Source organism: Lewinella sp. IMCC34191 (assembly GCF_003390935.1).
In the GTDB taxonomy this organism is placed as follows: Bacteria; Bacteroidota; Bacteroidia; order Chitinophagales; family Saprospiraceae; genus Neolewinella.
Genome location: NZ_QNQZ01000010.1, coordinates 115,343 through 173,013, shown reverse-complemented (window position 1 = coordinate 173,013; position 57,671 = coordinate 115,343). Strand labels below are relative to the sequence as shown.

Annotated in this window: 47 protein-coding genes (1 of these 47 cut by a window edge); 34 read left to right on the top strand and 13 right to left on the bottom strand. The window is 56.7% G+C overall.

Annotation, left to right across the window (positions count from 1 at the left end):
* Positions 1-202: 202 nt before the first annotated feature.
* A complete protein-coding gene (gene hisH, locus DRW39_RS18210) occupies positions 203-793 on the bottom strand; it encodes an imidazole glycerol phosphate synthase subunit HisH (protein WP_116108511.1) in 591 nt (196 codons plus the stop codon).
* 123 nt (positions 794-916) lie between these two features.
* Between hisH and DRW39_RS18205 the strand changes: the two genes are divergently transcribed.
* Positions 917-1,897, top strand: coding sequence for a DUF4198 domain-containing protein (locus tag DRW39_RS18205; protein WP_116108510.1), 981 nt, complete (start codon positions 917-919; stop codon positions 1,895-1,897).
* Entirely contained in the window at positions 1,898-2,578 is a 681-nt protein-coding gene (locus DRW39_RS18200; RefSeq protein WP_255419259.1) for a HupE/UreJ family protein, read from the top strand.
* A 79-nt stretch (positions 2,579-2,657) separates the two neighbouring features.
* Here DRW39_RS18200 and mnmG read toward each other — a convergent pair whose 3' ends face one another.
* Positions 2,658-4,523 carry a tRNA uridine-5-carboxymethylaminomethyl(34) synthesis enzyme MnmG gene (mnmG, locus tag DRW39_RS18195; RefSeq protein WP_116108509.1) on the bottom strand — a complete coding sequence of 622 codons (1,866 nt, stop codon included), beginning with the start codon at positions 4,521-4,523 and terminating at the stop codon, positions 2,658-2,660.
* A 307-nt stretch (positions 4,524-4,830) separates the two neighbouring features.
* Here mnmG and DRW39_RS18190 point away from each other — a divergent pair, with 307 nt between their 5' ends.
* From DRW39_RS18190 to nqrF, 6 genes are read left to right on the top strand one after another with little or no spacing between them, the layout of a single operon-like run.
* Entirely contained in the window at positions 4,831-6,444 is a 1,614-nt protein-coding gene (locus tag DRW39_RS18190; protein WP_116108508.1) for a Na(+)-translocating NADH-quinone reductase subunit A, read from the top strand.
* Positions 6,445-6,498: 54 nt separating this feature from the next.
* The gene (locus DRW39_RS18185; protein ID WP_116108507.1) at positions 6,499-7,902 is read left to right on the top strand and encodes an NADH:ubiquinone reductase (Na(+)-transporting) subunit B; all 1,404 of its coding nucleotides are present in this window, start codon (positions 6,499-6,501) and stop codon (positions 7,900-7,902) included.
* Positions 7,903-7,920: 18 nt separating this feature from the next.
* The gene (nqrC, locus tag DRW39_RS18180) at positions 7,921-8,664 is read left to right on the top strand and encodes an NADH:ubiquinone reductase (Na(+)-transporting) subunit C (RefSeq protein WP_116108506.1); all 744 of its coding nucleotides are present in this window, start codon (positions 7,921-7,923) and stop codon (positions 8,662-8,664) included.
* Between the two features lie 9 nt (positions 8,665-8,673).
* A complete protein-coding gene (locus DRW39_RS18175) occupies positions 8,674-9,435 on the top strand; it encodes an NADH:ubiquinone reductase (Na(+)-transporting) subunit D (protein WP_116108505.1) in 762 nt (253 codons plus the stop codon).
* Between the two features lie 52 nt (positions 9,436-9,487).
* Positions 9,488-10,102: an NADH:ubiquinone reductase (Na(+)-transporting) subunit E gene (nqrE, locus tag DRW39_RS18170; RefSeq protein WP_116108504.1), complete on the top strand. Its 615-nt coding sequence runs from the start codon at positions 9,488-9,490 to the stop codon at positions 10,100-10,102.
* Positions 10,103-10,161: 59 nt separating this feature from the next.
* Positions 10,162-11,436 (top strand): NADH:ubiquinone reductase (Na(+)-transporting) subunit F, encoded by a 1,275-nt coding sequence (gene nqrF, locus DRW39_RS18165; protein ID WP_116108503.1) that lies wholly within the window; start codon positions 10,162-10,164, stop codon positions 11,434-11,436.
* Positions 11,437-11,639: 203 nt separating this feature from the next.
* Here the strand turns inward: nqrF and DRW39_RS18160 are convergent, their stop codons facing one another.
* The 3 genes from DRW39_RS18160 to fabG are packed head-to-tail and all read right to left on the bottom strand — an operon-like array spanning position 11,640 to position 14,723.
* Complete coding sequence (locus DRW39_RS18160; RefSeq protein WP_116108502.1) at positions 11,640-13,241, bottom strand: glycosyltransferase; 1,602 nt, start codon at positions 13,239-13,241, stop codon at positions 11,640-11,642.
* The gene (locus DRW39_RS18155; protein WP_116108501.1) at positions 13,238-13,948 is read right to left on the bottom strand and encodes a glycosyltransferase family 2 protein; all 711 of its coding nucleotides are present in this window, start codon (positions 13,946-13,948) and stop codon (positions 13,238-13,240) included. Before DRW39_RS18155 ends, DRW39_RS18160 begins: the two co-directional genes overlap by 4 nt.
* A gap of 43 nt (positions 13,949-13,991) precedes the next feature.
* Positions 13,992-14,723, bottom strand: a complete 732-nt coding sequence (gene fabG, locus DRW39_RS18150; protein WP_116108500.1) for a 3-oxoacyl-[acyl-carrier-protein] reductase — start codon at positions 14,721-14,723, stop codon at positions 13,992-13,994.
* An 88-nt stretch (positions 14,724-14,811) separates the two neighbouring features.
* Between fabG and DRW39_RS18145 the strand changes: the two genes are divergently transcribed.
* The 5 genes from DRW39_RS18145 (at position 14,812) to DRW39_RS18125 (ending at position 20,500) form a co-directional block, all read left to right on the top strand.
* Positions 14,812-15,123 (top strand): YbaB/EbfC family nucleoid-associated protein, encoded by a 312-nt coding sequence (locus DRW39_RS18145; RefSeq protein WP_116108499.1) that lies wholly within the window; start codon positions 14,812-14,814, stop codon positions 15,121-15,123.
* A gap of 35 nt (positions 15,124-15,158) precedes the next feature.
* Complete coding sequence (locus tag DRW39_RS18140) at positions 15,159-17,051, top strand: cation:proton antiporter (protein WP_116108498.1); 1,893 nt, start codon at positions 15,159-15,161, stop codon at positions 17,049-17,051.
* Positions 17,052-17,148: 97 nt separating this feature from the next.
* The gene (locus tag DRW39_RS18135) at positions 17,149-17,568 is read left to right on the top strand and encodes a hypothetical protein (protein ID WP_116108497.1); all 420 of its coding nucleotides are present in this window, start codon (positions 17,149-17,151) and stop codon (positions 17,566-17,568) included.
* Between the two features lie 35 nt (positions 17,569-17,603).
* The gene (locus tag DRW39_RS18130; RefSeq protein WP_116108496.1) at positions 17,604-19,175 is read left to right on the top strand and encodes an NAD(P)/FAD-dependent oxidoreductase; all 1,572 of its coding nucleotides are present in this window, start codon (positions 17,604-17,606) and stop codon (positions 19,173-19,175) included.
* Positions 19,175-20,500 carry a glycosyltransferase 87 family protein gene (locus DRW39_RS18125; protein WP_116108495.1) on the top strand — a complete coding sequence of 442 codons (1,326 nt, stop codon included), beginning with the start codon at positions 19,175-19,177 and terminating at the stop codon, positions 20,498-20,500. Before DRW39_RS18130 ends, DRW39_RS18125 begins: the two co-directional genes overlap by 1 nt.
* 258 nt (positions 20,501-20,758) lie before the next feature.
* Here the strand turns inward: DRW39_RS18125 and DRW39_RS18120 are convergent, their stop codons facing one another.
* A complete protein-coding gene (locus DRW39_RS18120) occupies positions 20,759-22,177 on the bottom strand; it encodes a CCA tRNA nucleotidyltransferase (RefSeq protein ID WP_116108494.1) in 1,419 nt (472 codons plus the stop codon).
* A 155-nt stretch (positions 22,178-22,332) separates the two neighbouring features.
* On the opposite strand from DRW39_RS18120, the gene DRW39_RS18115 reads away from it, so the two are divergent.
* Complete coding sequence (locus DRW39_RS18115; RefSeq protein ID WP_157976210.1) at positions 22,333-24,105, top strand: lamin tail domain-containing protein; 1,773 nt, start codon at positions 22,333-22,335, stop codon at positions 24,103-24,105.
* On the opposite strand, the gene DRW39_RS18110 is transcribed toward DRW39_RS18115, so the two are convergent.
* A complete protein-coding gene (locus tag DRW39_RS18110; RefSeq protein WP_157976209.1) occupies positions 24,048-25,364 on the bottom strand; it encodes a serine hydrolase domain-containing protein in 1,317 nt (438 codons plus the stop codon). The two genes, DRW39_RS18115 and DRW39_RS18110, sit on opposite strands and share 58 nt — an antisense overlap.
* A gap of 49 nt (positions 25,365-25,413) precedes the next feature.
* The gene (locus DRW39_RS18105) at positions 25,414-26,139 is read right to left on the bottom strand and encodes an acyl-[acyl-carrier-protein] thioesterase (protein ID WP_157976208.1); all 726 of its coding nucleotides are present in this window, start codon (positions 26,137-26,139) and stop codon (positions 25,414-25,416) included.
* A gap of 175 nt (positions 26,140-26,314) precedes the next feature.
* Between DRW39_RS18105 and DRW39_RS18100 the strand changes: the two genes are divergently transcribed.
* The 8 genes from DRW39_RS18100 to htpG all read left to right on the top strand — a co-directional run bounded on the left by DRW39_RS18100 (position 26,315) and on the right by htpG (position 36,194).
* On the top strand, positions 26,315-26,803 hold the full coding sequence (locus DRW39_RS18100) for a hypothetical protein (RefSeq protein ID WP_232830185.1): 489 nt from the start codon (positions 26,315-26,317) through the stop codon (positions 26,801-26,803).
* A 209-nt stretch (positions 26,804-27,012) separates the two neighbouring features.
* Positions 27,013-28,692: an OmpA family protein gene (locus DRW39_RS18095; RefSeq protein WP_116108489.1), complete on the top strand. Its 1,680-nt coding sequence runs from the start codon at positions 27,013-27,015 to the stop codon at positions 28,690-28,692.
* 288 nt (positions 28,693-28,980) lie between these two features.
* Positions 28,981-29,925 carry a tetratricopeptide repeat protein gene (locus DRW39_RS18090; RefSeq protein WP_116108488.1) on the top strand — a complete coding sequence of 315 codons (945 nt, stop codon included), beginning with the start codon at positions 28,981-28,983 and terminating at the stop codon, positions 29,923-29,925.
* A 67-nt stretch (positions 29,926-29,992) separates the two neighbouring features.
* A complete protein-coding gene (locus DRW39_RS18085) occupies positions 29,993-31,930 on the top strand; it encodes an OmpA family protein (protein WP_198664937.1) in 1,938 nt (645 codons plus the stop codon).
* 16 nt (positions 31,931-31,946) lie between these two features.
* Positions 31,947-32,636 carry a hypothetical protein gene (locus tag DRW39_RS22335; RefSeq protein ID WP_157976207.1) on the top strand — a complete coding sequence of 230 codons (690 nt, stop codon included), beginning with the start codon at positions 31,947-31,949 and terminating at the stop codon, positions 32,634-32,636.
* On the top strand, positions 32,636-33,625 hold the full coding sequence (locus DRW39_RS18080) for a succinylglutamate desuccinylase/aspartoacylase family protein (RefSeq protein ID WP_157976206.1): 990 nt from the start codon (positions 32,636-32,638) through the stop codon (positions 33,623-33,625). Before DRW39_RS22335 ends, DRW39_RS18080 begins: the two co-directional genes overlap by 1 nt.
* Before the next feature lie 9 nt (positions 33,626-33,634).
* Positions 33,635-34,216, top strand: coding sequence for a nicotinate (nicotinamide) nucleotide adenylyltransferase (gene nadD, locus DRW39_RS18075; RefSeq protein ID WP_116108485.1), 582 nt, complete (start codon positions 33,635-33,637; stop codon positions 34,214-34,216).
* Between the two features lie 91 nt (positions 34,217-34,307).
* On the top strand, positions 34,308-36,194 hold the full coding sequence (gene htpG / locus DRW39_RS18070) for a molecular chaperone HtpG (RefSeq protein WP_116108484.1): 1,887 nt from the start codon (positions 34,308-34,310) through the stop codon (positions 36,192-36,194).
* Here htpG and DRW39_RS18065 read toward each other — a convergent pair whose 3' ends face one another.
* Positions 36,195-36,776, bottom strand: coding sequence for a VOC family protein (locus DRW39_RS18065; RefSeq protein WP_116108483.1), 582 nt, complete (start codon positions 36,774-36,776; stop codon positions 36,195-36,197).
* 89 nt (positions 36,777-36,865) lie between these two features.
* Between DRW39_RS18065 and DRW39_RS18060 the strand changes: the two genes are divergently transcribed.
* The 3 genes from DRW39_RS18060 to DRW39_RS18050 all read left to right on the top strand — a co-directional run bounded on the left by DRW39_RS18060 (position 36,866) and on the right by DRW39_RS18050 (position 40,561).
* Complete coding sequence (locus DRW39_RS18060; RefSeq protein WP_157976205.1) at positions 36,866-37,453, top strand: hypothetical protein; 588 nt, start codon at positions 36,866-36,868, stop codon at positions 37,451-37,453.
* Between the two features lie 194 nt (positions 37,454-37,647).
* A complete protein-coding gene (locus DRW39_RS18055) occupies positions 37,648-39,159 on the top strand; it encodes an SUMF1/EgtB/PvdO family nonheme iron enzyme (RefSeq protein WP_116108481.1) in 1,512 nt (503 codons plus the stop codon).
* An 82-nt stretch (positions 39,160-39,241) separates the two neighbouring features.
* Positions 39,242-40,561 (top strand): UDP-N-acetylmuramoyl-tripeptide--D-alanyl-D-alanine ligase, encoded by a 1,320-nt coding sequence (locus DRW39_RS18050; RefSeq protein WP_232830184.1) that lies wholly within the window; start codon positions 39,242-39,244, stop codon positions 40,559-40,561.
* 9 nt (positions 40,562-40,570) lie between these two features.
* Here DRW39_RS18050 and DRW39_RS18045 read toward each other — a convergent pair whose 3' ends face one another.
* On the bottom strand, positions 40,571-42,439 hold the full coding sequence (locus tag DRW39_RS18045) for a cation:proton antiporter (protein WP_116108480.1): 1,869 nt from the start codon (positions 42,437-42,439) through the stop codon (positions 40,571-40,573).
* A gap of 82 nt (positions 42,440-42,521) precedes the next feature.
* On the opposite strand from DRW39_RS18045, the gene DRW39_RS18040 reads away from it, so the two are divergent.
* The 3 genes from DRW39_RS18040 to ppgK all read left to right on the top strand — a co-directional run bounded on the left by DRW39_RS18040 (position 42,522) and on the right by ppgK (position 44,590).
* Complete coding sequence (locus DRW39_RS18040) at positions 42,522-42,809, top strand: hypothetical protein (RefSeq protein WP_198664936.1); 288 nt, start codon at positions 42,522-42,524, stop codon at positions 42,807-42,809.
* A 37-nt stretch (positions 42,810-42,846) separates the two neighbouring features.
* The gene (locus DRW39_RS22675; protein ID WP_116108478.1) at positions 42,847-43,725 is read left to right on the top strand and encodes a peptidylprolyl isomerase; all 879 of its coding nucleotides are present in this window, start codon (positions 42,847-42,849) and stop codon (positions 43,723-43,725) included.
* Positions 43,726-43,792: 67 nt separating this feature from the next.
* Complete coding sequence (gene ppgK, locus DRW39_RS18030; RefSeq protein WP_116108477.1) at positions 43,793-44,590, top strand: polyphosphate--glucose phosphotransferase; 798 nt, start codon at positions 43,793-43,795, stop codon at positions 44,588-44,590.
* Positions 44,591-44,620: 30 nt separating this feature from the next.
* Here ppgK and cysS read toward each other — a convergent pair whose 3' ends face one another.
* From cysS to DRW39_RS18015, 3 genes are all read right to left on the bottom strand, one after another.
* Positions 44,621-46,111 (bottom strand): cysteine--tRNA ligase, encoded by a 1,491-nt coding sequence (gene cysS / locus DRW39_RS18025; protein ID WP_116108476.1) that lies wholly within the window; start codon positions 46,109-46,111, stop codon positions 44,621-44,623.
* A 188-nt stretch (positions 46,112-46,299) separates the two neighbouring features.
* Positions 46,300-46,914, bottom strand: coding sequence for a DNA-3-methyladenine glycosylase family protein (locus DRW39_RS18020; RefSeq protein WP_116108475.1), 615 nt, complete (start codon positions 46,912-46,914; stop codon positions 46,300-46,302).
* Positions 46,915-47,010: 96 nt separating this feature from the next.
* Positions 47,011-47,547, bottom strand: coding sequence for a flavin reductase family protein (locus DRW39_RS18015; protein WP_116108474.1), 537 nt, complete (start codon positions 47,545-47,547; stop codon positions 47,011-47,013).
* 182 nt (positions 47,548-47,729) lie between these two features.
* Here DRW39_RS18015 and DRW39_RS18010 point away from each other — a divergent pair, with 182 nt between their 5' ends.
* From DRW39_RS18010 to DRW39_RS17985, 6 genes are all read left to right on the top strand, one after another.
* Positions 47,730-48,491 (top strand): MbnP family protein, encoded by a 762-nt coding sequence (locus tag DRW39_RS18010; protein ID WP_157976204.1) that lies wholly within the window; start codon positions 47,730-47,732, stop codon positions 48,489-48,491.
* A 26-nt stretch (positions 48,492-48,517) separates the two neighbouring features.
* On the top strand, positions 48,518-49,531 hold the full coding sequence (locus DRW39_RS18005) for a cytochrome-c peroxidase (protein WP_232830183.1): 1,014 nt from the start codon (positions 48,518-48,520) through the stop codon (positions 49,529-49,531).
* A 49-nt stretch (positions 49,532-49,580) separates the two neighbouring features.
* Positions 49,581-50,699: a cytochrome-c peroxidase gene (locus DRW39_RS18000; RefSeq protein WP_116108471.1), complete on the top strand. Its 1,119-nt coding sequence runs from the start codon at positions 49,581-49,583 to the stop codon at positions 50,697-50,699.
* Positions 50,700-50,951: 252 nt separating this feature from the next.
* Positions 50,952-53,150, top strand: coding sequence for a T9SS type A sorting domain-containing protein (locus DRW39_RS17995; protein WP_116108470.1), 2,199 nt, complete (start codon positions 50,952-50,954; stop codon positions 53,148-53,150).
* An 892-nt stretch (positions 53,151-54,042) separates the two neighbouring features.
* Positions 54,043-57,198 carry a T9SS type A sorting domain-containing protein gene (locus tag DRW39_RS17990; RefSeq protein WP_198664935.1) on the top strand — a complete coding sequence of 1,052 codons (3,156 nt, stop codon included), beginning with the start codon at positions 54,043-54,045 and terminating at the stop codon, positions 57,196-57,198.
* Between the two features lie 191 nt (positions 57,199-57,389).
* Positions 57,390-57,671, top strand: partial view of a hypothetical protein gene (locus tag DRW39_RS17985; protein WP_116108468.1) — the 5' portion only. The gene runs 315 nt beyond the window's last position; only the first 282 of its 597 coding nucleotides appear in the window; the start codon lies at positions 57,390-57,392; its stop codon lies off the right edge, out of view.

Sequence of the window (57,671 nt, the reverse complement as noted above, 5' to 3'; positions counted from 1 at the left end):
TGGGGCTTCCCAACCCGGATATTGGGGAATTGGCTGCCCCCATACTTCGCCGTCTTTGGCATGACTCAAGAAAGGGAATTTTCCTGTTCACTCGTTTAAATTTCGCACTGCTCCGTACCTCTGCGGTAATCCCCCGCCGCCCTCTTCGCTTCACCCTAAGCTCCGTGGCACCTCTGTGTTTACCTGCCCCTAACAAGCAACACTAAACCGCCAAAAAATCGCGAATGATCCGATCCCCCACGGCGGCCGACTTCTCCGGGTGGAACTGCGCGGCGTAAAAATTATCCCGCCGCATCATAGCCGCGAAATCCGTACCGCAGTAATTCGTGGTGGCCACCATATCCGGTCCTGCCTCAACGAAGTAGCTATGGACGTAGTAGCAGTAGCCGCCGTCTACCTCCTCACTAAGCCATCCGTTACCATCCTTTACCCGTACATCGTTCCAACCCATGTGCGGGACTTTCTCCCCGTTAACCGGGCGGAACTGCCGGACCCGCTCGGGGAAGATGCCCAGGCAATCCACGTCCCCCTCCTCGCTGTGGCTGCAGAGCAGTTGCATCCCGACGCATACGCCGAAGACCGGTTGAGTCAGGGAGCGGATGACGTCCGCTAGGCCGGTCTCGTTGAGGTGCGCCATGGTTGAGGCGGCGTGACCGACGCCCGGGAAGATGACCTTACCGGCGCTGCGAATCTTGTCCGGGTCCGCCGTCAGTTCGTGCTCGACGCCGATGCGCTCCAGGGCATAGAGGACGGACCGAATGTTGCCGGCGTTGTAGTTGATGATCGCTACCATGGGGCAAAGGTAGGGTAGCGGGCGCTCTATTTTACTCGGCAGTGCAGGAGCTTCCATACAGGCCGGACAAACCACTTCCGCCTTCTACCCCGTAACTTTCATCGCCATACTATGCACTCAACGATGAAGAAACTATTGTTTGCTTTCTTTTCACTGGTCGTCCTTTGCAGTCACGACATGTACCTGAAGCTGGACACCTTCTTTCTCCAGCCTAACGGCAAAGCCGCCATACAGCTATTTAACGGCACCTTTGCCGAAAGCGAGAACACCATCGATCGCGATCGCATGATCGATGTCAGCGTCATTGCCAACGGTCAACGCCGCACTATGGATTCTACCCATTGGCGGGAAGAGGGAAGTGTCACGGTCCTGGATTTCACTACGGGCGAAGCCGGTACTTACGTGGTTGGCGTCAGCACCCGCCCGCGCAGCCTGACTATGGAAGCCGATGCCTTTAACCGCTACCTGGAACACGATGGCGTGGTGGACGAACTGGAGCGGCGGCGAACGAATGACCTGCTGGACACCGACGCCACAGAAAAATACAGCAAACATGTAAAGACGATTGTCCAGGTCGGCGAAGAGAAAACAAGCGACTGGAGTACTCCACTCGGCTATCCGATCGAATTCGTTCCGCTGAGCAATCCCTATGACCTGCACCCGGGCGATCCTTTTGGGGTGCAACTCCTCTGGCAGGGGGAACCGCTGGCTAATCAACTGGTCATCGTAGATGCCGAAATGGGCGGAGCGGCTCACGAGCACGGTCCAGATGCGGATCATGACCACGGCGACGGATCGGGGGGGCATACCCACGATGGCATGAAGCAGCTGCGTACGGACGCGGACGGAACGCTGGAGTTCGAGGTATCTCAAGAGGGAAGCTGGTTTCTACGTACCATCTACATGCAGGAATCGACCGAGGAGGGGTTAACGCACGAATCGAATTGGGGCACCCTCACCTTCGGCGTAGCCCACGGGCACAGCCACGGGGCGGGTGCGGATCATACCCACGAGCACGAAGGGGGCATTGCCGCCTACGCCTGGTGGATAGGCAGTATCGTGCTCGTCGTTGGGCTATTCGTGTACTTCAACAAACGTGCCTAAGTGACCGGGCTGACCACGAGAATAAGTGTTCTCGCCATCGCCTGCTTGGCTCCAGCTCTTCTGGCTGCGCACGGAGTGAGTTCAGGCGATCAGGCTATTCTTAGTGAGGGTGGCTTACTGGCCTATGTTTACGTTGGGGCCAAGCACATGGTTTCCGGCTACGACCACCTGCTCTTTCTGGTCGGGGTCATCTTTTACCTGAAGGGGCTGCGGGACATCGTCCGCTTCGTAACCGTCTTTACCATCGGACACAGCATTACGCTGATCGGCGCTACCTACCTGGGCATTCGGGCGGACGAGCATCTCGTGGATGCGGTGATCGCGCTAAGTGTACTCTATAAAGGATTCGAGAACCTGGAAGGCTTCAAAAAATACCTTGGAGTCAGAACTCCTAATCTGTTGGTGATGGTAGGGATCTTCGGCCTTATCCACGGCTTTGGTCTCGCCACGCGGCTGCAGTCCTTTGATATCGGGGCGGACCAGTTTCTCGCGAAGATCGTCAGCTTTAATATTGGGGTAGAGCTGGGGCAGGTGCTGGCGCTGATCCCAATTGTGTTCCTTATTTCGCGCTGGCGGGAAAAGGAGAGCTTTGATGCTTTGTACCGATCGGTGAATGTGTATTTGTGTATCGCTGGGGTGGGGCTGTTCTGTTACCAGCTTTATGGGTACTTCCAGGCGTAGGGGAGTTGGCGCTGCCGGAGGCAGCTTTTTGCTTGCGCTGTCGGAGACAGCATTTTACAGCGCTGTCGGAGACAGCGTGTTACCGGCCGAGGTGGACTAGCAGGACGCTTACATCGGCGGGGCTGACCCCGCTAATGCGACTGGCCTGACCGATGGTGACAGGCTTCAGCTTATTCAGTTTCTGGCGGGCTTCCTTGCTGAGGCTGGTCAGCTGCTCGTAGTCGAAGCTTTTGCCCAACTTGATGCCTTCGAGGCGGCTCATCTTTTCCACCGCCTGCCGCTCCCGCTCGATGTAGCCGGCGTACTTCAGGGTCACTTCGGCGAGGTTGACGGTTTCGGCGTCGTAGGGGCTCAGGAAGTCGTGTAGGGCGGGCACGGCGGCGGCCAGTCCCTGCAGGCTCACGCCGGGTCGGGAGAGGATGCTGTCGAGCTTGACACCCTGTTTGAGAGCGGCCGTGCCTATGCTCTCCAGGTAGCCGTTCATCTGGTCGGGGGTCACGCTGTGATCGCGGAGCTCCCGGGAAATGGCATCTACGGCCTCCCCCTTTTCGTTTACCCGATCCATGCGGGATTCCATACCCCGCACCCCAAGGGCGTGGGCCATAGGCGTCAGGCGTAGGTCGGCATCGTCCTGGCGGAGGAGGATGCGGTACTCGGCGCGGCTGGTGAACATGCGATAGGGTTCTTCGGTGCCCTTATTGATCAGGTCGTCGATGAGGACGCCGATGTACGCATCGCTGCGCTTAAGGATAAAGGGATCGCGTTCCTGTACGGCAAGGGCGGCGTTCATGCCCGCGATCAGGCCCTGGCATCCGGCTTCCTCGTAGCCGGTCGTGCCGTTGATCTGTCCGGCGAAGAACAGTCTGGGAACCAGGCGGGTCTCCAACGTCGGACCGAGCTGGGTAGGAGGAAAGAAATCGTACTCGATCGCGTAGCCGGGCCGGAACATCTTCATGTTCTCGAAGCCCCGCACTTTGCGCAACGCTTTGTACTGGACATTCTCGGGCAGACTGGAGCTAAAGCCGTTCACGTAGATCTCGCAGGTATTTCTTCCCTCGGGCTCTACGAAGAGCTGGTGCTGATCACGACCGGCGAAGCGGTCGATCTTGTCCTCGATGCTTGGGCAATAGCGAGGCCCGAGCCCCCGGATGCGGCCGTTAAACATGGGGCTGCGGTCGAAGCCCTCGCGCAGGGTATCGTGCACTTCCGGGCTGGTGTAGGTTACGTAGCAAGGAAGCTGATCGGTCAAAGGTGGGGTATCGGTGTAGCTGAAGCGACCCGGATTTTCGTCCCCGGGTTGTTCGGTCATAACGCTGTAGTCCAGGGTCCGACCGTCGATGCGGGCGGGGGTACCCGTTTTCATGCGGCCGGCTTCGAAGCCGAGTTCCTGCAGTTGAGCGGTAATGCCGGTAGAGGCCCGTTCCCCGGCGCGGCCGCCACCGAGTTGTTTCTCACCGATGTGGATGGTCCCGTTGAGGAAGGTCCCGTTGGTTAGCACGACCGACTTGGCGGGGATTTCCATACCCAGGCCGGTATGTATGCCACACGCCCGGCCGTCTTTAACCAGTATGCCGGTGACCATTTCCTGCCAAAAATCGATATTCGGGTGCGCTTCCAGCTTCTCGCGCCAGTTGAGGGCGAAGGCCATCCGGTCGCTCTGTGCGCGCGGGCTCCACATCGCCGGCCCCTTACTGAGGTTCAGGAGGCGAAACTGGATCATGGTTTCATCGGTCACGATGCCGGAGTAGCCACCCAGCGCATCGATCTCGCGAACGATCTGGCCCTTACCGACGCCTCCCATAGCGGGATTACAGCTCATCTGAGCGATCGTCTGCATATTCATGGTAGCCAGCAGTACTTTCGCACCGAGGTTGGCGGCGGCCACGGCGGCCTCACAACCGGCGTGGCCGGCTCCGACCACTATCACGTCGTAGGTTGGAAACATAGCGAGGCTAACGTTTTTTGGGGCCGCAAAGTTACGGTTTTCAGTCGGTTATCCACGGGGTATCCGGTTTTATGGTCCGGCTTCTACCTGCGCTCCGCCGCAAATGATCGCCAGGAATACCGTTTTACAGCATAGATTAAATCTAAATAAGCGATCAATTTTAACAAGCCTACGCGAGGGTGGCCTAGATGTCGTTGATGTCGTAACTTTGCGCCCAATCACAAAGGCCGGTCGGATTGACCTGCCTTTCGCTCGGGTCATCCACCCATTGACCGAGTAAAATGTCCCTTAACGCACGACCCCGCGTATGAAAATTCTACAGAGACCGGCCGGATTCACTTGCTTACTGCTGGCCGCGCTTTTGCTTCAGTCCCAGGCAAGCGGGGGCGGAAGTAACCTGCTATTCTACGGTGTTGCCGCCCTGGCACTGATCATTTTCTTCTTCATCGTCGTCAGCGTAGCGGATAACTTCATGGTCATTGAGTCCAAACAAATGGGCATCGACCAGAAAGCATCCATGGGGCTGTTCCCGACCGTTCGCGACCTGTTCCGCGGTAAGAAGCCCGACTACCTGGAGAATAAGCACGTCTACACCCTGACCAAGGGGTACGACATCCCGATGGCCGGAGAACCTCAGCCCTTGATCCGGGAGCCGAAAGTCACCCGCTACGCCGTCAATCCGCCCGATTACTTCGGTCTGCGGCCTATCCCGAAGATGCTGGTCGAGGAAGGCGATACCGTCCGTGCCGGTGACCCCATCTTTTTCGATAAGAATATGCCCCGCATCAAATTCGTCGCTCCCGTGAGCGGTGAAGTGATCGGCGTGAACCGCGGACTCAAGCGCTCGATCTCCGAGGTCGTCGTCCTGGCCGACAAAGAACAGGTCAGCCGCACCTACGATCTGCCCGCCCGCAATGCTTCCCGGGAGGAACTCGTCGAGTTCCTGCTGGAGAGTGGCGTTTGGCCGGGTCTCCGCCAACGGCCCTACAACCGGGTAGCCGATCCGGACGTCGTGCCCCGCGATATTTTCGTCACTACCTTCGACACCGCCCCCCTCGCCCCCGATCTCAAACTGACGGTGCAGGGACGGATGGACGTCTTCCAGGCGGGCATCGACGTACTTCGCCGGCTTACGCCGGGGCTGGTTTACCTGGGCCTCGACGGTCGGGCAGACAAAGACACGCCCTTCAGCGCCGTACGCGGCGTGGAAAAGCGTTACTTCCGCGGTGCGCATCCCGCCGGAAACGTGGGCACGCAGATTCACCACATCCACCCCTGCGGTCGCGGCGAGAACACCGTTTGGACGATCAGCGTGGAGGATGTGCTGGTCTTTGGTGAACTGTTCCAGAACGGTCACTATAATACGACCCGCCTGGTCGCCCTCAGCGGTGACTCCTTCAGCGAGCCCTGCTACGTACGCACCTTCGCCGGAGCCAACATCGGCGAACTGCTGGCCGGCGAGACCGTGCATGAGCACAGCCGCATCATCAGTGGCGACGTGTTGAGCGGTAGCAAACGGACCAAGGAAAATTACCTCAGCTTCTTCGACAACCAGATCACGGCCATCGAGGAAGGCGACGATGCCGAAGTCTTCGGCTGGTTGGTCCCCAACAGTGCCAAGGCATCGATCTCGCCCACCATTCCCGTACTCAGCAATCACCTGCACCTGACCACCCGGACCAACGGCGAGAAGCGTGCCTTCGTAGTCAACAACGATTACGAGCAGGTACTTCCGATGGACATTTACCTGACCCAACTGATGAAATCTATCCTGGTCAACGACCTGGAAACGATGGAAGGGCTCGGTATCTACGAGCTGGTACCCGAAGACGTCGCGCTGTGTGAGTTCGCCTGCGTGAGCAAGCAGCCACTTCAGCAGATATTGCGTCAGGGTCACGACACCATGATTGCGCAAGGATAACTATACGAAAACGCGGATTGTTACCTCTCGATAGTCCGTACTGATAAAGCCTTTATGAAAGCATTACACGATTTTGTAACCAAGTTCGAGCCAGACCACAGCAAGTCACCCTTTCTGGCCACGACCTACGACGCTTTCTATACCTTCCTCTTCCAGCCGCCGACGGTAACGAAGGGTGGGGTACACGTACGGGACGCCATGGACCTCAAACGGCAGATGGTATGGGTGGTACTCGCCCTGCAGCTGCTGTACGTCTTTGGCACCTTCAACATCGGCCAGCAGCACTTTGCGGCACTCGGCCGGTATACCGGTTACCTGGAAGGCTTTCACCTGAAGATTATCTACGGACTCATCCAGATCATCCCGATTTTCGTGGTCACTCACGTCGTCGGACTGGGTATCGAGTTCATCTACGCCGCCAAGAAAGGCCACTCGGTCGAGGAAGGCTTTCTGGTTTCCGGGGCGCTGATCCCCCTAATCATGCCGCCCGATATCCCCCTGTGGATCCTGGCTATTTCCGTGGCCTTCGCCGTTGTACTGGGTAAGGAAGCCTTCGGCGGAACCGGTATGAACATCTGGAACATTGCCCTGCTGGCACGGGTATTCATCTTCTTCGCTTATCCTACCACCATCTCCGGTGACGAAGTATGGGTAAGCGGTATCGAAAAAGTAGACGTTGGTCTTTACGCCAGCGAGGCCTACAACTTCGTGCACCACGGATTCGACTGGATCTTTGCCGGCCTCGGCTGGGCGCAGTTCGGTACCGGCGGGGAGTATGTCGTCGACGGCTGGACCGGTGCCACCCCACTCGGTATCGCTGCCAAGGAAGGTTGGGAAGGCGTCTCCGCCGTTTACGACCAGAGCAGCATCTTCTGGGGAACGATCCCTGGCTCCATTGGTGAGTCGAGCGTACCCCTGATCCTGATCGGTATGGCGTTCATCATGTTTACCCGCATTGCCGACTACCGCGTTATCGTAGGCGGCCTGATCGGCTTCATCGTAGCTGGCCTGATGCTCAACGCGATCGCTCCCGCCGAACTGACGGACACCACCCCCGGTATCTTCAAGTTCATGGCCATCCATCCGCTGCGGCAAATGATCATGGGTAGCTTCCTATTTGCCATCGTGTTTATGGCGACCGACCCCGTGAGCAGCGCTGATACCCCGACCGGAAAGTGGATCTACGGATTCCTCATTGCCTTTATCGGCCTGATCATTCGCGTTCTCAACCCGGCATACCCGGAAGGCTGGATGCTGTCCATCCTGCTACTTAACACCTTCGCTCCCCTGATCGACCACTACGTCTACCAGGCAAACATCAAGCGCCGCGCCAAGCGTACGGCCGCCATGGCTAAGACCCGTGACGAGCTGATCACCAAGCGCAGTGAGGATGTGGAGATCTTTACTCCCCAAAACGCCGAAGGATACCGCCCCGTCGGTACCACCGGTCAAATGTAAACTGCCTAACTCGCTATCATGAGTACGAAATATATATACACCTTCGGCGTCATCATGACGGTCGTTGTAGCCCTGGTGCTGGCCGGTTTCCGGACGGTAACCGCTGAGGCCGCCGCACGCAACGAAGACATCTTCAACAAGCGGGAGATCCTCGCCACCGTCGCCGAGCCCATGGCCGCCGCCGGCATGCCCATCGACGGGCTTAGTGATGCCGAAGTACTGGACATCTTCAAAAATAAGGTTGACCAATTGGTGGTAAACACCAACGGCGAAGCGGTAGATGACGTGGATTTCGCTTCCCTCGATCTCGCCAAGGAATACAAGAAGCCCGAAGGCCAGCGGGTGTATCCCGTATACAAGTTTAACCTGGAGGATGAATACTACGTATTCAGTGTACGGGGTAACGGTTTGTGGGATGCTATCTGGGGCAATATAGCCCTTGCTTCCGACCTCAATACCGTAACGGGAGCCAGCTTCGACCATGCCGGTGAGACCCCTGGCCTCGGCGCGGAAATCAAAGACAATGCCGGATGGAAGTCCCAGTTTAAGGGAAAGAAGATCTACGACGGTAACGAGTTCGTCAGCATCATTGTCCGCAAGGGCGGAGCCGTCGATCAGGAACACGAAGTAGATGGCCTGAGCGGAGCTACCGTGACCGGCGATGGTGTCACCAAGATGTTGTACAACGGACTTAAGGCCTACGAGCCCTATATTGAAGAGCAACGTGCCGGAGGGGAAACCACTGGCATGAATATGAAATAATATCTACCCATGGCAGAATCAACAGAACTCAAAACCGGCGTCGTAGCGGATCCTAAGAAGCCGGCGGAGAAGGAACCTATATTCGGCAAGAAGGAGAGAATCCTGCTCCGTGATCCATTATTGGATAACAACCCGATTACCATCCAGGTTCTCGGGGTCTGTTCGGCGCTGGCCGTTACCTCTTTGGTCTATCCGTCACTTGTCATGGCGGTCGCGGTAATTTTCGTTACCGCTTTTTCCAGTCTGTTTACCTCGCTGATGCGGAACATCATTCCGAAGCCGGTACGTCTGATCGTCCAACTCGTGATCATCGCTACGCTGGTCACGCTGGTGAATGAAGCCCTGAAGGTGTTGGCCTTCCCGGTCTACAAGCAGCTGTCCGTCTATATCGGCCTGATCATCACCAACTGTATCGTGATGGGTCGTCTGGAAGCCTTCTCCATGGCCAATAAGCCCTGGCGCTCTTTCCTCGATGGCGTAGGTAATGGAGCCGGCTATGGCCTGATTCTGGTTTTGGTAGGCATCGTTCGCGAGCTATTCGGTAAAGGCAGTCTTTTTGCCGGCTCCCCAATCGCGATGAACATCATCGGCCCCAGCAACGACACCACCCAGTACTGGATCAACACCGCGGCCGACAGTGGTATCGGGACGTACTTCAGCTGGTATGCCAATAACAACCTGATGGTACTGCCTGCGGCGGCCATGTTTGTTATCGCCGTCTTTATCTGGATACAGCGTAGCTACAATACCAAGCTCGTCGACGCATCGTAACCGGTGCCCTTGTCCTGTTCTCGTCCCCATAGCCTATAAAAATCACCCAACCATGGGAGAATTTCTAAATATCTTCATCAAGTCGGCCTTCATCGAAAACATGGTGTTGGCTTACTTCCTCGGCATGTGCTCGTTTCTGGCCGTGTCCAAAACCTTGTCTACGGCTACCGGTCTCGGTCTGGCGGTAATCTTCGTACTGGGAATCACGATGCCCATCAACTGGGTTATCAATGAGTATATCCTCATGCCCGCCGAACTGGAGTTCCTGCGCTTCATCCTGTTTATTGCGGTCATCGCCTCCACGGTACAGCTGGTGGAAATGGTGGTGGAGAAGTTCAGCCCCGGCCTGTACGCCGCGCTGGGTATCTTTCTTCCGCTCATCACCGTGAACTGCGCCATCCTCGGAGGTAGCCTCTTCATGGTCAGCCGCGAGTACAACCTGACCGAGTCGATTGCCTTCGGATTAGGTGGTGGTTTCGGCTGGTTCCTGGCCATCATCGCTTTGGCTGCTATCCGGGAGCGGATCCGTTACAGCAACGTCCCCCCCGCACTACGCGGCCTCGGCATGGCGTTCTTGATTACCGGCCTGATGGGCATAGCCTTTCTGAGCCTTACCGGTATCGATCCCGCCGTTTTTGCCGGCTGGACCGAAGCGGCCGCCGAATAATTACCCCTACCTGATAAACCGGCCGGTGCCTTTCCGGCTTACCTATAAAATACGGTACCATGATTACCATCGGATTAGCGGTTCTTGTTTTCACCCTCATCGTGCTGGCTCTCATCACGATGTTGCTGGTTGCACGCCGCCAACTGGTTCCCCAGGGCGAGGTGAGCATCGTCGTTAACGGCGATAAGGAAAACCCGCTTCGTGTAAAACCGGGCAACACCCTCCTTTCCGCACTTTCTGACCAGAGCGTCTTCCTTCCCTCCGCCTGCGGTGGCGGTGGAACCTGCGCCATGTGTGAATGCCATATCACCAAAGGCGGCGGAGACGTTCTTCCCACCGAGCTCAACCACCTCACCCGCCGGGAGGTCGCCGAGAATAAGCGTCTGGCTTGTCAGGTAAAGGTTCGTCAGGATATGGAGATCCAGATTCCCGAGGAGATCTTCGGTATCAAGAAGTGGGAGTGTACCGTCGACCGGAACTACAACGTAGCTACCTTCATCAAGGAGTTCGTGGTACGGCTACCCGAAGGAGAATCACTCGACTTCGAATCGGGCGGTTACATTCAGGTAGATGTGCCCAAGGTCGAGGTCCAGTTCAAGAATTTCGACATCACGCCCCACCCGGTATTCCACAAGGGTGCCCCCAAGGATAAATTCAAGGCCGACTGGGATAAATTCGGCATGTGGGACTTCGTCATGAAAAACGACGAAGAACAGTTCCGTGCCTACTCCATGGCCAACCACCCCGGGGAGGGCGACATCATCATGCTCAACATCCGTATCGCACCCCCGCCCTTCGACCGGCAGAAAGGGGCCTATATGGACGTCAATCCCGGCGTTTGTTCCAGCTACGTCTTCAATCAGACCCCGGGGGACAAGGTTACGATCTCCGGCCCCTACGGTGAATTCTTCATCAAGCCGACGGACAAGGAAATGGTGTACATCGGCGGTGGTGCCGGGATGGCGCCCCTCCGTAGCCACATCTTCCACCTCTTCCATACCCTGAAGACCGACCGCAAGGTCAGCTACTGGTACGGTGGTCGCTCGAAGGCCGAGCTCTTCTATACCGAGGAATTCCGCGACATCGAGGAGAACTTCCCCAACTTCAGCTACCACATCGCCCTGAGCGACGCGCTGGAAGAAGATAATTGGGATGGCATGACTGGCTTCATCCATACGGCAGTCTTGGAGAATTATCTCAAAGATCACCCCGAACCGGAAGAGATCGAGTACTACCTCTGTGGTCCGCCCCTTATGCTCCAAGCCGTTCAGAACATGCTTGACGAACTGGGTGTACCCGAGGAAAACATCGCCTTCGACGACTTCGGCTCCTAGTACAACGCTGTCTCCGACAGCGAAGTAAGAAGCAGTCTCCGACTGCGACAGTACAAAGCAGTCTCCGACTGCGCTAAAGCCCGCCAGGATAGCATCCTGGCGGGCTTTCTCTGTTTTATGAGAAGTGGTATGGAGATCAACCGGTTTTCCGAAGGTGAGCGATATGATCCAGCCTAGCCGATGCCAAAGGCGGCACCCCCCAATCACTTAACCAACCCCAGATCCTTCACGCTATAAAAAAAGATCGTTCCAAAACCTAGCGTAAGCAGGGTGTGGAAGACGATAAAGGTGGTATTCCCGATGTACACGGCGCCAACCACCGCCAGCAGAAAATAGATACTCAACAGCCCCTCCCCGACGGTAATCCAACTGAGCCGGCCGGTAAGGTATTTTCTCGAACGGAGGCTATCGCTAACGGAGCGGAGATTGAATTTCGGCGTTCGTACGAAGGGGCTTTTCTTGCCCCGGTATCCCTGCAGGACGGCTACCGAATTATGTAGTGAAAGCCCCATGCTGAGGGACAGGAAGACCGGGAATAGCAGCAGAAATTTTGGAACGGACCTGGCGACGCTTTCCGCTTTACTAGCGGCACTACGGACGTTGCCCACGTAATAGACCGTAACAACCGACAATAGTCCCACCAGGAACAGCGCAAACACGTCCTTATCAATACCGAAGGGTGCCAGGTCTCCCATTACGAAAAGCAACGGTACGCTGCACACCCCACAAAGAAAGACGAAGAGGAAAATGGAAGAGGCCATCAGATGGACGGTGGCATGTAGCTTGGTATCCAGCGGCAGTGAACTCCTCCAGACCTCCGGTAAAAGTTTACGCGCCGTCTCCGCGCCACCCTTCATCCAGCGGTGTTGCTGGCTCTTGAAGCTGTTCATGTCCACCGGCAGCTCCGCCGGGCTCCCCACGCGTTCGAGATACACAATGCGGTAGCCGGCCAGTTGGCTGCGTATGCTGAGGTCGAGATCTTCGGTCAGCGTGTCGGGTTGCCATCCCCCCCCGGCGGCGATCGCCTTCCTGCGCCATACCCCCGCCGTTCCGTTAAACTGCAGGAGGTGGCCTCCCCGCATACGGCCAACCTGTTCCACCGTGAAGTGCACGTTCAGCTGCATAGCCTGTAACCGGGTGATGAGGTTGTAGGGCTCATTCAGGTGCTCCCAGCGGGTCTGCACGACGCCCACCCGCGAATCGGAGAAATGCGGAATCGTACGGCGAAGAAAATCCGGTGCCGGGACGAAGTCCGCATCAAAAATAGCAATGAACTCCCCGCGTGCCTCTTCCGTACCGTCGCGGAGCGCTCCAGCCTTGAAGCCTGTACGCTCTTCGCGAATGATCTGCCGTATCTGGTAACCTTCGGCGCGGTAGGCCCGCACCTTCGCGGCCACCAGCTCAGTGGTTTCATCGGTACTATCGTCCAGGATATGGATTTCGTAGCGGTCCTTCGGATAATCAAAGGCGGTGACAGCGTCAATCAACCGGCCAATAACGTAGTACTCGTTATAGATGGGCAGCTGAACGGTAACGAAGGGACAGGCGGGCGGCGGCGGCGCAGGTATAACGGCCGTCTCGGAACCGCAGCGAATCGAAGTATCCGAAGCCAACATCACCGATTCGCCCTGTCCGTTTTTCTGCCGTTGCAATGGCCGGTCTGGATCGAGGATCGGATCGGCTTGTTCAACCTGGCGGTTTCGCAGGTAGTGATAGAGCAGATTCAGTTGCAGCAGGCAGTAGGCGGTGATGTACGACAGACTGATCAAGTACAGGCCCAATACCAGAAAAGCAACCAGGGTCATGATCGAATCAGTTTGAAGATCGTCCAGAGGATTTTGTGCCCGGCCAGCACGGTTCCCCGGATGGTTCCCGAAATCTTGGAAATGCCGATGCGCCGACGATAGCCAACGGGTACCTCGGTACACCGAAGACCGGCCTTGGCGGCTTTAACCTGCATCTCCACGGTCCAGCCGAAGTCCGGATCCTCCATTTCCAAAGCCACCAGGGCCGGGTAGCGTATGGCGCGGAAGGGGCCGAGATCGGTGAACTCATAACCGTAAAACAACCGGATAAGATTTGTTGCGAGCCAATTCCCGAAGACCTGGGGAAAAGTCATACTGCCCTTCTCTGCTTTTCCCAGCGCCCGCGACCCAATAACTAAATCGTACCCGGACTCCACGATTGGCGCGATGAGCTCCGGCATCTTCCCGGGGTAATCGCTCCGGTCACCATCCACGAATACGACGATATCCGGTAAATCCTCCGCAGGCCGCTTTGCAATATGGTCCAGACCGCGCAGGCAGGCCGAGCCGTATCCGGCACGCTTTTCCGTCACGACCGTCGCTCCCGCCGCAGCCGCTACCGGGGCGGTGCGATCGGTGCTGTTATTATTGCAAACGATAATTTCCCGGATCAGATTACGGGGTAGATCGTCGATCACCAAGGCAATACTGGCCTCTTCGTTGAAGGCGGGAATAATCACATCGATAACCGGAGAAGGAGCTGGCAAAGCGGGGGTGGGTCTACGGGTGCCGATGGCTACCCGACGGTAATCAGCTGAGTCCGCCGTCTACGCTGATCACCTGACCGTTGATGTAGCTACTCATATCCGAAGCCAGGAAGATACAGGCATCCGCGATCTCCTCGGGCCGGCCGAGCCGCTTCAGGGGAATGCTGGTCAGGTATGCTTCCTTCACCTTTTCCGGCAGCTCGTCCGTCATGTCCGTTTCGATAAATCCGGGCGCGATGACGTTGCAACGCAGGTTCCGGCTACCCATTTCCTTGGCGATCGATTTGCTGAAGCCAATGATACCGGCCTTGCTCGCGGCGTAGTTGGCCTGGCCGGCATTGCCCTGTATACCGACGATGCTCGACATATTGATGATGCTTCCACCGCCCCGCATCATCCCCCGCATGGCGTGCTTGGTGAGGTTGAAGACGGATTTGAGGTTGTTGTCCATGACGGCGTCCCACTGCTCTTCGTTCATCCGTAGCATGAGGGTGTCTTTGGTGATGCCGGCATTGTTAATGAGCACGTTGAGCCCGCCCATTTCTTCGGTCACCGTTTTGATGAGCTGTTCGGCACCGGCGTAATCGGAGGCGTCACTCTGGTAGGCGCGGACATGATCACCGAGTTCGCTGACCAGGGCTTCCGCCGGACCGGCGGAACTGCGGTAGGTAAAGGCAACTTTGGCCCCGGCCCGGTGGAAGGCGCGAACGAGTGCGGCACCGATGCCACGTGATCCTCCGGTGATGAGCGCGACTTTTCCGTCGAGTAGTCCCATGTAATGCTTATTTTTTGGTGGGTGGCCAAAGGTAGGGTAAACTTAAAACCCCGCCGCCGCCTTTTATACGCTCACAAACTACCCAGCCATGTTCGGAGATATGATGAAGCAAATGGAGGAAATGCAGGCCAAGATGCAGGAGCAGCTGGCCCAGGAGTCCTTCGAAGCGGAGGCCGGCGGTGGAGCCGTCAAGGTCACCTGCGACGGTACCCGTACCATTCAGAACGTCACCATCGACCCCGAACAGGTGGATCCGTCCGACGTGGAAGCCCTGGAAGACCTTCTCGTGGTCGCAACCAACCGTGCGCTGGAAAAAGCCGCCGAATTCGAGGCCAAGCAGGCCGGCGGCATGATGGACAATATGCTGCCCGGTGGACTGGGAAGTATTCTCGGAGGATAAGTTTAAATTTACCGCTTTAGCCCAGCCGATAATCTATGGAAGAACTCGCGGGAATTATTATCCTGGGAATATTTGCCCAGTGGTTCGCCTGGCGCGTCAAGATACCCGCTATTCTCCCCCTGATCGTGATCGGTCTCCTGGTCGGGCCGCTATCCACTTTGGTCACGGCCGACGGGGAGAAGCTCATCAGTCCGATCTATCACCTCGTTGGTGACGAAGGGGAAGGAAAGGGGTTATTTCCCGGCCAGTCGCTATTTTTTTTCGTCAGCCTGGCCATCGGCGTCATTCTTTTTGAGGGGGGGCTCACGCTCCAATTCCGCGAGGTCAGAGATACGCAGCGATCCATCCTGCGGCTGATCTCTATCGGCAGCTTCGTCACCTTCGTCGGGGCAGGCCTTGCCGCGCACTTCATCATGGACCTCGGCTGGAGTATCAGCTTCCTGTTCGCGGCATTGATCATCGTGACGGGGCCAACGGTCATCGCGCCTATTCTACAGAACATCCCCCTCAACCGGAACGTAAGTACCGTGCTCAAGTGGGAGGGCATCCTGATCGATCCGCTCGGTGCGCTCGTGGCGGTCCTGGTGTTCGAGTTTATCCGTTCGACCGACCACGGTATCGGCTTCACCGGAGAGGCGCTGCGCACCTTCGTGCAGATCATTATCTATGGGGGAACGCTGGGCTTTTTGATGGGCTACGCTCTCTTCCATATCATCAAGCGCGAACTGGTTCCCCACTACCTGCTTAACGTATTCATTCTCGCCTACGTGCTGTTCATCTTTGTCGTGAGCGATCAGTTGGCCCACGAGTCGGGCCTGCTTGCCGTGGTGGTGATGGGACTGGTGCTGGCTAACAAGGACGTACCCCGCATCAAGGAAATCCTTTCGTTCAAGGAATCATTGAGCGTCCTACTCATCTCCATTCTTTTCATCCTGCTCGCCGCCAATATGCATATGGACGAGTTGCGGCTGCTGACCGAAGATTGGCGACCACTGGCGCTCTTCGGCTTCGTGATCCTTGTGCTGCGACCGCTAAGCGTGTTCCTCAGTACGGCCCGCGGGAACCTGAGCGTAAATGAGAAGATTTTTATCAGCTGGGTCGGGCCCAGGGGTATCGTGGCCGCGGGTATCGCTTCCCTATTCGGTCTTAACCTCGCCGCCGACGGTGTGCCCGGAGCACAGTATATTACGCCCCTGGTGTTTATGATCGTGCTGGGTACGGTACTCATCAATGCTACTACGGCCCGGCTGGTTGCCCGCTTGCTTGGTGTCATTCAGGATACATCGAGTGGCGTGCTCATCCTCGGAGCCAACGACTTCGCGATTACCATCGGCACGTACTTGAAAGAGCAGGGGCGGGAAGTCTTTTTGGTAGATAGTAACGGAAGCAATATTCGTCGAGCGCGCGATAAGGGGCTGCGCGGCATCGTCGGCAATATTTACAACTCCGATCTGAGCGAGGAATACGACTTGCTCGACGTAGGGTACATGCTGGCGCTAACGGGCAGCAACGATGTCAACGCATATGCTATCCGCCGGTACGAAGACATCTTTGGGGAACGAGGTGCTTACCGGCTGATCACCGCCGATGAGATGAAAGACACGGGAGCCACCGAGGACAGCGCGCACATTTTCAGCCATACGGACGACTTCATCAACCTCAGCGAGGCACACCGGGAGGCCGCCAAAATCCACGAGCAGAAGCTATACAGCCAACGGGAACTATTGGACCTGCTGCTATTGGCCAGGGAGGAGAAGTACTCCGTGCCCCTTTTCATCAAGTCCCCGGATGGACAGCTCCAGACCATTCCTTACGATGTAGAGTCCTTCGACGTCGAAGAAGGCGATCATGCCTTGGTGTACATGGGTGTTAAACTCGCCGAAGTCAAGTCCCGTCCGCAGGTGCAGGAAGAGCAGGGCAAGCTTTAGTGTCTTATCTTAGCAACCGGATTACGCAAACCTTCGCAGGGAGGCACGATTAGGCCCCCGTATTACGTTTTGGGATTAACTCTGGAATTTATCTACCATGAAATCTTTGCTCACGCTGGCCCTGATGGGCTGGGCAGCCATGTCCTTTGCACAGGACTCTGCCGACATCTTTCACAAGACAGTTGACGTAGACCACGTCAACGCTATCTCCTTCGACGTTTACGGCAAGGATCAGGTAGAGTATCGCACCTGGCCGGGCGATGATCTGCTTATCGAAACCACCGTGCAGATCAAGAACGTCCAGCAGGATATTCTGGACTTCTACATGAAGCAGAACCGCTACGTCCTCAAGCCGCAAGTCAATGGCGATCAGATGGCGCTCGTCAGCTACGATAAGACCCGCCGCATGGTTAAGGGGACCGAAGGCAGCGCGCTGGAGGAAGTGATGATCGTCGTCTACATGCCGGAAGACTTCGCCGCCGCCGGTGAAGGACAGTACACCCGCAAAAGCCGGTAGCACAACCCCCGGCGGGCGTGCTACCTTTACACTCCATGCCGACCACTCTGGAAATTAAACTAGCCCCCTCGCAGCTGCACGACGCGGAGGCCCTACGGCGTGCCGTCAGCCGAAAGGCTCGCATGGCCGATGATGATATCGACGCCCTTAGCGTTACCCGCCGAAGCATCGACGCGCGCGGCGCCAGCCCGGTCTATCGCCTGCGGGTTGAAGTGATCCGAAAAAACGAGCCGCCCTCCCCGGAAGCGCCGCCGGCTTTCCAATTGCGGGATGTCGCCGAAGCTCCGGCCGTCGCCATCGTCGGTTGTGGTCCTGCGGGCATGTTTGCGGCTCTTCAACTCATTGAACTGGGGCTTCGGCCAATCATCATCGAACGGGGCCAGGACGTGCGCGCGCGGCGAAGAAGCCTGCGTGCCATTCAACAATTCGGTGAAGTCGATCCGAATAGCAATTACTGTTTTGGAGAGGGTGGGGCGGGAACCTACAGCGACGGCAAGCTATACACCCGTAGCCTGAAGCGAGGTAACTACCTCAAAGCTCTACAAACCCTGGTTGCCCACGGCGCGCAGGAAGATATCCTCATCGATGCCCACCCCCATATAGGCTCGAATAAACTGCCCGGGGTGGTCGCCAATATGCGCGAGTCGATCCTCACCCACGGTGGGGAGATTCGCTTCGGGCACCTCCTGGCCGACCTGGAAATGGACGGCGATATTGAAGCGTTGATCGTGCGGGACGAGAACGGCACCGAATACCGGCTGCACGCTGAGGCCTATATTCTGGCTACCGGCCATTCGGCGCGTGATGTTTATCAGCTGCTGCACGATCGCGGCATCCGGCTGGAGGCGAAGCCCTTCGCGCTGGGCGTCCGGATCGAGCACCCGCAGCCACTTATCGATGGCATCCAGTACGGCCAATCTCTACGTGAGGAAAACCTGCCGGCCAGCAGCTACAAGCTGGTCACGCAGGTAAAGGACCGCGGGGTATTCAGCTTCTGTATGTGCCCGGGTGGCCTGGTGGTTCCGGCCGCGACCGCTCCCGGAGAGATCGTCGTCAACGGTATGAGCCTGAGCCGCCGCGATAGCCCCTATGCCAATTCCGGTACGGTAGTTGCCGTCGAAGTCGAGGACCTGGCACCCTACTCATCCCACGGCGTTTTTGCGGGGCTCGCCCTCCAACGTACCGTAGAGCAGGCCATGTTCGCAAGCGGGGACGGCACCCAGCGCGCACCCGCCCAGCGACTAACCGATTTCGTGAATCGCAAAGTTTCCGCCGACTTGCCGGACAGCAGTTACATCCCCGGCCTCCACGCCGCACCACTCCACGATCTGCTTCCCGCCGGCATCTACGAACGCTTGCAGCAGGGGGTGAAGGATTTCAGTCGCAAGATGAAGGGGTATTACACCGCCGAAGCGAACGTGATCGGCACGGAAAGCCGGACCTCCTCACCCGTACGTATTCCACGGGACCGGAAAACCTACCGTCATCCCGAGGTGGATTCGCTCTACCCCTGTGGTGAGGGAGCGGGCTTCGCGGGGGGCATTCTTAGTGCGGCCATGGACGGCCAGAACGTGGCGCGGGCCGTGGCGGAAAAAGTGCTGGGGTAGTGCATACCGCCGGCCGAATAGCGGGAAGCGTACTGCTGGCGGCGGGGGTGATTTACCTGGGGTACGAGGTTGACCGCACGGAATTCTGGTCACTCTTCCTGGCCTTTACCCTGGCCTTCGTAGGCTATGGGTTGCTGGTCGGCCGCAGATTGGAAGGTCAGTTCCGCTGGTTGCTATTGCTGGGGCTCATCCTCCGCATCGGGCTGTTGTTTGCTTTTCCCCGACTGAGCGACGATGTGTATCGCTTTATCTGGGACGGGGAGCTGATAGTAGCGGGTGAAAACCCGTACGTTCATCCTCCGACCTACTACCTGGGTGAGCCGCTTGGGGACCGGGAGCTGTACGGCCGACTAAATTCTCCGGACTACCATTCGATTTATCCCCCCCTGACGCAGGTGATCTTTGCGCTTGCTGCGTATGTCAGCCCGGGATGGTACGGAGCGGCGCTCGTGATGAAGCTGTTTCTCCTGTTCACGGAGGTTGGATCGGTATTCCTTATATATCACCTCCTCCTTCGATTCGGTTTGCCGGTTAGTAGGTGCCTGCTCTACTGGCTAAATCCCCTCATCTTGGTAGAGGTCGTAGGTAATCTTCACTTCGAAGGAGCGATGGTTTTTTTCTTGTTGCTGTCTCTTTTACTGCTTACGCGGAGTGGTTACGGACGGGCCGGTCTGGCAATGGCCCTTTCCATAGCAAGCAAGCTGCTTCCCCTGATGCTCTTGCCCTTTTTGCTGCGCCGTTTGTGGAAAGGGGCCTTTTGGCGGTACTTTCTGGTGACGGGCGGGGGGGTAGTCCTGCTATTCGCACCGATGCTGCTCGGCAGCGGTGTACTGGACGGGTTCGGGGGAAGTCTGGACCTGTACTTCCGCAAGTTCGAGTTTAACGCGAGCCTGTATTACCTGCTTCGGGCGTACGGCTTCTACGATGTGGGCTACAATCAGATCGCCCGCTTCGGGCCGTTGCTGGCCCGGGTGGCGGGTATGCTGATCATGATCGTAGCGCTGGCCGACGAGCGCACCGACTGGAAATCGCTTCCCGGGCGTTGGTTAGCTGCCTTCGTAATTTATCTCTTGTGCACCACCACCGTCCACCCCTGGTACCTGTCCGTGCCAATCGCCCTGTGCTGCTTCACGGAGTGGCGTTTCCCCTTGGTCTGGTCGTACCTGATAATTCTCACCTACACGAGCTATACGAGTATCCCGTACCAGGAAGATCTTTTGCTGGTGGGGTTGGAATATTCGGTCGTCTTCACCTATTTTGTGGCGGAGCGAAAGGCCCGAATAAAAAAAGGCCCGCGCGATGCTCGCGCGGACCTTGTATTGTAGCTTTCAGACTACCGAAATAACTGGAATTTAGTGCGCCCTGTGGCGCAGGGATTATAATACAAACCTTCAAAAATGCGGCTGCGGGAAAACCAACAATCCCTACCGCTAAAGTGAACACGCTTTTTGGAAAGAATGAAAGAAGACGTTGCACCGTCCCCTTTCGATAAGTCAAAGATAGGCGTGGGGCAGGGGGTGGTCACACCCCACGGTCGTGGGGTGAGCCTAAGAAAGTGGCTTAATTTTAGTTAATTCTACTCTTTATTTCACCTGGGGGTGAATAGCGAGTTCGGCGGCTACGTCCAGCATCTTCTGGAAGGCGGCCGGATACTCATTTGGGATGTCGCCGTCGAGGATAGCTTCCCTCACCGCATCCTTTATTTGGCCTACTTGCCGGCTCGGAGGAATGTTGAAGGTTTCCATGATCAGCTCTCCCGAAATGGGGGGCTGCCAGTTACGCAGGTGATCTTTTTCCTCGATCTCCCGCATCCGCTCCCGCAGGCGGCCGTAGTTCTCCAGGTACCGCCGCACCTTGTGCGGGTTTTTGCTGGTTATGTCGCTCTCGCACAGCGTCATCAGGTCGTCGATATCCTCCCCCGCATCGAAGAGGATGCGGCGCACGGCGGAGTCGCTGATCTCCTCCTGGGTCAGGGAAATCGGTCGTTGGTGGAGGCCCACCAGTTTCTGGACGTACTTCAGCTTATCGTTCGGTAACCGCAGGCGCCGGAATATCTTGGGTACCATCCGCTCCCCCACGGCGTCGTGGGCGTGAAAGGTCCAGCCGGCGTCGGACTCCCAACGCTTTGTTTTTGCTTTCCCTATATCGTGCAGAAGCGCCGCCCACCGGAGCCACAGGTCGGGGCTGCGGTCGGCGAGATTATCCACCACCTTGGTGGTATGGATAAAGTTGTCTTTGTGTTTGCGTCCGTTGCGACTCTCCACCCCGCGCAAAGCGGCCAGCTCCGGAAGAATGTAGCCGAGCAGGCCGCTTTCGTCCAGCAGCCGTAATCCGACGCTGGGGGTAGCGGTTAGCAGTATTTTATTAAGCTCGGTGGCGACACGCTCCCAGCTGATGATCTTGATGCGCTCGCGGTGGTCCTTTATAGCCTGGAAAGTGACCGGGTCGATCCGAAAGCCCAGCTGCGTGGCAAACCGGATAGCGCGCAACATGCGCAGCGGATCGTCACTGAAAGTTTTGCCGGGCTCGAGTGGGGTGACGATTCGCTTGGCCTCCAGGTCTTCCAGCCCGTTGAACGGATCGATGATGCTTCCGTAATCGCGATCGTTCAGACTGATGGCGAGCGCATTGATGGTAAAATCGCGGCGATTCTGATCGTCGCTGAGCGAGCCGGACTCCACCGTAGGTTTTCGGCTATCGCTGCGGTAGCTTTCCTTTCGCGCGCCGACGAATTCGATTTCCAGATCCCGGTGTTTCAGGGCCGCCGTGCCGAAGCGCTTGTATACGGTTACCCGACTACGGGGGTGCAGGCTATTGGCAACGCGCTTCGCCAGTTCGATCCCGCTGCCAACGCAAACGATATCCAGATCCTTACTAGGCCGGGCCAGGAGCCGGTCACGGACGTAGCCGCCCACCACGTAGGTTGGGAAGCCCAGGTCACCGGCGGCACGGCCGATCACCTCAAAAATCTTGCGTTCGTCGTCGCGAATCTGAAAAATCATAGGGGCGCGAAGATAATTAACATGACTCTCACCTCAGTAGAGTGAGGAACTCTACCTATGCGGGAAAAAGTATGAGACGTTCGTGTTACTTCTACTGGCTGACTTTCCTGCTTGTTGGATTTCATTCTACCTGCGCTCCGGCGCAAACCATATATATGCAGCAAGGCTTTGAGGATACGGGTGGGGAAAGCCTCCCCTATACGCCGGATATCGCGCCCTATGGCAGCGGCACGGTCCCGACCTGGAATCGCGTAAACGGAATGTACCATATACCCGACGCGGCGGAAGGTGAATTTTTCTGGGCCGCCCGCGACGTGGAGAATGCTGTTTCCGGTAGCCCCGAGGCACGCCTGCGCTTCGATGCCGGCGAAATCTGCCACTTCACCAGCGCCCGCTTCGTTTTTGCTTACCAAATAGTCGGGTACGACGGCGGCGACGACTTCGGTTACGAACTTTTCCTCGACGGTTTCCCGCACCACCGCAAAATACTGGTGGACGGCGTCAACGGCGGGGGAGTGAGCACGGAAGGATGGATTTACGACACCGTTCCCATTCCCGGTACGGCCCATACCGCCGCCCTGGAGATCTTCTTCGATCAGAATGGTGATGACGTCGCCGGGGTGGATCACCTACAACTTATCGCATCCGGCGAGGACGGCAACTGCGAACCCGTTTGCGGCATCCGGACCGGGGAACCGCGAATCAATTGTCTCAGTTTCACAAACGGACCGGACGCCCTCCGCCTTACCCTGCCCTACACCGGCGCGGAAACGGGGGCGGTCGTTTTCACCAGTGAAGGGGTCGTGGGCGGCGACGATCCCGCCGTGCAGGTCGATGGCCTTATCCGCGTCGATGGCTACACGGAGGGGGCACAACAGCTGCTGACTATCCAGGGAGGCGATTGCGATATCGTCGTTCCCCTGGAATTTCCGCACGATCAGTGCGAGCCCAGCGACGTGGTTATCAATGAGGTAATGGCTGCGCCGGCCCATGACGTGAACGGCGACGGAGTAGTCGATCCCGGTGACGAGTTCGTGGAAATCTACAATGCCGGCCAGCTTCCGTACGATCTGTCCGGTCATACGGTCCACGACGGGTCGAACAGCGGCGCTCGCTTCACCTTTCCGGCCGGAAGCGAGTTGGCGCCGGCGGAAAGTTTTGTCGTTTTTGCCGCCCCTCCCGACGAAAGTATCCTGCCCGAAGTATGCCACGTCGGTACGGCCAGCGGCTTCCTGGGACTAAATGATGATACCGCCGAATCGGTCATCCTGCGAAATGCGGATGGAAAGGTCGTTGCGCAGGCCGATTTCGATGACGCCCCCGAGGGAGAATCGCTCACGCTTTATCCGGACGGTAATCTGGCCGGAGGCTACCACCCCCATACTTCGGTCGATGGGGAGCCGGCATCGGCTTGCGCCGCATCCGTAAACCTGCCCGTAGTGCTCACTCAGCTATCCGCTACCTCCTTGTACGATGCCGTGCGTATCGATTGGGCGACGGAAAGCGAGCGGAACAATCGAATATTCGTCGTCGAACGCAGCAAAAGCGGAGCGGAATTCAGTGAAATCGGGCGGGTACTTCCGGGGAACGGGACCTACGTTTATGTCGACTATGCACCCTTCCCCGGGCTGAATTACTACCGACTACGCCAGGTCGACCACGATGGACATGCAACCTATTACGGTCCGGTAAGCGTAAGACTGGACAGTGGAAGCATTCGGCTTTTCCCGAACCCTACCGCCGGCCGGATCCGGCTGTTCGGGGATATTCCGAAGGATCAGCCCTACGAGGTTTTTCACGCCGACGGCCGCCCGGCATTGACGGGTAGCGGCAGGGTAGTTGATGCCGCCCACCTTCCGGCCGGGGTCTACTACTTACGGTTACCGCGCCGATCGGAAGCGTCTTCGTTCCGGTTCATAAAGGAGTAAATCAGCGTATGGATACGGGGGCGAATATTGAGCGTGTAGATCGCCCTTCGGTCTCGGCTCGGATGCACCCGGTTGCTCAGAAAGACGTAAAGCAGGTCCGCCTCCGGATCCGCCCAGACGAAAGTGCCGGTATATCCGCTGTGACCGAAACTGGCCGGTGACGCCGCTTCGGCTACCGAGCTACTGATGGCGTCGTATTCCAGCAGCGGCTTATCGAAGCCAAGCCCCCGGTGACTGCCCTCCGCGGGGTACTGGTAGCTGGTGAAGGTATCCACCGCTTCCCGGGTCAGATAGCGTCTGCCCCCGTACTCACCACCATTGAGTAGCATCTGGTACAGTTTGGCCAGGTCGTCGGCGGTAGAGAACAGGCCGGCATTGGCACTTACGCCGTCCATCATGGCCGCCCCCTCGTCGTGGACCACGCCGTGCAGTGTGTCCATTCGGAAAAAGGTATCTACCTCGGTCGGTACGATCCGGTCCAGTGGGATGCCCCGGTCGAGCGGGCGGTAGCCCAGCTCATCGGCGCCCAAAAGATCGTAGAAGGTTTCGCGGAGGTAGGTCCGGTAGTCCGTGCCCGTAGTCCGCTCGACGTAGTCCGGCAGCAGGTAAAACAGCAGTCCGGAATAGGCGTACTCCCCGGGAGGCCGAACGGGCGACCGGCGGATGGCCCGGTAGATCCGTTTTTCGCGGTACGTGCGGTGCAGCCACATATCGTCGGTCAGTTTGATGGGAAAGCGACGGCTGCTGTCGCGGCGGATCGTCCGGTTGCGAAAGTTGTAGTCGTTGGTGCGGGTCGCGTCCCAGTGTTTGCTCCAGGGGTAGCGTCCGTGACCGCGCAGGGTGGTTTGCCAGTAGGGGACCCAGGGTAGGAGCCCCGCCCGGTGCGCCAGGGCGGACCGCAGCGGAATGCGCTTTTTATCCGTCCGTTTCAGTTGGGGAAAGAGGAGACCCAGGGGGGTATCCAGGTCCAGGTTTCCCTCGCCGTACTGTTTCATCAGCACGAGCAGGGCGGAAGTGGTTTTGGTGATCGACGCGAGATCGTACACGTCATCGGGCCGGGTTTCGCGCAGGCTGTCGTAGGTATGGTAGCCGGCGGTTAAGTGGACCAGCGGTTCCCCCTTATGCCATACCAGTACCTGGGCCCCCGGAAAGGCGCCTCCGGCGATGCCCTCGTCGAGGACCATACGAATGGAATCCCGCAGGTCATCCTGAGCGGTAAGTGGACTGACCAGTAAGAATAAAGGAAGTAGGAATCGCATACGGTTCATTTGGGCGGCGGAGCGCAGGTAAAACGAATGTAGCAAACGACTAGGCTATTTCTTTCCACTCCGTCACCATGGCGGCCAGTAATTCACCTTCGCCACGGTAGAGCGCGTGAGAAAAGGGACCTAAATCACTAGCGGTCTCGGCGACCGCCGTCAGGGCTTCGCCGTAGCGGGCTTCTCGGTGGTAAATCATATCCGCGAGTACAGGTACGTGGGACGTCAGGTAAGGGGAATCCAGTGGCTCCAGCATCAGTTCGGGAAAGGCCGGATTCGTCAGGTGGTTATTAAAATCCAGGTGGGCAAACTGGACGCGGAAGAAATGCTCGGCGGTCGCTTGCGCGGGCGGTGTGGGTTTGTCGGCGGGTGATCGGAGTTCGCTGGTGTCCGTAGGCAGCTCGCCCAGGGAGGCGGTCACCATTGAAGGAATGGGGCGGATGCGCCTGCTCTGGAGATCCATCACCGACCAGGTAGACGTCGAACAGGCCAGTACGCGATCCGCCGCATCCAGCAGGTAAAAATCGCGGTAGGTGATGAGTCTTCTTTCCATACGCGTTGGGAGCGTGACTACCCGGACGGCTGCGCCCAGAGCCGGCCAATCCGTTGCCCAGATCGTTTGCCGGTGGAGCACCCAGGTGAGCCCGAGCTCCCGGCTAAGGTGGTGGCTGGAGATCCCTAGCCGGTCCGTGTTCCGCATGGCCGCTTCCTGGAATAAGCGGATCAGGTGCGGCAGGGTCAGCCGACCGTGCGGCCCCACCGCTCCGGCGGTCACTCTGCCGGACAGGCTTTCCGAAAGCGGGGAGGGCGGCGGAGCGGGTAGCGATTTGATGGGCTAATGATTTAGGGGCGTAAGGTAAAGCGGGGAGGAGATGCAAGAAGGAAGATGCACGTACCGCATTGCATTGACAACTTATTGTTTTAGTTTTGTGTAACTCAAAACAATAAATATGGCGCTCAGGGCAGTAACGCGGCGGCCGGTGTATTTGGCGTCTTACGGTACTACCTCTCCGTCGGACCCGGAAGCGGTTCCAGAACCGGAAATGGAGCCGGATCCGGATCCGGATCCGGAAAAGGTAAGGGTACGTTACGACTTCCCGGAGAAGGGGAGTGATCGGCACGGGGGTAGTTCGGATGGCTATTGCTACCGGATAGTGTTTGCCGCCGGTCGGCTGGAGCGGACTTACGAGATGGTCCGGCAATTTTTGGTGGAGGAGGGGTACGGGGCGGTACCGGTACCGGAGGATGTCTCCGAACTCAAGCGGTTCCGGCTTCCCCCCAAATTGCGCCACCAGTTGTCTCTTTTCGGGGAGGACGGCTACGTGCATAATCCGCTGAAGATCCTTTTTCCCGCAAAAGGAGGCAAGCGGGGAGCACTGATCCTTGAGCTGCACGACGAGCGGGCACCGGGGCATTTGCTCCGTTTTCACCGCCGGTGATCGTAGAACCGCGCGCGAAAAACGCCCAAATGTGGCAGGTTTCGGCCAAATACTATCTAGGTTACGGTATTAAGCCCTAAAATTGCACCTTGAAACTTACCGCCCTGAACAAAATCCTTTGATAAGCGATAAAGCGGTATAAGTCTCCGCGCCATCTGGCCCGGAGAAAACCAATCTAAAGTCAATAACCACACGTCAAACCCGCAAATATGCTCAAGCAGTTATTACTATTTTTCGCGGTACTCACTTGTATCAATGTATATGGACAGGATATGCCTGCCAGCACGGAAATGCCCGAAAGCGCCTATCCCTGGGAATTTGGGATTAAGCTAGGAGGTACGTCCATGGGAGGTGACCTCAACGACAACAGCTTCCCGCTTATCGATCAGATCAGCCCCGCGGGAGGTATTTTTCTACGCCGCCGCCTTGGTAACGTACTTGCTCTTCGCTTGCAGCTTATGTACGGGTTCCTTCAGAACAATACCGACAAGGCAGATGATGCTACGCTCAACGCTCTTGATGCCTCCATCGAAACGACGGTATTCGAACCTAGCCTCAGCTTTGATATCGAGCCCTTCTTCGGAAGTCGTTTCAATGACGACTTCACGTTCAAGCCGGGTTTCTCCCCCTACATCAGCGCTGGTGTAGGTTACGGATTGTGGGGTGACGACGAGCCAGAATACGGTTCCGGCACCTCCGCTGACCAAACCGCTATCAATACGGATATCGAAGATCGCGCCGACGAAAGCGGTGGCGTCGTTATTCCCGTAGGCGTTGGTCTGCGTTACTACTTCTCTCCCAAGTCTTCCCTCGGACTTGATTACCGCTTCCGTTTCTCCAGCTCGGACCTGATCGACGGCGTTTCCGCCGCTTACGGTGATCCCGAAGAGAACGACCAGTATGCTTTCCTTGGCCTGACCTACTCAGTAGGATTCGGTGCCCGCGACGCTGACGGTGACGGTGTACCCGATCTGGAAGACGAATGTCCCACCGAAGCCGGTCCCGAAGCTACGAACGGCTGCCCTGACTCCGACGGTGACGGTGTTGCTGATAAAGACGACGAATGTCCGAACGAAGCCGGTGTTGCTAACCTGAACGGTTGCCCCGACGGTGATAGCGACGGTGTGGCTGACAAAGACGACGATTGTCCTACCGAGCCCGGTACTGCCGCTACGAACGGCTGTCCTGACGGTGACGGTGACGGTGTTGCCGATAAAGACGACGAATGTCCCGATGAAGCCGGTCTGGAAAGCCTCAACGGCTGTCCCGATGGTGATGGTGACGGTGTTGCTGACAAAGACGATGACTGTCCCGCCGAAGCTGGTCCCGCTGCTACCAATGGTTGCCCCGACCGTGACGGTGACGGTATCGCTGACAAAGACGACGAGTGTCCCGATGAGGCCGGTGTTGCCGAGCGTAACGGATGTCCCATCCCCAACGATCGTCCGGAGAACCTCGACGAGCGCATCGCCCGCTACGGCCAGCTGCTCGAGGGTCAGGACTTCAACCACATCCGTATTGACTCGATCAACGGTACGATCGAAATCGACCGGATCTACTTCCCAACGGATATCTCCAGCCTAAACCGTCCCGACCGGATGGTACTCGAGGAAATCGACCGCTTCCTGGCACTTGACGGTGCGGAAGACTTTGACATCCGTTTCGAGGGTCACGCTGACCGCCGTGCTTCCGACGAATACAACCAGGGACTTTCCGAGCGCCGTGCTAACTCCGCTATGGAGTACACCGCCGACCAGGAAGGTGCCGATGCGTCGAACCTGAGCATGATTGGCTTCGGTGAGAATCAGCCCGTAGGCAATACGCTGCGCGAGAACCGGGTAGTAATCCCGGTTGCCACCGAGCCTACCCGGATGATCGAACTGGACTAACGTCCGTCCGAATTATTCCCTGAACGGGGGGTGTTTCCGAAAGGAAGCACCCCCCGTTTGTTTTGGGTTGCGTACATTTATAGCCATCCCTCCCGCACATTTACGCCTGCGGCTTGTTGGATTGACCTGACTGTGATTTATTAAGGGGGGAAGTCCTGCCATTTCGGTGGTTTTACATCTATTTTTACTTTTTTTCACGGGACGCGGCGCCGGTGGGAAATTTTATGGTCTTTTTGAAAGGGTGGGAGCTATCGTGCACACCAAAATCTAGCAAAAGCACTTCGGGAAATGTCTGAGTATAAGGTGATCATTGCGGGACAGCTCGAGTTCGGTTCGGAACGGGCGTACAACCAGGTTATGGAGCAGTACGCTCACCGCATGGAGAACTATTACAAAAACGATATTCTTCTCAAACCCGAAGTAATCTTCAAGGAGGACGAAATGACACTGGACGTTCCCCGGACCGTCCTTCCCAGTACGGAGCGGCTATGGCTCAATACGCTCAACCTCCTTGAGCGGGTCGTTACCTTCAGTATCGCCGGTTCACTCAATCTGTGGCGCCTGGACGCCGGGGTCATGATTGACCACTATAAGCTGGAGCCTAAGAGCGATCGCACCACCGTTCAACTTTTCAACCGCGGTCGCGAGCTTGTCGACCAGCAGGACAATGAAGAAGAGGCGTTGAAAATGATGACCCGGGTTGTATCTCGTTTCGAGCGTCACGCCCAGGCATACGAGCGCAGAGGATTCGTCAATTACCGTTTGGGGAACGATGACGACGCGCATTACGACTACAGCAAAAGTATTTCCATCAATCCGCTGATGCCCGAAAGCTATTATGGCCGGGGGCTGGTCAACGCACGCCGTGGTGATATGACAAAAGCTGCGGACGACTTCGAAGCAGTGACCCGGAATAGTATTCCGCACCAGGCGATCTATTGGATGGCCCAGGTCGCGCTCGGCGATGCCTATTTAGCCATCGGTCGTCCAAATGACGCGATGCGGATCTTTAGCATGTTCACCAAGCGGAAGCAGCGTATTGCAAGCCTGGATCGCTATGACCGTCGGGTAGGGTACCAACTTGGCCAGCTTTACCAGAAAGCCGGCCGCCCGAATGACGCCGCCCGTGCCTTTGAGGCTTCGCTGACCGCGCCAAAGGATCCGAAAGCGCCGAAACAGGAGCAGATAGAGGAAGCATTGCAGGGGCTGCGCGCCGCCAGTCCCGGGGTATAGGCCATTTGGTAACGAACACTAAGTACCCAAGTGTAGCGTTATAGGAGCTACACTAATCATGCCGGTCATGCGCCTTATGGGACCGTTGCTGTGCTTACTCACCATTCTGAGTACCACGGTCGGCTACGGACAATCCGCTCAGCGGGAAATGAAGAAGAGCGAGCTAAAGGAATTGGCCGCTACGCAATCCCTCATGACCCTCCGGAAATATCCGGAAGCAAAGGAAAAACTGGCTAAGCTCATCAAAAAGCATGATGAGGTGGCCGAACTTCATTATCTCGATTCGGAAATCAGCCGCGGGCAGGGAGAATACGGTGATGCCATCGTAGCCCTAAAGCGAGGTCTGGACATCGAAGGCCGGTCGGCTACCGTCGCATTTAAAAAAGTCGCCGAGCTCTATACGCTCAATCAGGACTACGATGATGCCCTAACCTATTATGAAAGTTACCTGCAGTCGCTGGAGCGGGCCGGCCGCAATGACGAGCGGCTGGAAAAAGCGCGCGCGCTGGTCGAATCCGCCCGCGTAGTGTCGGAACTAGCGGGCAATCCCTATCCCTACGAGCCTACGCCCCTCGGGCCCGGTGTCAATACCCCCCATAGTCTGGAATATTTTCCCAGCCTGAGCGTGGATGGCCAACGACTCATCTTTACCCGCCGTGTGAATAAGCGGCAGGAAGACTTTTATCAAAGCGACCGGCAGGCCGATGGCTCCTGGTCGAACGCCATCCCGCTGACCGGGGTAAACACGCCGCTGAACGAAGGCGCGCAAACCATTACGGCCGATGGCAACTACCTGATTTTTACCGGTTGTGGTCGCCGTGACGGGCTAGGATCCTGTGACCTCTATTTCAGTGAACGCCTGGGCGATCGGTGGACGGAAGCCCAAAATCTTGGTCCCACCGTCAATACGCGCGCCTCGGAGAGCCAACCTAGCCTGTCTCAGGACGGGACCTTGCTGTTCTTCGCCAGCAACCGCGACGGCGGGTTGGGCAATGATGATATTTACGTATCCGGGCGTCGGCCCGATGGGCAGTGGAGTCGTCCGGTCAATCTGGGGAAAACCGTCAATACGAGTGGCAATGATCGCTACCCGTTTTGGGCCGCCGACAATAAGACCCTCTACTTTACCTCTACGGGTTGGCCCGGAATGGGTGGAGCCGATCTGTTTATGACCTCCGTGGACGAAAGTAATAACTGGCGGAAGCCGGAAAACCTGGGCTTCCCGATCAACACTCCCGGCGAAGAGACTAACCTCTTTATCGGCCTGGACGGAAAGTCAGCGTATTTCAGCAAGGGGATCGGTGACGATGTAGATATCTACACCTTCGAATTGCCCGAAAAGGCGCGGCCCGCTGCAGCCACTTACGTTGAGGTCAGCGTCGTGGATGATCGCACCGGCCGTCCGCTGGTCGCTCAGGTACGGCTACAGGCACAGATGCAGGGTGGCATAACGAGTGTTCGGAACACGGATAATCGGGGCCGCTACCTGACGGTCCTTCCCACGGGGCAGGACTACGGGTTCAGCGTAGAGAAGGAAGGCTACCTGTTCTACTCCGATCGCTTCGTACTGGCTGGCGAACACACTGCCAGTGAACCCTTCGAACTTGAAATTCGCCTGCAACCGATCGAGCAGCGGACCATAGCCGAAGAGGCGGAGGAGGACGGGGCCATTGTGCTGCGCAATGTCTTTTTCGAGACGGCCAGTGACGAACTACTCCCCTTCTCCACCGAAGAACTCGATCGGCTCGTTGCCCTTCTAGAGGGGCAGCCGGAAGTAAACGTAGAAATTGCCGGCCACACGGATGACGTCGGTTCGGACGTTGATAACCAACGACTAAGCGAGCGACGGGCCGCGTCCGTTAAAAGGTACCTGGAAAGCCAGGGCATCGCGCCCGATCGTATCCGGTCGGTCGGGTACGGTGAAAGTCGTCCCGTCGCTCCGAACACCACCGAGGAAGGTCGGGCCAGTAATCGGCGGACAACCTTCCGGTTGCTCTTCGAATAGTCCTTATTTTGGCGGCATGTCCGCAGAAACTCAGGCACCCCGTATTTCGGCCTCCAGACAGTGGCCCGCCCTGGCTATCAGCGGTTTGTTCCATCCGCTGCTGATACCTACTTACAGTTTTTTGATTCTTGCCGGAGTCAATCCGTATCTGTTTGGCACCTCCGACCTGGGGGAACCCAAGGCAATGAGTCACCTCATTCTGATCTTCCTGGATACTTTCGTCATTCCGGTCATTGCCGTGATCATCATGTCGCGGCTCAACATGATCAATAGCGTGATGATGCATGAGAAGAGCGAGCGAATCGGCCCTCTGCTGCTGGTAATGGTCCTCTACTTCTGGATCTTCTGGAACTTTAACAACAACAGCCAGACGCCAACCATTTTTTCCTCTTTTCTGCTGGGCGTAGTCATTGCCCTGGTACTGGTATTCATCATTAACCTGCTCGATAAAATTAGCCTGCATGCTACCGGAATGGGTGGCCTGGTGGGGGTATGCATCATTATGCTCGGGCTATTCGGTCCGAACGGAATCGGTATCGGGAGTATGACCTTCGGTCTCCCGCTGCTGGTTGCTGTTTCCCTTATTCTTGCCGGGTTAGTGGGAACGGCCAGGCTGGCTCTCGGAGGACATACGCCCATGCAATTGTATGCCGGTTACATGGTCGGATTCGTTGCCCAGTTCGTGGCGTTGAAATTTTACTTCTGATGCTGACCAAGCCCGATCCTCCATCCCCCGATCCGCTGGGGGAAAGCCCGCGTGTCATCGGCCATTATGTCGGTGAGGAATCGGGGCCACTCGTTGTCGCGATCGGCGGTATTCACGGCAATGAGCCGGCCGGCGTACGCGCCCTGGAGCAGTTGTTCGAGCTGCTGCAGGAGGAGCCACTAGTCAATCCGGGCTTTTCCTTTCGGGGGGAATTACTGGCACTACGCGGCAATCTGGAAGCTCTACGTACCGGGAGGCGGTACGTAGACGTCGATCTCAACCGCATCTGGAAGCCTTTCGTCAAAGGCATCGATGATAGTTATCCCACAGCGGAAGCCCGTGAGTTGGACGGTATGCTGGCCGCCATTGAAAATGCTCTGGAAGATTCATCGGCTCAGGAGCTGGTGCTTATCGACCTGCATACGACAACGGCTGACGGCGGTGTCTTTGCTGTAACGGGTGACGATGGGCCCAGCCTGTCGCTGGCCGCCGAACTGGGGGTGCCCGTCATCAAAGGCATGCTTAGCGGGCTGCAGGGCACGACCCTGAGCTACTTTCGGTCCGGCGCTTACGATTTCGAGCAGCCCTGCCGGGCCATTACCTTCGAGTCCGGCGCGCATACGGACGAGGAATCAGTCGCCCGCGCCCTTGCGGCAACCGTCAACCTGCTGCGATCGGTAGGTTGTGTTCGGGAGGAAGATGTCAGTACACACCACGAAGAAACCCTACGGCGAGCGGTCACCAAGGTGCCCACCTTGCTGGAATTAGTATACGTTCACCGCATCGATCCCGCTGATCGGGCGGCATTCCGCATGAAGCCCGGGTACAAGAACTTTCACTCTATTCAAGCGGGCGAAATCCTTGCTTCGGATAGCAACGGACCCATTGCTGCGCCCTGCTCGGGCTATATTCTGATGCCCCTGTATCAGGATCAGGGCGAAGAGGGGTTCTTCATCGTTCAGGAATACGAAGGCGGTACGGCCTACTAGAGAACACGTATGAGTAAGCGCAAAGTCGGGCTGTTTTTCGGGTCCTTTAACCCCGTCCATATCGGGCACATGATCCTTGCTAACTATATGGCTACCCGTACCGAACTGGATGAGGTATGGATGGTCGTGAGCCCCCATAATCCCCTCAAAAAGCGGGGAAGCCTGGCCCGGGATCATGATCGGTTGCATTTAGTGGAACTGGCCATTGGCGATAATCCGAACCTGCGCATAAGCCGCATCGAATTTGACCTGCCGAAACCCTCCTATACCGTTGACACCCTAGCCGTCCTGCGCGATAAGCACCCCGCGTATGAATTCGCGCTGATCATGGGAAGCGACAACCTGCAAAGCTTCGCCAAGTGGAAGAACCATGAGATCATCCTGCGCGACTACCGGCTGATGGTATACCGTCGCCCGGGTTACGACGACGGCCCCTTCGCCACTCATCCCTCCGTCAGCATTTTCGATGCCCCCCTGATGCAGCTTTCCGCCACCTACGTGCGCAACCGCCTGAAAGATGGAGAGAGCATCCGGTACCTGGTCCCCGCTGCGGTGGAAGACGAGTTGCTCAAATCGGGGATGTACAGGTAACAACCAACCGACATTTTGACAGCCGACGGGCTATGGAACAAATCTTGTGCCTTTTGCGCGGGGCGGGAATCGTCTCATAAAATCAATACATATGCAAAAGGGCAACATATCCGTACAAACGGAGAATATTTTTCCGATTATTAAAAAGTTCCTTTACTCCGATCAGGAGATTTTCTTGCGGGAACTGGTCTCCAACGCCACCGATGCGACGAGTAAGCTCGCTACACTGGCCCGGAAGGGAGAAGCGAAGGGGGATTACACCGACAAAACGATCGATATCTTCGTAGATAAGGAAGCCGGTACCCTGACCATTCGGGATCGCGGTATCGGTATGACGGAAGAGGAGGTTAAAAAATACCTCAACCAGGTTGCCCTGTCGAGTGCGCAGGAGTTTGTAGACAAGTACCAGGATGATGCCTCGATCATCGGCCACTTCGGACTGGGTTTTTATTCTGCCTTTATGGTTGCCGACAAAGTCGAGGTAGTCACCAAGAGCTACAAAGACGGTGCGGAAGCCGTACGCTGGATCTGTGAGGGTGATCCCAGCTACGAAATCGGGGAAGCCGAGCGCGATATGCAGGGCACAGATGTCATCCTGCACATTGGTGAAGACAGCAAGCAGTACTTAGAGGAGGACGAGATTGAAGGCCTGCTCATGAAGTATTGCCGCTTCCTGCCTTACCCGATCCGCTTCGGTACCAAGACGGAAACAACCTACGAGGAAGTAGCAGATACGACCGAAGAGGGAGAGGAAAAGCCGGAACCGAAGAAGATCGAAACGGAAGTTGATAATATCATCAACAACACCGATCCGCTCTGGAAAAAAACGCCCAACGACCTCACCGACGAGGACTATCGTGCCTTCTACCGGGAACTTTACCCCATGGGTGAGCCGCCGATGTTCTGGATCCACCTCAACATTGACTACCCCTTCAACCTGACGGGTATCCTGTATTTCCCGAAGGTCAGCGGAAAGCTCGAACTGCAGCGTAACAAGATCCAGCTCTATAGCAACCAGGTCTATGTTACCGACAATGTGACGGACATCGTACCGGAATTTCTGACGCTGCTGCACGGTGTCATCGACTCGCCGGATATTCCGTTGAACGTATCGCGCAGTTACCTGCAGGCCGATACGAACGTCAAGAAGATCACGGGATACATTACCAAGAAGGTAGCCGAAAAACTGAGCAGCCTCTTCAAGGAAGACCGTGAGGCTTACGAGCAGAAGTGGTCGGACCTGGGTGTCTTTGTCAAGTACGGCATGGTATCCGAAGATAAGTTCTACGATCGCGCCACCAAGTTCGCTCTGCTGGAAAACACCGAGGGTAACTTCTTCACCATCGAGGAGTACCGGGAGCGGATTAAGGAAAATCAAACCGACAAATACGACCGGTTAGTGGCGATCTATACCGCCGATGCCGAGCGGCAGCATACACTCATCGAATCCGTGCGTGACCGGGGATACGACGTGCTGAAGTTCGAGCACGCCATCGACGCGCCCACGATGCAGACCCTCGAGCAAAAAGAGGAAAAACTGAACTTCGTACGGGTCGACTCCGCTACCCCCGATCAACTGGTTCAGAAGGACGAGGAGAAGGAGAACTTGCTGAGCGAAGAGCAGCAGGAAACCGTAACCAGCCTATTTACTGACATCGTCGCCTCAGGCAACAACGTCGAACTGAAGCCTCTCGACGTGCAGGATGCGCCCGTACAGATCGTGCGTAACGAATTCATGCGCCGTATGAAAGAAATGCAGATGATGCAGGGGATGGACGCTAATATGTTCCCCGACAGCTACCAGGTAGTGGTGAACGCTAACAGCCCGGTCGTAAAAGAACGTCTGCTGGATGTGGAAGACGCAGGCAAACGTTCCGAAAATGCCAAGTACCTGTACCAACTCGCGCAGTTGAGCCAGCAGATGCTGAGTGGCAAAGACCTCAAGGAGTTCATCGACAACTCCATGAAAATGATGTAATTACAACATCAATTCTATTTCCGGTCCGCGGATCACGGCTTCGATTTTCGGGCCGGGTCCGCGGATCGCTCTTTGGGGAAGTCCCATTCGCTGTAAGTCTCCGTCAATGGCGGCGGGATCCGGGTGGATGAGCCGGAATTCGGCCAGATACAAACCCAGATCCGGTAGGTCATCCGCCGGGTGGGGACCATCCGTACCCCAGTCGATCAGGAAGGGGAGGACGGATACGGCGGGTTCCACTCCCGGGTCCGTGAGTTTCCAGCTAAGGGTCTGACCATTAGGTAACTCGCGTTGTCCGGATTGTACCGGTTGCCGATCAGGTATTTTACCTGCGCTCGCCGCCCATCTGCTTATGCAGGGCAAATGGCCCACGTCGATGCCCATCCAGCGGGGGGAGGGAACGTCACTATGGGGATCGAGGGCTAGTAACTCGAGGTATTGCCGGTGACCGAGGCGGAGCAGCGCGTTGTGGGTCCCCCGCGAAAGGTGACGGCCACCGGGGGACGGAGGGATGCCAAGACGGGCAAATTCGGTGACGGTAGCTGCCAGATCGTCAACTAGATAAACCAAGTGATCAAACATTTCCCAAAGGTAAGTGCTAACTTAGCGCCGCTTTCCGTTGATGTTCTGGTATGGGTCAGCGGGCGCGGACTACCCCCTAACATTCTATTATGCGTTGCTTTCTTTATTTGTTCTTCTTGTTTTTGTGCGTGAATGTATCCGCTCAACGGCGCGGCAATCCGGCCGGTGCGACGGATGCACCCCTTCAGCAGCAGTTCGACGAGATGCTCGACGCTTCTAACCGCTACCAGGAATTCAAGGTGGTTCGCCAGGAATTCCTGAATGCCTTCATGGTCAACGTTAGCGACTCGATCAGTGGGTATACGGAGCGGATATCCGATTTGGAGGCGGAAATGGCGGATTTACGCAACCAGATCGAAGCCAATTCTTCGGAGGTGGCTAACCGGGATGCTACCATTGCCGAACTCAACGAGGAGTTGGACACGGTCAGCCTGCTGGGTATTCAGCTCAATAAAGGCACCTACAGCCTCATCATGTGGTCGCTTGTCATCGGCCTCCTGGTAGCGCTGCTGGTTGCCCTGGCTAGCACACGGATTGCGGCTGCCAACAACACCGAACTAAAGCGGGAGCGCGATAAACTTGCGGATGAGCTCGAGCAAAGCCGTAAAAGCCGTCTGACGGTGGAACAGGAGCTTCGCCGGCAGCTACAGGACGAAATCAACCGCCGGAATACCTAGGAAAAGAATATGTCCGCGAGAGCAAGGAAGCCGACACGCTTGGTGCAACCTGACCCCCGCCGGAAATATTAAGATTTCGAACACAATAGTTGGTCTGGCGATTCGGTTTAGTTAGCCGTAGGTCGGTAGAACACGCTCCCTCCGACCGGAACGCCTCAATAAACCGACTTTAATCTTAGGACGACCACCGCCATATGAAAGTATTTTTCAAAACGCTTCCCTACCTCTGCCTGGTTCTGCTGGTAGCTAGCTGTAACCGCAACAACGACCGTTCCCGTACGACCAACTGGAAGTACAACGACGAGAAGTGGGGCGGCTACGAACGGAACAACGATTTCGAGGGGCAAGAAACCCCACCTAATATGGTCCTGATTCCCGGCGGTACCTTCGTCATGGGATTCACCGAAGAAGACGTTCCTTACGACTGGGATAACATTCCCCGCCGGGTAACGGTCTCCAGCTTCTACATGGACCAGACCGAGATCAGCAACGAAGACTATCTGCTGTACCTCCACTGGACCGAAGACGTCTACGCCGATTACCCCGAGGTACTCCAGGCCGCCCTTCCCGATACATTGGTCTGGCGTGACGAGCTTTCCTACAACGAACCTTACGTGACGGGTTACCTGCGTCACCCCGCCTACAGCCAGCACCCCGTCGTCGGTGTCAGCTGGGTACAGGCCCGCGAGTATAGCCGCTGGCGTACCGACCGTGTCAACGAAGCAATTCTGATTGACAAAGGCATCCAGGAAGAACGCCCCGACCAGAGTGGATCCGACGTATTCGTTACCGATGCCTACCTGGCCGGACAGTACGAAGGTGTCGAGCGTAAGGGCATGAAGGATCTGAAGACCGGTGAAACGCGGCACGTCCGCCTGGAGGATGGTATCCTGCAGCCCGACTTCCGCCTGCCTACCGAAGCGGAATGGGAGTACGCCGCTCTGGCACTCGAAGGGCTTCAGGCTAACGAAAAAGACGAGAACTACACCGACCGTCGTATCTACCCCTGGAGTGGTACCAGCCTGCGCTACCGCGTACACGATAAGAACCAGGGTAAGATGTACGCCAACTTCAAGCGTCGCGGTGGTGACTACAGTGGTCTGTCGGGTAAGCCCAACGACGAGAACATGATCACGAGCAACATCTGGGACAACTTCCCCAACGACTTCGGTCTGTACAACATGGCCGGTAACGTGAACGAATGGGTTCTTGACCTCTACCGCCCGCTGACTACCCAAACGCTGGTCGACGTCGAAAACCACGATCTCAACAGCTTCCGTGGTAACGACTTCCAGGACATGAAGCGTGACCAGGACGGTCGCCCCGTTGAGAAGGACAGCCTCGGTCGCCTGGTCTACGTGCCGGTAAATGACGCCGACGTAGCCGAACGCGACAACTATAACCGTGGCCGTGTCTATGATTACCTGGATGGTGATGAAGAGAGTGGTGCCGAGTACTCCACCAACGAGCACACCCTGATCAGCGACAAAGCCCGTGTTTACAAGGGTGGCAGCTGGGCTGACCGCGCCTACTGGCTGAGTCCCGGTACCCGTCGCTACCTCGACCAGGACCGTGCCTCCCGCACCATTGGCTTCCGCTGCGCTATGGTCCGCGTAGGTGACAGCCAGGGCATCGATGAGCCGCAAGTAAATCGCTTCGGTATCAAGCCCGGAAAGAACAAGAACCGCCGCCGGTCCCGTCGGTAGTCCATATCGTTCCTAAAGATTTGAAATGCCCCGGCCGGAATACGGTACGGGGCATTTCGTGTTTGACACGTAGCTTTGTGTAATGGAGATACCCCAGTCCAGCCTTACGGACATTTACCGGATATACCTGGAGCACCCGCGGGTCGTTATCGATAGCCGAAAGGCGGAACGCGGAAGCCTATTCTTCGCTCTTCGGGGGAATACGGACGGGAACCAGTATGCAGCCGCTGCTCTCGACCGGGGAGCGGCCTATGCCGTAGTCGATAACCCTGCCGTGATCACTGAGGGAGACGGGCGGTATCTTCTCGTAGCGGATACCCTCACTACCCTGCAAGAGTTGGCCAAGCGGCACCGTGGCGATTTTCGGATGCCGGTACTGGCCATCACGGGTAGCAATGGAAAAACGACGACCAAGGAATTGGTAACGGCGGTAATGTCGCGGCAATACCGGGTGCACGCCACGCCGGGCAACTACAACAACCACATCGGACTTCCGCTCACGGTCCTGTCCATGCCAAAGGGGACGGAGTTCCTGGTGCTCGAGATGGGGGCCAACCACGTTGGCGAAATTGCCGAGCTGTGTGAGATTGGCCGGCCGACTCATGGTATCATCACGAATATCGGCGACGCGCATCTCGAAGGGTTCGGCGGAAAAGCGGGTGTGATCAAGGGAAAGGGCGAACTCTATGATTTTCTACGGCAGACCGGCGGCGTCGCCTTCGTCAACACCGATGAGGAGCATCTTCCTGTAATGGCCGAGAGTCTAAAGCGCATCATTTCCTACTTCACGAGCGAGGAGCCATCACCGCTGGTTCCTGGACTGGAGATAAAGACACTTGCCATTCATCCTAATGTCAACGTTCGTTTTCTTGCGGCGGGGGAGCCATACAGCGCCCAAACCCATCTCAGCGGACGCCACAATCTGCAGAATATCAAGACGGCCATTGCCGTAGGTAAATATTTCAAGGTCCCTGGTCCGGAGATTGCCGCCGCCCTGGCCGAATACCAATCCGCTAACCATCGTAGCCAGTGGCTTACCCACCGCGATGTAGCATTTTACTGGGACGCGTATAACGCCAATCCCAGCAGCGTAATGGCTGCGCTGGATTCATTCGCCATCACCAACCCCGCCGGTGATAGCGTCGTCGTGCTTGGTGAAATGCTCGAGCTGGGGGAGGGGAGTGAAGCCGCCCATCGCCGGGTAGTGCTCCGCGCCGGCCAGGTGGCCCGTACGGTGCTGCTACTAGGTAGTGAGATGGAACCCGTGGCCCGGGAACTGGGGCGACCCCATTTCGCCGACGTGAGCAGCCTGGCCGATTGGTTTTGGCAGCAGGATTGGACCGGCAAAAAGGTATTCGTCAAGGGTAGCCGGGGCAATAAACTGGAGAAGCTGCTGGCCTGAGGGTAGGCATTAGGCTTCCACCTCCCTCGTCAATTGCCGGGCTGAATTTTCGTTGAGGTCACCCAGTGGTTCACCGATGTAGTAGAGGGTATCGCCGGCTGATACGGACAGGGGGCGGTCGTCATTAGCGGGAACGAAGGTGATATCACCGTACTCGGTACAACGCAGGTAGAGGGGAATCGCGCGCTCCTCCCGCAGCCTTTCGATGAGTTCGGGCAGGTCGTCCGGATCCACAAGCTCGATGGCGTTGACGGCACCGAAATTACGGGCCGCGCGGTTAAAGAGGAGGTAACTCACGTAATGTCCGAAGAGGGCTTCCTTGCTGTAGCGTTGTAGCTGGATTTCCTTACGTGTAACCAGGCGGTACGCCCCCCGTATTCCCTTTCGGTTGCGGTAGTTATTCAGCAGGTAGAAATTGTCCTCGTCATTGCCGGTCAGGGCGAGCACGTAGCCGATATCCGTGAAGTCCAGTCGGCTATCCAGCTCATCGGAGTTCAGCTGGGCGTGCACGGCGGTCAGGTTGTTTTCCTCGGCGATATCGCACTCCGCCCGGTTGGAAGAGACCAGGATGACTTCCCGCCCGGAATCGATGAGGGAATGGGCAAGCTGTCTCGATCCTTCCGATGCACCAAAGATGAGGACGCCGCTTCCCTTCGGCAGGCTGACTTTAAGCTTGTGGGCCAGGAAGCCCGCCAGGGTCGCATTCAGGAGGACGGTACCGAGCACGATCAGAAAGACGAGGGGGGTGATGTATTCGGCGTAGGCCACGTTCTGCTCCGCCAATTCAATACCAAACAGGGAAGCGACACCCGCAGCCACGATACCCCGGGGGCCGACCCAACTGATGAAGGCCTTGTCCCGCCAGGTGAGGTCCGAGGTCGACAGGCTCCAAAACACCCCAAGCGGACGCGCCAGGAACACCACGATCAGGAAAACGTACAGACTCTCCTGGTTAAGGACCAGCGCGATCTGATCGACGGTCATATTCGCCGATAGCAGAATGAAGAGCAGCGAAATGAGGAGGAGGGTAAGACTCTCCTTAAAGTCGAGAATATCATGAAGGAACGGAACCTCCCGGTTTGCCAGATAGGCACCCATTACCACGGTGGTAAGCAGCCCGCTTTCGTGGGCGATGGTGTCAGAAATCAGGAAGGCACCGACGACGAACCCTAGGGTAACGATATTGAGCAGAAACCGAGGAACGTAGAATCGGGAAATCAGGATAAACAACAGGTGCCCCAGCACGAAGCCGAGACCTATCCCCACCAGACCCGATTGGAAAAATTTGATCAGCGAGTTGTAAACGGTCGCCTCCGGGTCGTAGTAAGCGACAATGAAATTGTAAAAGAGAACGGCCAGGAAGGCGCCCACGGGGTCGATAATGATGCTTTCCCACTTCAGGACGGTGGCTACCTGTCTTTTGACATTGATCTGCCGCATGATCGGCGCGATAACCGTGGGGCCGGTAACAACGATAAGCGTCGAAAACAGAAACGCGATCTGCCAGCTAAGCCCCATGATGAAGTGGGCCGCTAACCCGGCCACGATGGTAGTCGTGAAGGCTCCGTAGGTGGTCAGTCTTAGAATACTATCCGCCATGCCGCGAATCTCTTTGAGCTTCAGCGTCAGCCCTCCCTCGAACAGGATGAGCCCGATCGAGAGGGACACGAAACTGTAGAGCAGGTTGCCGGGGAAAAGTCCGGTGCCGGCTTCACTATCAAAACGGGGACTGAGGAGGCGATGGCCGGAGTACCACTCCCAGGCCGGTCCGATGAGAATACCCGCCAAGATAAGGGGTAAGATAGCCGGTACACGCAGGCGCCACGCGATCCACTGCGCGAGTACGCCGATGATGATCAGGCTTCCGATTTCGTACATGGAAGTAAATCGCTTGTGCTCCGAAGTTGTTTCAATGCGGCGGAGCTATCTTCGCCGGAAGTATGTCAGAAACAATGCCTCTTTGACCCGTAGCGAATTCGATGCTTCTCTTTCCGCCGCAGAGCCGCCAGCGGACCTATCTCTTCCGCTTCAGTCGATGTGGTGGCTAGGTAAGAACAATTGGGATCACGCCCACGATCTCATCGATTCCGCCCCCGGCTCCGAGAATGCGTGGGTGCACGCCCATCTCCACCGGATCGAAGGCGATGAATCAAATGCAAACTACTGGTATCGCCGCGCCGGTCGCGAAACCCCCGACTACGGCTTGAGCAAAGAACGCGACGTTCTCCTGGCGTTCTTTCTAGACTAGTGAGCCGGTCACCGCGTTAGACCCAAAAACTATTGTAATGCGCCTCGCCCTTTTATTGCTACCCCTTCTTAGCTTAACGTACTGTGCCCGCCCGGTCGCGAGCTTTACGACGCTTTCAGAATCAGATGTTGCCGCGGCCGATACGGTTCGCTTTGCTAATCGTTCGGAAAAAGCGGAAAGCTATCTTTGGGATTTCGGAAATGGCCAGACGAGTACGGAAACCGATCCGAGTATCCGGTATTTTAAGTCGGGCGATTACGAAGTGAGCCTGACCGCTACGAACGAAAAAGGAAAATCCAGAACCACCACCCAAACCATCAACGTGACTCCACCCGAAGAATGCCTTATCCGCATCGAAACACCCCAGGGCGATATGCTGGCCCGGCTGTACGATGCCACCCCCCAACACCAGGACAACTTTGTCAAACTGGCGCAGGAAAACTTCTACGACAGCCTGCTCTTTCATCGGGTCATTTCGGGATTCATGATTCAGGGAGGCGACCCGGAGAGCCGCGGGGCCGGACCCAACGACCGCCTGGGCAGCGGTGGCCCCGGCTACCAGGTACCAGCTGAGTTCGATCCTAGCCTCGCCCACGTTAAGGGCGCGATTGCGGCCGCCCGGACCAACAACCCGCAGAAGCTCAGCAGCGGTTCCCAATTTTACATCGTGCAGGGGCGTCCGGTTACGGAGGCCGAACTGAATCGTCAGGAAGGGCAAACGGGCGTGCGTTACCCAAGCGAAGTACGCGAAGCTTACCTGGAGCGGGGCGGTGTGCCCTTTCTGGACCAAAACTATACCGTCTTCGGCATGGTGATCGAAGGGTTGGACGTGATTGACAAGATTGCGGCCGTCGCTACGGGAGCGGGTGACCGCCCGAAGGAGGACGTCTCCATGAAGATTTCTCTAGTCCGTTAGGCTTGCTTCGAATTTCGACGCCCGAAGCGCTATGTCGGGTCGGAAGCAAACCACTATATTCACCGCCATGGGAGAAAACAGCGGATCAAAGAGCACGACTATTCTGGGTGTTGATGTAGGTGCCACCGGTTTCAAAGGTGGTTTAGTGGATGTCAAGACCGGTACCATGCTGACCGAGCGACATCGTTTCGACACGCCGCAGCCCGCCACCCCCTCGGCTATGGCTTATACCTTTCGGAGCCTGGTCGACCATTTCGAGTATAGTGGTATCGTTGGTGTAGGCTTCCCGGCCGTGGTCAACCGGAACGTCGCTAAAACGGCTGCCAATATCGACAAGGGCTGGATCGGGACCTCCATTTCAGAAACCTTCGGTAAGTCAAGGGACGTATCCATCTATGCCCTGAACGACGCTGATGCCGCCGGCATCGCCACCATGAATTACGGTACGGGCCGTTCGCATAAAGAAGACGGAACGGTGGTGATGATCACCATCGGTACCGGCCTGGGCGGAGCCATGTTTATGGACGGCGAACTGATCCCCAACTTCGAACTGGGTAGTCTGTACCTGAAAGGAATGGACATCATCGCCGAGAAATTCATCTCCAATAAGATCCGGAAGGATACCAATATGGACTGGAAGACATTCGGCAAGCGGTTCAACAAGTATTTAAAGCACGTCAATGCCATCCTGAATCCGGACCTGATTATCCTGGGCGGCGGTGGAAGCAAGTATTTCCAGGACTACAAGAAATACCTGAAGGTTGATTGCCAGGTCAAAGCCGCTGAAATGCGCAACACGGCCGGTACCGTAGGCGCCGCCGTCTACGCTTACCAGCGGCATCATCGTAAAATGGCTGCGGTGTAGTTGCGGATGGGCTTCCAGCCAAATCGTTGCCTATATCGACCAGGTGGCTCCCTTTTTACCGTCCTTCACCGTAATGCCGGCGTCCTGTAACGCGTCGCGTAGCTTATCGGATAGCGACCAATCCTTATCGGCACGGGCCTGGGCGCGGATATCCAGAATAATCTGCATCACTTTGTCCAGCGCTTCTTGTTCGGCTCCGCCGCTGGCCGCTTGATCGCGGAGTCCCAATACATCGAAGAGCAACGTACCCAAACCCTTGCGGAAACGGCCGAGCTGTTCGGCAGAAATCTCGTCCAGGCTTAGCTGTCCGCCCTTCAGCGCATTGATCCGGCTGACGAGCTCGAAGACGCGTGCCAGCGCTTTCGGCGTATTGAAATCATCGTCCATTTCGGCGTAGGCGGCTTCCAATCCCGCAGCCAGTTCCTTACCAACCGTACCATTCTGTGCGGAGCCGGTAGCTTCCAAATCCTGAAGGATCGTCCATGCTTCCAGCAGCCGCTGGTATCCTTTCTTGGCCGCCTGAAGGGCTTCATCGCTTAGATCCAGTGTGCTGCGGTAGTGACTCTGCAGCATAAAGAAGCGAACGACCATAGGATCATAGCCTTCGGAAACGTGATCGCTGTCACCGGAGAACAGTTCTTCGGGGGATATCGTGTTTCCGTCCGACTTCGACATTTTCTTGCCGTTCATCAGGAGCATATTGGTGTGTAGCCAGTAGCGGGCTCCCCCGTGATCGCAAGCCCCGACGTTCTGCGCGATCTCGTTCTCGTGGTGCGGAAATTTCAGGTCGTTCCCCCCTCCGTGGATGTCGAATTGGGGCCCCAGGTATTTTGTACTCATAGCGGAGCACTCCAAGTGCCAACCCGGGAAGCCGGCTCCCCAGGGGCTGTCCCAACGAAGAATGTGGTCGTCCGAAGCATTCATCCAGATGGCAAAATCGGAGGGGTTACGCTTGTCACGCTGCGACTTCAGTTCCCGGCTCTCGGCCATCAATTCCTCGATGCGTCGGCCGGAAAGTTCGCCGTAGCGCTCGTCATTGGCCTTGTTATAGGCTTCCACGTCGAAGTAAACCGAACCGTTGACCTCGTAAGCATAGCCGTTATCGAGAATCTCCCGCACCATCTCGATCTGCTCGATGATGTGACCGGTGGCCCGCGGCTCGATGCTCGGCGGCAGGGCATTGAAGGTCCGCATCATGTCGTGGAACTGGTTGCTAAACTTTTGTGCCACTTCCATGGGTTCGAGCTGCTCCAGTCGCGCGCCCCGGCTCATCCGGTCTTCCCCGTCATCCGTGAGGTGACCGACGTCGGTGATGTTACGTACGTAGCGCACCTTATACCCCTTCGTTATCAGGTAGCGATAGATCACGTCGAAGCTGACGAAAGTGCGGCAATTGCCCAGGTGAACGGGATTGTATACCGTTGGGCCACAGACGTACAGGCCCACGTGGCCTGCCACCAGGGGTTGAAAGACCTCCTTCGTCCGGGTAAGTGTATTGTAAAGAGTCAGCTCGCTGGGCATGCGGGGTAGTTTGTGGGCGGCGAAATTACGGGATTTTGGGTGGTTTGGGGTCAGGTGGTCGCGTGTCAGGTGTCGTGTGCCCGGTTCCCGACTTGCAGTCGGAGTGGTGGCGGGTCGGTGTGGATACGGTGGTGGTTGAACCTCAGGATGCGCCATGACCGCGGGCGGAGCTCACGAACCCCGCCTTCTTAAACCTCCGTACTATCCATCTCCCACAGGTACCGACTGGCATAGCTGCGGTAGGGTCGCCAGGGCTCGGCCGCCTCGATCATGGCTCTGACGAGCGCCTTGCCTTTTAGATGGTGCAGGTCAAAAAGGGCAACCAGGTTACGACGTACTACCAGATCATCGATGGGAAGCAGGTCGGGGCGGTGCAGGACAAACATCAGTACCATCTCGACGGTCCATTGTCCGACGCCCTTGATCTGAGTAAGCAGATCGATAATCTCCTGGTCGCTATATCGGCTCCAATCTTCGTTGATCAGCTTATGCTCCAGCCAGAAACCGGCGACATTATGGAGGTAGCCGGCTTTGGGTCGGCTCATGCCAACCGCACGCAGATCAGTACCGGACATCTCCAATAATTGCTCGGGATGGGGATAGCCGTCCGGAAAGATGCCCAGGAAACGTCCGAAGATGGTCCCCGCCGCCCGGCCGCTCAGTTGCTGGTAAGTGATGGAGCGGATTAGCCCGAAGTAAACATCCCCTCCGTGGTCCGGTCGCTGCTGCAGACTGTGCTTTTTTACGATGGGTGCCAGCCGCGGTTCCCGGCTTAAATGCGCGATAATGGACGGGTCAGTCATAGCAGGTGTAAAATGAGACCGGGCCGAAGAGTTCGTCTCTTCGGCCCGGCACGGGTTCTGGTCGGTGAAAGACCGGAACGATAATCAGTATATTATTTAGCTCCGCGGCGAGGTTCCCTCGTAGTGCTTGCGGGTATCGGCCTCCGTGATGGGCTGGTCACCCTTGCTGGTCGCCTTTACGATACGGCCCACGAAGAGCAGGTGATCGCCCGGTGTGGTCAGCGCATCTTCGAGTTTACACTCCAGGCTGGCGATACCGCAATCGAGGATGGGAGCGCCCGTTTCGCCTTCGGTGTAGCTGATGCCGTTCACCTTGTGATTGCTGTAGTCTACTTCGGTCTGTTGGGCGAATCGCTTGATCAGTTCTTCATCCTGTTTACCTAGTACACTGAGCGAAAAGGATTGGGCCTTCTGGATCGTTTCGTTGAGGTCGCTGTCCTTCTGGACGGCAATCGTAATCAGGGGCGGATTGAAACTGGACTGCATCGCCCAACTAACGGTGGCGGCACTCACCCAATCTTCCTTGCGGGTTTCGAGATCCTCACCGCCTTTGCGAGTGGCTACGATATAAAATCCGTAGGATAATTGCTTTAACGCTTTGTCTAATTGCTGGTCGGCTACTTCGGTGGCCATAAATTATGATAGTTTACTTTGGTTATTAGAGTAATCGCTTATGCAACGAATGCAATTTCGTCGTTGTTCGGCTCATTTGGCAGTTGCTATACCGATAATTCCGGGGGTTTTACGAAGCCTTAGTCGGACATGGCGTGTTGTACGACCGTTACCAAAGTCGCTTTACCTGCGCGCGCCGCCCTATGAAACTACTTTCCCCCTTCCTTCTTCTTATTTTTCTTGCCGGTTGTATGGACGACGATGACGTCCGCGAAGTTGTCGAGCAAGAGCTGACCGTGGCATTCCGCGCGGAGTACGGCGGTGAACCCCTGCGTATTCAATCCGAAGCGTACGGCTACCCGACGGGCGACTCGCTCAAGATGCTCCTGTTTCAGTACTATATGTCCGATCTGGCAATTAGGGACGGCAGTGGTCGGGAGGAGTATGTCATCAACGAAATCGATCTGCTCCGGTGGAATTCCGCCAACGATGACGGCACCATTGAGCGGACGTATAAAGTGCTGCTACCGGAGGGGGAATATGGCGATCTGAGCTTTGGACTGGGCGTAAAGCCTACCCTGAACGCTATAGATCCCAATAATTTTCCGGCCGACTACGTCCTCAACGAAAATGAGTTCTGGGGTGCCCAGACTCGCTACGTCTTCGCCAAGATCGAAGCAAATGCCCTGCTGGAGGAGGACGGCCGCTTCGACACCGGCTTGACCTACCATATGGGCAGTGACTCCCTCTATACACGGATCAGTCTACAGCAACCCTTTACGGTCCGGGACGGAGCCAACTCCCGTATTACGGTCGTAGTGGATGTACTTGATGCCCTCTCCAAAAATGGAGAAACCCTCGACATTACCGATCCCGCCAAGCAGGCCGTCCACGGCGGCAACCAGGCGGTGGCCAACGGTGTATGGAAACGGCTCAGCGAAAGCTTCCGCCTGGAGGTAGACTAGTGCGGCGGCTGGGGTACATACTCCTTTTGTGCTGGCTGTCGTGCGCCGATGACCCGGGAAGTGGCGCGGAATTCGCGGCTATCCTTCACCCCGCCGATAATCCGCCGACGGAAGCCGGTATCCGGGTCGGGCGACACTTGTTCTTCGATCCGGCCCTCTCCGCCGATTCCACCATCAGTTGCGCCAGCTGCCATCGCCCGGAACTGGCTTTTACGGACGGAAAGAAGACTGCCGTAGGGATCGGTGGCCGACCAGGCGTGCGCAACACTTTAGGGCTCACCAACGTCGGCTATTTCCACCATCCCCTATTTTGGGACGGGCGCGCGGAAAGCCTGGAAGCACAGGCCCTGCACCCCATTCATACGCCCCACGAAATGGGCGGCAGCTGGCCGGAAGTTATCCGGCGGCTTAGCGACGATCCGGCTTACGTGGCGCGCTTTCGGAGTGCCTTCGGTGCGGCGACCATAGATTCGGTGTTGGTCGGCCGTGCCCTCGCGCAGTTCCAGCGATCGCTGATTAGCCGCGATAGCAAATACGACCGGGTGCAGCGGGGAGAGGCCAGGTACACGCCCGCCGAGCAACTGGGGCACGCGCTTTTCTTCGACCTGGGCGATGATGCCGCCGGACCATACGCCAACTTGCCTACCGCCGAATGCGCCCACTGCCATACACCACCGCACTTTACCAACCAGGGATACGAAAACAACGGCCTCGATGAAGCCGACGATCTAAACGCGTTTTCCGACCCGGGACGTGGAGCCATAAGCCAAAACGTTTACGATAACGGCCGCTTTCGCACGCCGGGCCTGCGCAACGTTGCCCTGACGGCCCCGTATATGCACGATGGGCGCTTCGCCACCCTGGAGGAAGTGGTCGACCACTACAATTCGGGAGGCCACTACGCCGAAAACCGGAGCCCGAACGTGCATCCGTTAGCACTTGATGCGGAACAAAAATCAGCATTAGTCGCCTTCTTACACACCCTCACGGATACTGCGTTTGTTCAAGCAGCAGTTACCTCATCCGAAGATCCGCGGTAGAACTATGGCGGCGGAGCGCAGGTATAAATGATTTTTAGCAACCCGAAAGATGCTACGTACCGCTCACATTGCCGGACTGCTGTTACTGCTGCTCACGCTGGGCTGTCGCGAGGATCCGACCGGCACTGACCCTATTGACGAAGGAACGATCACGGGTCCCAGTAACCCTACGCCCTATGTGCTTGAGGTGCCCGAGTATTTTCCTTCTCCCGTGGTTGATCCGGAAAATCCAATGTCCGAAGAGGGAGTAGACCTTGGGCGGCACCTTTTTTACGACGCTTCCATCTTCAGTACCGAGGGGAATATGTCCTGCGCTACCTGTCACAAGCAAGAATTGGCCTTTACCGATGGCTTCGGTAGGGCGATTGGGGTACGGGGCGAACCGGGACCGCGCAGTGCCATGTCACTCGTTAACTTGGCTTTCAATCCGAATGCTTTCAACTGGGACGGCAGTGAACAGAAGCTCTGGCAACAGGCCATCCATCCCGTGGAGAACATGCTGGAACTGGACAACGACTGGCAGGAGGTGATCCGGAAGTTGCGTAACCATGAAGATTACCCCGCCCGCTTCCGGGCCGCTTTCGGCATTGATAAGGTAGAGGAGATCGACCAGGAATTGACGGTCAAGGCGCTGGCCCAGTTTGAACGGACGATTATTTCCGCGGATAGCAAGTTCGATCGGGTGGTCTACCAGAATACCGAATTCTTTACCGAGGAGGAGCAACTCGGGGCGGACAGCCTCTTCTTTGTAGAAAACGTTCCGGCCGGTGTCCTGCATCCGGGTTGCGGTCACTGTCACAATGCGCCCCAGTTCGGAGATAATAAGTTCCATAACAACGGAATTACCGATGTAGAAACGATCTACGACTTCGTTGATAAGGGTAGGGGAGATATCACCTCCAACCCCTTCGACAATGGCAAATTTCGCACGCCTACCCTGCGCAATATCGCCCTCACCGCCCCCTATATGCACGATGGCCGCTTTGAGACACTGGAGGAGGTAATCGATGAGTACGCCGCCGGAGGCCACGGCGTGGAGAACGAGGATCCCAATATCACGGGCTTCCCCATATCGGAAAGGCAGAAGCGGGCTCTGATCGCTTTCCTGCACACCTTCACCGACGAATCGCTGCTGGAAAATCCGGAATATACCGCCCCCCGGGAATAAGGATGGAAGCGGAGTTACACAGATAATTATGGATCGATACGCAATTTTCTGGTAACTACCGTCGTAAATCCTACTAGTCTTTCTACCTGATGTACGAACGGCTTTAAATTAACTTGTTACGTTGTCCGGTCTTTGCCGGCCAGTTGAATAAACACTTACGTTTTCGGCTTTGCGATCTGTTGCTCAGATCATGGCTCTCCCAAGACCTTGGTTATATGGGTTTCGGCCATCCGCGCTTCCCAAATTACTCTCATGAAACACATTTACGCACTCGGTGTAGTTTTCTTTTTCGTTTCGCTCCAATTCCTATCCGCCCAAAAAGGGAATATCGTTGATTTGGTATATACCGACAATGGCGGAGTCGAGCATACCTACGCCCTCCATACCCATCGTATAGTCGGCGGTAAAAACGGATACGTCAGCGACCCCATCGTGGCTGGTGTTACCTGGGATAACGGCAGACAACAATGGGTGATCCGTGGTCACAACAGCCAGATATACTTCTACAGTAATTATAAATCGAGAAGTAACCCGCCGGATTTATCGAGTGGTAATTGGCAGCCTGAAATTCCAGGTTACATACTCGGCGTACTTGCCGGGTCGGGTACTTATAAGCTGTTACAAACGGATACCTTCACAAAACGGGATATCGGTTGTGCCGGCCAGACCGATGGACGGGTAGCCGTTGCCATTGGGAACGGTCGCCCGCCTTATAAATTCACTTGGTCGGACGGTACGATAACTAAAAACGTCTCACAGGACACCCTTAAGAATTTAGCCCCCGGCGACTATTCCGTAACGATTACGGACTCGGATATCGGCAAGGTGATACTATCGGCTACTATCGTCGACGCTCAGGCCCTGGCAATTACCAGCGCGCAGGCTACGGATGTGGCCTGCAACGGCCAATCGAATGGTAAAGCCACCATCGTGGTCGAGGGGGGTAGTGAGCCCTATGCTTACCAATGGTCGAACGGAGCCACCACGGCCAACCTCACGGATGTTCCAGCTGGAAACTACCGGGTAACGGTAACCGACGGATGTCAATCCACCGCCACGGCGGCTATAATGGTTAAACACCCGTCCTCACTGGATGCCGGTCTTTACGTTCAAAACAATCCTAGCTGTAACGGCAAAGACGATGGCATCATCAGCTCGACGGCTACCGGCGGGCCCCAGGGAACAAGCTACCGGTACCTCTGGTCGAACGGTTCGACGGAATCCTTCCTTATGGGTGTCCCGGCGGATACCTATAGTGTCACGATAACCGACGATAACAACTGTACCGTGTCGGGATCCCTCGTTCTTACTCCACTTGGGGGCCCGACCGCTACGCTCGCCGTTGATGCCGACGTAACCTGTCAAGGCGGCACCGACGGAGCGGCTACCCTGACCGTGGAGAACGCCGCCGAACCCGTTACCTACGCCTGGTCAACGGGCGCTACGACCCCCGCGGTGACCGAACTGGCGGCCGGCGAGTACACGGTGACGGCCACCGACAGCGATGACTGTTTTATTACCTCCAAGGTGACCATAAGCGAACCTCCCGCCCTGACGCTTGAGGTGGATGCCACACAGGATAATGGCTATAGCGACGGAACCGCCAAGGCCACCGCGATGGGCGGCACCGGAAGTTACACCTACACATGGACCACGGATCCTGCCCAAACCACCGCCGAGGTGACCGATCTGATGGGAGGCCAGTACACTGTCACCGTCACCGACGAAAACAGCTGTTCGTACTCCGACTCCGTTTTGGTACGAGCCTTAGGGGATAGTTGCGCTAATGCCATGCTCATCGATACGCTCTTTAATGGGGAGCTCGATATGATGCAGTACAGCCGTTCTTACGGTAATGCGGCTTACCAAATGGACACCCTCTCCAACGACGAGCTAACGGCCTACTTCGGCAACGATACCCTGTTCCATCCGGTCTACTATCGGTTCACCGGTGACGGCAACATCTACCATATCCGGACCGCCGACTGCAACGGCGACAATGCGCTTACCGACACCCGCGCGGCACTTTTTGCCGGAGCCTGTAGCCTCGATTCCATGATCCGTCGCAGCGATAATTACAGTGAGACGGACTCGATGCCGCTCATCGAAATTCAGACCGAGGAAGGCGTAGAATACACGCTACTCGTAGACGCTGGTGACACCACGCGAGGTACCTTCTGCCTCTCGGTGACCCAGATGGCTACGGTTCCGGTCCGTCGGGTAGCGCCAAGTGTCCTCCGCGTTTATCCCAACCCCACGGGCGGAAGAGTACGGTACGACAATATCGAAGCGCGGCGGGTTACCGTAAGTGACTCCTACGGCCGCCGGGTACTGCAACTGCAAGCGACCGCTAATGAAGTAGACCTGGGCAGTTTACCGACCGGCGTGTACACCCTGCAGGTCACCGACGTAAATAACAAGCTATATATATCCCGCGTCGTGAAGCGGTAGGTATATCAGGCATACGTTATAAGGAGCCGGCCCGGAGAATTCTCCGGGCCGGCTTTGTTTGTTCCCTAAGGTTTAATTCGCCGCCGGCGATATGAAAAAATAAAAGGCATAACGGGCAAATAGTTAGATCAACCAGGGGTGTATTCCGGTCGTCGCCGAAAATCTAATGCTGGTGCCCCGGAACAAAGGCATAATTAAGCAAGGTAGTATCACAATAGGAAATTGTTTTATTCGTCATATAAACACGTTCGATAAATTATAACACCTAAACCCGCACAATCACCTGTCCGGCAACCGGCGGCCATCACTTCGGCCGCGTTGCGTACTATTTCTCGGAACGTATACGGATGGGCCTGCGGGGGCCAGGGTGTCAGCAACACCCTTTTCGACCTCAATTTCTCCCATGAAGCACCGTTACCTACTGTGGGCGCTATTGCCCCTACTACTATTTCTTTCTCCCGCGCTCCATTCGCAGGATTTAACTATTGATGTAGCTTATTCCATTGAGAATGGGCGGGAGGTAACTGCCAGCCTTACTACCGCGGGTGGTAATCAAAAAAACCTTTATTCGAGCAGTAATTATACTCATTTTATTGAGTATTGGGCTGGTATTTGGATTTTAAATGCAGATTCGGGCTTGGGAGGTTACTTTAATATAGCTACCTCATCGCTTGATGCAGGCCCAAATCCCCCCGATTTCGCTTCTGGATCCTGGGTTAGCGCGGAGGGCTATACACTTACCGCACTCGAAGGCAGTGGTACCAGCGCGTCCGCACCCGACTTTAAAATCGAGGTAACAGTTGACCAAAACGTAAGCTGTTTTGGGGGTGCTGATGGCGTAGTATCCGGCCTGTTTTCAAACGGTACGCCGCCCTACACCGTAACCTACTCCATGGGCGGTATAACGACCACCGAAACCACCTCGAACGATCAAAATACCCTGACCGGCGTACCGGCCGGCACGTTCGACGTTTCGGTCAAAGATGGGGCCGGCCTGACGGCTTCTACAACGGTAACCGTACCGCAGCCTTCCCAGTTAACCATCGACGTGACGCATAAGACCGACATTACCTGCCTGGGCAACGACAACGGTTCGGCCGGCGTAGCTGGCAAGGGAGGAACCGGCGCGTACACCTACAAATGGTCGACGGGAGCCACGACGCCGTCCATCAGCAATCTGAAAAAGGACACGTACTACGTCACGATAACGGACGGGAACGGCTGCACCGCAAGTCGACCTTTTACCATCAAAGAACCCAGCGAAGCACTTTCCGCTACCGCATCGGGTACCGACATTACCTGCAGAGGAAGCAATAACGGCTTAGTGAATCTGACCGTAGCGGGCGGCACGGCACCCTATACTTACAAATGGAATACATCCGCTACTACGAAGGACATAAGCGAGCTTGAACCAGGAGAGTACAGCGTTACCGTAAAGGATAAAAATGCCTGTACAACTACCGCGTCGGCAACTATTGCGCAACCTGCCGAACTCACTGGCACCGCTAAAGACATTACCCACGTTAGCTGTGCCGGCGGGCAGAACGGCGCTGCCACCATCAGCGTCGAAGGGGGTACTCTTCCTTATACCTATGCATGGCCCGGCGGACAAACCACGGCTTCCGTGGAGAATGTCGGTTCCGGAGGTTACGTCGTTACCGTGACCGACGCCAACAAGTGCGAAACCACGGTTCTTGCTGACATCAAGCAACCCCAAATGCTGAAGGCCAATCCGAAAGAAAAACGGATGGTCAGCTGCGCCGATGGTGACGATGGTTCCGTGGAAGTCAATCCGGAAGGGGGAACGCTTCCCTACACCTATCTGTGGAGCACGGGCGCTACTACCGCCAGCGTGGAGAATCTGCCGAAAGGCCAATACGGCGTCACCGTTACCGACGACAACGGGTGCACATCGGAAAGTGCCGTATGGCTCACCGAAAAGCCAACACTGACTGCTTTAATTGACATCACCGATGCCAGCTGTAACGGTAGTACGAACGGAGCACTTGAGACGACAGTGACCGGCGGAACCACCCCCTATACTTACGATTGGGGATCCGCCACCACCGCAAGCGGGGCCAATCCAACCAACCTGGCGGCCGGCGATTACACCCTAATGGTAACGGACGCTAACGGCTGTCAGGTAACCGTTCCGGCAACCGTGAGCGAACCCGCCGCCATAGCAATTAATATTACTTCCGTTCAGCACGTCAGCTGTTACGGGGAAGAAAACGGCGCGGCCACCGCCGAGGCAACCGGAGTGGAACCCCTGACGTACGAATGGACGAATGACAACGATCCCTGCGCCGTCTACTATAAGTCGGTCGGGAAGTGTAACCCCGTAGTCCTGGAGGGCAGCAGCGTTTCCGGACTGCCCGCGGGGAACTATACCCTACGCGTCACGGACGCAAACTCTTGTTCCGCCACGAAGGCCGTGGTCATCAAGCAGCCGGATGCGCCCTTGCAGGCTACCGCTACCCTCCTCAGGAAGGTCACCTGCGCCGGAGGGTCGGACGGCAGTGCGGAAGTAATGGCCGAGGGCGGTACGCCTCCCTACACCTACAAATGGGCCAACAACGAAGAAACGGCCATCGTAACGAACGCCACCGCCGGTAACGCCTTCATGGTCACCGTTACCGACGCCAACGGATGTACCGCCACCACTACCGTGGCAATCGGCTCGAACCCCGCCGTTGCCGCACAGGCCTGGTGGACGAGTGATGCCTCGTGTAATGGTAAGGCGGATGGGGAAGCATTCGTGGATGGTTCAGGCGGTACCGGTGGGTATACCTATCTCTGGTCCAATGGTGCGACTACCATGACCCTCGCGGAAGTTCCAGCCGATACCTACACGGTTACCGTCACCGACGATTCCGGTTGTACGGCAACCAGTTCCGTTACCATAAACGAGCCCAATATTCTCCAGGTCGACGCCACGGTTGATGCCAACCTACTATGCAACGGCGCGGCAACCGGTGAAGCATCCGTCACGGCCGTAGGCGGTAGCGGGAGTTACACCTACGAGTGGTCCAATGAAGCCACCACCGAAAAGGTTTTAGGCTTAACCGCCGCTACCTATACCGTCACCGTAACCGATAAGAATGCTTGCTTCGTTTCAACGGAGGTGACCATTACCGAGCCCTCCGCGATTACCGCTGACTTCGTAACTACACCTGACTACGGTCTGGGTGACGGAGCGGCGACCGCCATGGTAACCGGCGGGGTGGGTGAGTATACGTACGTGTGGAACAGCGACCCCCAGCAGTCAAGCGCCGCGGCAACCGCACTGTCGGCAGGTATCTATACCCTCACCGTAACCGACGGTAATGCCTGTACACTTGTGGATAGCGTGGAAATCGTACTGGCCGGAGACACCTGTGCTACCGCAATGCAGATCGATACCCTGCTCGGAGGCGAACTGGACGTCGCACAGTACAGCCGTTCGTTCAGTAATCAGCCTTACGGAATGGATACCTTCGACAATGAGGAGCTGATCGCCTACTTTGGAAACGATACCCTGCACCACCCGATTTACTACCGCTTCACCGGCGACGGAAACATCTACCATATCCGGACTGACAACTGCGATCAGGACGGTGCCCTAACCGACACCCGGGCCGCACTCTTCGCCGGCGCGTGTAGCCTGGACTCGTTGATCCGGCAGAGTGACAACTACAGTGAAACCGATAGTATGCCACTTATCGAGGTCCGGACCGAAGTCGGGGAGACGTACACCCTCCTCATCGACGCAGGAGATACGACACGAGGTAACTTCTGTCTTTCGGTGATGCAGGTGGCCACTGTGCCGACCAGAGAAGTCGTCCCGGTATCTATCTCGGTTTATCCGAACCCAACCTCGACCTCGATTCGTATCGACAATATCCGGGTACGTGATATCAAGGTTTACGACGGCTACGGTCGTCGGGCGGCGCATTACGTCGGCACCAACAACGAGATGGATCTGACGGGTCTGCCGTCCGGTGTCTACTACCTCCGGATTACCGGTGACAACAATCGTCTCTACACTTCTCGCGTAGTGAAACAGTAGTTCCGCTACTATTTAGTTAATCGGCTCTGGCCGGTACGGTGTACACCGTACCGGCCATTTTTTTGGCCGGTGGCTTCATCGGGATAGGAGAGATGCACTGCCTGCTTCCGTAGCGCCTCGGTCGTCCTTTGTCGAATAGATACAGGGGATGGGCGTTCACAGCTTATCTTGACAATTGATAATCGACAAGTATGCAGCACCTACGTTACCCGCTCACCTTCACCTTCAAAGTAACGACCCTGGCGAATGACTTTACCGCTACAGACAGTAGCGGTCGGGTAGTCGCTTACGTCCGGCAGAAGATGCTCAGGCTAAAAGAAAATATTGATATCTACGCGGACGAGCAACGCAGCCGGGTGATTTACAACATACAGGCGGATCGCTGGCTCGACTGGTCAGCGGCCTACGCTTTTTACGACGAGCAGGGTAAGGAATTCGGGAAGGTGGCGCGGAAGGGCTGGCGCTCCCTGTGG

What these genes read in the sequence shown, in the direction of transcription:
- hisH (WP_116108511.1), bottom strand. Translation starts at nt 793, where the DNA reads ATGGTAGCGATCATCAACTACAACGCCGGCAACATTCGGTCCGTCCTC.
- DRW39_RS18205 (WP_116108510.1), top strand. Translation starts at nt 917, where the DNA reads ATGAAGAAACTATTGTTTGCTTTCTTTTCACTGGTCGTCCTTTGCAGT.
- mnmG (WP_116108509.1), bottom strand. Translation starts at nt 4,523, where the DNA reads ATGTTTCCAACCTACGACGTGATAGTGGTCGGAGCCGGCCACGCCGGT.
- DRW39_RS18190 (WP_116108508.1), top strand. Translation starts at nt 4,831, where the DNA reads ATGAAAATTCTACAGAGACCGGCCGGATTCACTTGCTTACTGCTGGCC.
- DRW39_RS18185 (WP_116108507.1), top strand. Translation starts at nt 6,499, where the DNA reads ATGAAAGCATTACACGATTTTGTAACCAAGTTCGAGCCAGACCACAGC.
- nqrC (WP_116108506.1), top strand. Translation starts at nt 7,921, where the DNA reads ATGAGTACGAAATATATATACACCTTCGGCGTCATCATGACGGTCGTT.
- DRW39_RS18175 (WP_116108505.1), top strand. Translation starts at nt 8,674, where the DNA reads ATGGCAGAATCAACAGAACTCAAAACCGGCGTCGTAGCGGATCCTAAG.
- nqrE (WP_116108504.1), top strand. Translation starts at nt 9,488, where the DNA reads ATGGGAGAATTTCTAAATATCTTCATCAAGTCGGCCTTCATCGAAAAC.
- nqrF (WP_116108503.1), top strand. Translation starts at nt 10,162, where the DNA reads ATGATTACCATCGGATTAGCGGTTCTTGTTTTCACCCTCATCGTGCTG.
- DRW39_RS18160 (WP_116108502.1), bottom strand. Translation starts at nt 13,241, where the DNA reads ATGACCCTGGTTGCTTTTCTGGTATTGGGCCTGTACTTGATCAGTCTG.
- fabG (WP_116108500.1), bottom strand. Translation starts at nt 14,723, where the DNA reads ATGGGACTACTCGACGGAAAAGTCGCGCTCATCACCGGAGGATCACGT.
- DRW39_RS18145 (WP_116108499.1), top strand. Translation starts at nt 14,812, where the DNA reads ATGTTCGGAGATATGATGAAGCAAATGGAGGAAATGCAGGCCAAGATG.
- DRW39_RS18140 (WP_116108498.1), top strand. Translation starts at nt 15,159, where the DNA reads ATGGAAGAACTCGCGGGAATTATTATCCTGGGAATATTTGCCCAGTGG.
- DRW39_RS18135 (WP_116108497.1), top strand. Translation starts at nt 17,149, where the DNA reads ATGAAATCTTTGCTCACGCTGGCCCTGATGGGCTGGGCAGCCATGTCC.
- DRW39_RS18130 (WP_116108496.1), top strand. Translation starts at nt 17,604, where the DNA reads ATGCCGACCACTCTGGAAATTAAACTAGCCCCCTCGCAGCTGCACGAC.
- DRW39_RS18120 (WP_116108494.1), bottom strand. Translation starts at nt 22,177, where the DNA reads ATGATTTTTCAGATTCGCGACGACGAACGCAAGATTTTTGAGGTGATC.
- DRW39_RS18115 (WP_157976210.1), top strand. Translation starts at nt 22,333, where the DNA reads ATGCAGCAAGGCTTTGAGGATACGGGTGGGGAAAGCCTCCCCTATACG.
- DRW39_RS18110 (WP_157976209.1), bottom strand. Translation starts at nt 25,364, where the DNA reads ATGCGATTCCTACTTCCTTTATTCTTACTGGTCAGTCCACTTACCGCT.
- DRW39_RS18100 (WP_232830185.1), top strand. Translation starts at nt 26,315, where the DNA reads ATGGCGCTCAGGGCAGTAACGCGGCGGCCGGTGTATTTGGCGTCTTAC.
- DRW39_RS18095 (WP_116108489.1), top strand. Translation starts at nt 27,013, where the DNA reads ATGCTCAAGCAGTTATTACTATTTTTCGCGGTACTCACTTGTATCAAT.
- DRW39_RS18090 (WP_116108488.1), top strand. Translation starts at nt 28,981, where the DNA reads ATGTCTGAGTATAAGGTGATCATTGCGGGACAGCTCGAGTTCGGTTCG.
- DRW39_RS18085 (WP_198664937.1), top strand. Translation starts at nt 29,993, where the DNA reads ATGCGCCTTATGGGACCGTTGCTGTGCTTACTCACCATTCTGAGTACC.
- DRW39_RS22335 (WP_157976207.1), top strand. Translation starts at nt 31,947, where the DNA reads ATGTCCGCAGAAACTCAGGCACCCCGTATTTCGGCCTCCAGACAGTGG.
- DRW39_RS18080 (WP_157976206.1), top strand. Translation starts at nt 32,636, where the DNA reads ATGCTGACCAAGCCCGATCCTCCATCCCCCGATCCGCTGGGGGAAAGC.
- nadD (WP_116108485.1), top strand. Translation starts at nt 33,635, where the DNA reads ATGAGTAAGCGCAAAGTCGGGCTGTTTTTCGGGTCCTTTAACCCCGTC.
- htpG (WP_116108484.1), top strand. Translation starts at nt 34,308, where the DNA reads ATGCAAAAGGGCAACATATCCGTACAAACGGAGAATATTTTTCCGATT.
- DRW39_RS18065 (WP_116108483.1), bottom strand. Translation starts at nt 36,776, where the DNA reads ATGTTTGATCACTTGGTTTATCTAGTTGACGATCTGGCAGCTACCGTC.
- DRW39_RS18060 (WP_157976205.1), top strand. Translation starts at nt 36,866, where the DNA reads ATGCGTTGCTTTCTTTATTTGTTCTTCTTGTTTTTGTGCGTGAATGTA.
- DRW39_RS18055 (WP_116108481.1), top strand. Translation starts at nt 37,648, where the DNA reads ATGAAAGTATTTTTCAAAACGCTTCCCTACCTCTGCCTGGTTCTGCTG.
- DRW39_RS18050 (WP_232830184.1), top strand. Translation starts at nt 39,242, where the DNA reads ATGGAGATACCCCAGTCCAGCCTTACGGACATTTACCGGATATACCTG.
- DRW39_RS18045 (WP_116108480.1), bottom strand. Translation starts at nt 42,439, where the DNA reads ATGTACGAAATCGGAAGCCTGATCATCATCGGCGTACTCGCGCAGTGG.
- DRW39_RS22675 (WP_116108478.1), top strand. Translation starts at nt 42,847, where the DNA reads ATGCGCCTCGCCCTTTTATTGCTACCCCTTCTTAGCTTAACGTACTGT.
- ppgK (WP_116108477.1), top strand. Translation starts at nt 43,793, where the DNA reads ATGGGAGAAAACAGCGGATCAAAGAGCACGACTATTCTGGGTGTTGAT.
- cysS (WP_116108476.1), bottom strand. Translation starts at nt 46,111, where the DNA reads ATGCCCAGCGAGCTGACTCTTTACAATACACTTACCCGGACGAAGGAG.
- DRW39_RS18020 (WP_116108475.1), bottom strand. Translation starts at nt 46,914, where the DNA reads ATGACTGACCCGTCCATTATCGCGCATTTAAGCCGGGAACCGCGGCTG.
- DRW39_RS18015 (WP_116108474.1), bottom strand. Translation starts at nt 47,547, where the DNA reads ATGGCCACCGAAGTAGCCGACCAGCAATTAGACAAAGCGTTAAAGCAA.
- DRW39_RS18010 (WP_157976204.1), top strand. Translation starts at nt 47,730, where the DNA reads ATGAAACTACTTTCCCCCTTCCTTCTTCTTATTTTTCTTGCCGGTTGT.
- DRW39_RS18000 (WP_116108471.1), top strand. Translation starts at nt 49,581, where the DNA reads ATGCTACGTACCGCTCACATTGCCGGACTGCTGTTACTGCTGCTCACG.
- DRW39_RS17995 (WP_116108470.1), top strand. Translation starts at nt 50,952, where the DNA reads ATGAAACACATTTACGCACTCGGTGTAGTTTTCTTTTTCGTTTCGCTC.
- DRW39_RS17990 (WP_198664935.1), top strand. Translation starts at nt 54,043, where the DNA reads ATGGGCGGTATAACGACCACCGAAACCACCTCGAACGATCAAAATACC.